We start from the raw sequence: 57,671 nt of genomic DNA, 5'->3' as shown, positions 1-57,671 counted from the left end.
AACGCCGCGCCGAGCGATTGGAGGCGCGCCTCGGTGTAGCGCATCGCGGCGGGGCTGTCGCCGTCGAGCGAGCCGAAGTTGCCCTGGCCGTCCACGAGCGGCGCGCGGAGGCTGAAGTCCTGCGCCATGCGGACCATCGCGTCGTAGATGGCCGTGTCGCCGTGGGGGTGGTACTTGCCCATGACCGTCCCGACGACCGTCGCGCTCTTGCGGAAGCGCGAATCCGGATTCAGCCGTAGGTCCACGGCCATGCCGTAGAGGATGCGGCGCTGGACTGGCTTGAGGCCGTCGCGGATGTCCGGCAGCGCGCGGCTGGTGATGACGGAGAGGGCGTAGTTGAGGTAGCGCTGGCGCGTGGTTTCGTGCAGCGGGATCGTCTCGACGACAGGCATCGGCGGCGGGCGTGTTCAACGCGGGTGCGTGCGGGAGGGTCAGTCCCGAAATCTACGACCACCCCTCTGTCAAGGCGTGTCACAGGGGGCGTGTCACAGGGAACGCCTTAACCCGCTGCGCTTGACCTACACATCGATGCGCACCCAATCGCTCTGAGCGCCGCGCATGTAGTAGAACCGCCAGTGATCGTCGTAGACGCGCATCAGGAAGGCGATGTCGTCGTCGTCGAGCGCGTCGCGGCTCGCGGGGCAGGCGTCGAGGTCATAGATGCGCACGGCGTAATAGTCGCTGCCACTGGGAAACACGCGCATGCACCCCACGCCCTCTCGGTAGAGCAGCTTGGTATCGTCCGGAGACGGGGGCAAGCCGAGGTCGCCGAAGCTGAGGTCTCGGCTCGTACCCTTCGCACCGCCGAGGGCCGGCAGCGTGTCGGTCCAGGTGTCGATGCGCGCCGCGATCTCCGCCATGGTGCCGATTTGCCGGTCGTAGCGCGCACGCTGGGCGCTTTCGCCGAACGCTTCGATCCCAGACACGACGGCCAAGCCGACGATGACGACCCCGAGTACGAGCAAGAGAAGTTGCTGCTGTCCCATGGTCCACCCAGAATCGTGTGCCTAGAGCCTCACTGGTTGCTGGGAGACCAGCTGCACCCGTCGGGCTTGGCCAACTCCCCCTCGTCGTACTGCCACACCCCGTCGCTGAACTCCGAGCGACGCAGCACCCAGCACTCGGAGGGCACGCCGAAGAGGCGAAGCTGGACCATGATCGCGCCGTCAGCTTCTGGCACTTCGGTCAGCTCTATGAGGACGCTTCCTGATTCGCGGCACAGCGTGGTCCGGTGGTCGAGGCCGACGTACCACGAATCGTCGCCCTCGGCCCCCGTCTGCGGACGGCCGATTTGTTGGAGACTGAGGCTGGAGTTGTACACATCGACACCGCGACCTAGGCCGCCGAGCGCCACAGGCTTGCCGTACCACGTAATCACATCGCCCGCCACGGCGACGGCATGCTCCGTAAACCGGTCGTAGCGACTCTTCCGGTCGTTCTCTTCGAACGACTGGATGCCCGTCACGATCGCCAAGCCGACGATCACGAGGCCCAACACGAGGAGCACGAGTTGCTGCTGTCCCATTGCTGGCCGCGGCCTGGGTTAGAAGCCGTTGTTTCGGATGTTGTTTTCGCCGCTCCAGTAAAACTCGATGTCATCGACGCGTGTCCCGACGGCCCGGACGCGCATCCACGCCGAGCCGTTGCCGCAGTCCGTGTCGAGGACGTTGACCTGGATGTAGTTGACGTTCGGGAAAACCTTCAAGCACGCATAGTTGCTCATCCGGATAATCTCACGGTCTCCCTGAAACTCGGTGGGCACCAAGCCGATCTGGGCTAGGTCGAAGCCGCTGAAGTCGTTCATGTCGTCGCTCAGGCCGCCGGCCATGGCTGTAGGCTTCATCTTCCAGGCCTGCGCCTTGGTGATGATGTCCATCAGCTGCACCATCATTTGGTCTTGGCGCGCCTTGCGCTGGTTCTCGCCGAAGGCTTCAATGCCGCTGGCTATCGAGAGCCCCACGACGACCACGGTGAGGACGAGGAGAAGTAGTTGTTGCTGGCCCATGGCTCGTGCAGATCAGGGAAGTGGACGCGCACGCTGGCTGCAAAAGTGGTACCGGAGCGTTCACGAGCGCTGCCTGACGCGCCTCGCTGCCATTTTTAGAGGACCAGGGGCGGCGTGCGCTCGGGCGTCGTTTCCCTATGCAGCAGGAGGCTACCATTTCACCCACTCCACCGGCGCCTCACGCCACATCGTAGGCCAGCGTCCAGTAGTCGGCCTTTTCATCAGGGTGCAACGCCAGAATAGAGGCACGGGTGAGCAGCACGAGTGTCTGCGCTGCCGACGAAAGGGAGACACCCGCTAGCTTGGCGAACTGGGCGACGGTGATCCGCTCGTAGCGGTCGAGGTACTGCATGAGTTGCTGCTCCTTGTCGCCAAACTCGAAGCGGGTGTTGGTCGGGTTCTGCTCGGCCTTCATCACGCGGATGACTTCGCGGCTGGCCTCGATGGACTGCTCGTCGACGCGCACGTAGGCGGTCTTCGAGACGCGGCCCTCGGCATCGGATGTGACGAGGTAGTGCGGCTTCGAGGCGCTCTCAGGGACATCGACGATGAGCACCTCACGGCGGCGCGAGACGGGCACGGCCGCCACATCGAGGGGCACGAGCGGCCGCGTGTGTTTGGCGATGGCCTGGCGCAGCGCGAAGGCCTCTTCGTGCGCGTCGCGGACGCCCTTGATGGTGCCGTCGTCGTCGACGCCGAGGAGCAGCTTGCCGCCCTGCGTGTTGGCGAGCGCAATGACCTCCTTGGCGATGCGCTCGGGACGGGGTACCCGGCGCTTGAACTCGATGGTCAGCCCTTCGCCGAGCGCGACGAGACGCTGGAGGTCGCGGAGATCGAGGCTGAGGTCCATGACATGCGCCAGGCGGAGGGTGAGCGAGCCGCCAAGCCTGCGCGGAGCAGGCTCCGACGTTTGCGAAAGCTACGATGCCGCCAACCACGACGCAGATAGGGTTGGTTCCGCAGTGCGGCTTCATCGCGACACCGCAACACCGCAACACGGCCTCACCGCCTCGCCCCTTCACTCTCCGAAGTCGGTGTCCAACGCCGTAGGGTCCTCGTGCTTGGCTGCGCGGGTCATCAGCGCCCACACGGCTTCCTGCGGCGGCATCCCGTCGAACAGGATGCGGTGGACGGCCTCGGTGATCGGCATCTCGACGTCGTGGCGCAGCGCGAGGGCGTGCACCGAACGCGTCGTCTTTACGCCCTCCGCTACCATCGTCATCTCCGCCTCGATGTCGGCGAGCGACCGGCCGCGCCCCACCTGCTCACCGAGATAGCGGTTGCGGCTGTGCTTCGAGAAACACGTCACCACGAGGTCGCCGAGGCCTGCGAGCCCCGCGAAGGTGGCCGGCTCCGCGCCCATCGCCAGGCCAAGGCGCTTGATCTCAGCGAGCCCCCGCGTAACGAGCGCTGCCTTGGCGTTGTCGCCTAGCCCCACGCCGTCGCTCATGCCCGCCGCAATCGCCATGACGTTTTTGACCGAGCCCGCGATCTCCACGCCGACGAGGTCGTGGTTGCGGTAGACGCGTAGTGCATGCGCCATGAACACCTGCTGCACGGTCCGCGCCACTTCAAGGTCAGGCATCGAGACGACCACGGTGGTCGGCTGGCCCGCTGCGACTTCCTCCGCGTGGCTGGGGCCGTAGAGCACCCCCACACGCCCAGCGGGATGGCCGGGCAGCACGTCCCGAAGCACGCCGGAGGTGGTGAGCAGCGTTCCGTTTTCGATCCCTTTGGCGACGGAGATCAGCGTGTGTTCGGGCGTCACATGGTCCTGGATGGACTCGGCCATGCCCCGCACCGATTGCGACGGCGTGGCAACGACCCACAAATGCGACGCCTGACACGCTTCGGTAAGGTTCGAGGTGACCTCGATGCTGCTCGGGAGGAGCGCGCCAGGCAGGTAGGCCGTGTTGCGCCGCTCGCGGCGGATAGCGGCGGCCTGGTCCTCACGACGCGCGTAGAGCGTGACGGGGTGCCCGCCGTGCGCTGCGAGGCTGTAGGCGAGCGCCGTACCCCAGCTACCGGCACCCAGGACAGAGACGGGGGTGATAGAATTCGATGCGGCGGTGTTCGATGCGGCGGTGTTTGATGCCATCGTCATGGGGCTCAACCTTGGGCCGGTGAAAACTGTAAGGCACGTGCGACGTACCCCAATAAACGACCCCCACCGCCGGTCCGTCATCACCCCATGCCTGCCGACCTCACCGTCTTCGACACCGTCGACGACCTGACCGAACGTGCCGCCGCCTTTGTCGCGGCCGAACTCCGCGCCGCCGTTGCCCGCCGAGGCCGCGCCTCGCTCGTCCTCGCCGGAGGCTCGACACCGGCTCCCGTCTACCTGCTTCTCGCACACGAATACGCCGACGAGGCGTTCTGGGCCAACACGCATGTGTTCTTCGGCGACGAGCGCTGCGTAGAACCGGACCACGCTCACAGCAACTACCGTATGGCGCAGGCGTCGCTGCTGGACGCGCTGCCCATTCCTGATCGCCACGTCTATCGGATGGTCGGCGAGGTGCACCCGCCCGTGGCCGCGTTCGACTACGAGAAGATGCTGAAGGCGTATCGAGGCGCCGCACGCGACCACGACGCACCGCTGTTCGACGTAACGCTACTCGGACTCGGGTCGGACGGTCACACGGCGTCGCTCTTTCCAGGTCAGCCTGCATTGGACGAGGCCAACGCGCTCTGCGTCCACACCCAGTCACCCCCGAACTCGCCTGTGGACGACCGGCTGACGCTCACCTACCCTGCACTCCACGACTCGCAGACTGTGCTGTTCCTTGCGGCTGGTGTGGGCAAACACGCGGCGCTCCACGCAGCGTTGAACGTCGAGCCGCTGCCGGGGCAGGACGCTCCAGTACCGGCCGGCAACGTAACTGCGCGCGGTGAGATACGTTGGTTCGTTGACCGGGCCGCCCACACAGGCAGCTAGGGCACGGACTCCGACGCAGCCTCCGCGATCGCCGCCCACGCGGGCTTTGGACTCCCGTCGGGCGCGACAACGCCGAGCATGCACAGGTAGTCTGTGAGGCGCTGGGCCATCTCGGTGGGCAGTCCGTTCAGTTCGTCTCCAAATAGAGCCTCGCGCACGGCGTCGCAGGTAGCGGCGTCGAAATCCTGGAACGTAAAGACCGAGGCGAAGCGGACCTCAGGGGTCGCCTTGATTTCGTCGAAGAGTGCATCGAAGCAGGCGTGCTGCCACTCCGCCGAAGCCCCCATGGACGGCGCGCTCGGACAGGTGAGTTCCTGAATCAGCACTGGTCCCGTCCCGTAAGCGCTGATCACCTCGCGGAAGTCTTGGCGGATGTCCTCTACATCGCGGACGAGGAAGTCCGGACGGATGGGTCCATAGTTGACCAGGATCACATCGGTGACCTGCTGCAGCGCGCGAAAGGTGGCGGATCTCTGGCGGACTGCGCTACCCGTGAGAGTGACGGCGACGGCAAGCCGCTCGTCCAAGGCACGCACTCGCTCGCGAGCCGCCTCGACGAAGCGGACGTAGGCGTCGCGTTCGCGCACGAACTCCCCATCGAGGCGTGCATCGATCTCATTCCCGACGCCTAGCGCAAAGCCTCCGTAGGACAGAAGCACAGGCACTACACGGTCGAGCAGGACTCCGAAGCGATCGAGCACGGCCTGGTCGTCGAGCGCAACGCTCTGCGCGATTCCTGCCTCGCCGTCGGAGTAGGGGGCAGGCAGGTTGTAGTCCTCGATGTCGCCCACCGTAATGTTGACGAACGGAACCAGCCCAAGCGCCTGCAGCCCTGCGAGCGTCGCCTCGAAGTCAGCGAAAGTGTAGCGTCCGGGCTCAGGTTCAAGGTCGGCCCAGTCGACGTAGTAGGTGAACCCCCGGAGTCCGTTCGCGGCGGCCTCAGCGAGAAGCGCTTGCTCGGCGTCGCCTAGCGCATCGAGGTCCGCGCTGCCGTAGAGGGTCGTGCCGATCGTCAGCCCGGGGGGCAGGAGCGAAAGGGGCACGTCGCTCTGGGCCGATGCCGGGTCGCTGGACGAGCACGCAGCCAGAAGGAGCGTGCAAACGGTGCACAAGACGAAGGAAGGGATTCGCATGGAAGGGATTCGCATCGCCGTCGCGTGCGGTTACTGGGAGTTGGAGTGCCGCAGAGCTTGCAAGAATGCTGCCCAGTGGCCGCTCGTACCCACCTGCCAGTAACAGAAGCCCTTAGATAGGTCGTTCGCGTTATACCCAGCCTACCTCGTCTCTTGCCGTGGCACCCACCGTTGTCGAATTGTGTTGGCCATCGGACGCCGCTTGATGCCGATCTGCTCGTGGGTCAGACCGCTCCTGTCTCCGCCAGCAGCGGCTCTGCACGGCGAAACAGGCTGGTTGGCCGACTGCCTCACGACTGCTGGAAACGTTAGCGCACCCGCGTGACCGTCGCGACGCGCTCTGGTTGCCCTGTCGCCGACACACGCACGAGGTAGACCCCCGGCGCCAGCCCATCCGTCTCCATCGGTAGCCGGTGCGCTCCTGCACCCAGAAGCCGTGCGGGCATCTCCGCGACGACGCGACCCAGCACGTCATACACGGTAGTGCGCACCTCCGTCGCCTCGGCAAGTGCGACCTCCACGGTCAGCGCCTCGGCGAATGGATTCGGGTAGGCTGTCACGGCAAACGCCTCAGCCGGCACCGCCTCGTCTTCCGCGTCGATGCTCACGAGCGGCGTACTCGTGAAAACGCCTCGGTCGGTCGCTGCCACGAGCACCGTCTCGCCGTCGATGAGGTCGTCGGTGGCGAGGATGTCGTAGACGGTGCGTTCCTCCAGACCGAGGCCGACAGGCTGCCAGGCTTCCTCATCAGGGTCCCAGCGGAAGACGCCGCGCTCGGTAGCGGCGAGGGTGCCTGCCGTCGGATGTGATTGGAGGTCGAACACCCAGGTGCCGGGCAGGCCGCGCTGGGTCCAGGTGGAGCCGTCGAGCGCGTAGACGCCGTCGCGCGTGGCTGCGAGGGTGGTACCGGTGTCGTCGGTGGTGAAGGCGAAGACTTCCGCGCGCTCGTCAATGGTGGGGAGGCCATCGGGGAGAGCTTCCCACGTGCGACCGTCGTCTGTGGATGCAAGGACGCCTGGACAGTCCCCGTCGTCCCATGCACGCTCTAACCAAACACATCCTGCATAGAGGACGTCCGGCTGGGACTCGTGGAGGGTCCCTGCAAGTGACACCGGAAAAAATGCACTCGGGTCAGCTTCCCCTCCTTCAAAACGAAGTAGCCCCGGGCGTTCTATCGAGCGTCCAATGTTCGCTATGGGCAAGACGGGTTGTGGGACGGCTGTGACTATGGCCCCCAGCGATGTCCGGATCATGTCGCCTACTACACCGACCGAAAACCGCCCATCGCTTGGGAAGTCTTCCGTTGTGCCGTCGTAGGGTCGGTATCCATAGTCAAAAAAATCAAACGTGCCCCCAGCGAATGCGAGTAAGCGACTGCCGTCGATGTAGAGTCCTCCCACACGCGATAGGCTGCCGATCCCTACGAACGCCCAGCCATGTTCTTCCTCATCCATCGATGCTGTTAGGCCGGTGAGGCGAAAGAGGCCGCCTTTACCTCCGGCGTAGAGCGCCCCGTCTAGCACTTCTATCGAGGGCGTGTGTGATGCCAGGCCCGTTAACTTTTCCTCGGCGCTGTCCTTGCTCAGGCGATAGGTCCCCGTAGCATAGCTCGTCCCAAATGAATCGTCTGGGCCAGCTCGGAATGTTTCGGTTGGGATAAGCAGGCTCCTGGATGGCAACTCCAGTGGACGTCGCACTGCTCCTCGGTTTTCCATTCCAACAGTTTGCCAATCAGCGCCCACGTTGTCAATGCGGGCCAGTCGGTCTCGTTGACCCACGAGCCATGAGCCGTCGCGGAGACGCATCAGCCCAAAGATGTAGGCGATCTGGACAGCCTCGCAGGTTCTGCCGCCGTCAAAGGTCTGCAAGAGGCGACCAGGAAACCACCGGTTGAGGCCAGCGCTGTAGGAGGGTAGCGTTGCGGTAAGACCTGCCATGCCAACTGGGTCGAGAGCGACGAGTGGGCCACAGGCAGTTTCGGTCCAAGTTGCCCCATGGTCCTCAGACCAATGGACTGGCGAGGTGCTTCCATCGAGAAGCCACTGGCGATAGAGCAGGCCCGACTTGACGAATTCTAGCAGCGCGGTTTCAGCATACGGTGTGCCTGAAGAGGTGGTAGGTGTTTCGTGGGTGAGGGCCTCCCAAGTCCGACCCACGTCAAAGGAGCGATAGATCCGGTCTGGTTTGTCTCGAGTCGCCGCGAAGACTGAGTCGCCGCGCACAGCGAGATGGCCCACCGGAGCATCGGGCCCTCGGACTTCCCAGGCAACACCCAGCCACGCTGCCGTCAGCACCTGCCCATTCGCGAGTCCCCACAGTCTCGGCCCAGACACGGCGAACTCAGAGAGATCTTCAGGGGCTGTGGCGATCATCTGCCATGACAGCCCTTCGTCGCCGGAACGGTAGAGCAGGCCGTCGCTGAGGCCCAGCACGCTCCCATCGGGATAGAGTTGGAACTGGTCGATGGGCGCGGTGAGCCCGGCCGTGTACGTCCACTCGAACGGCTGTGCGACCCCAGGCGGCGCGAGGACGACGGCGAGGAGCGGGAGGACGTAGCGGAGAGGCATGAGCGCCGACGGCAGGTGAACGGGACACCTACAGCATAACCGACGGGCTCTCGTCGTCCAAGGCCTTCCCGCGCTACGCGTCGCCGAGGTAAGTCGTGCGGAGGGCGTGGATGGCCGCCGGCTCGCCGAGGAGCGTCACGCGGTCGCCCTCCTGAAGTACGGTGCGGCCCTGGGGCACCACCATCGTCTCGCCGCGCCGGATCACAGCTACCAAACAGTCGGGAGGCCACTGCACCTCCATCAGCTTGCGGTCGATGAGCGACTCGGTGGCGTCGTCGTCGCGAAGGCGGAGCGTGAGGAAGCGGGCGTCGCGGAGGAGCAGGTCGGTGAGTGCCTGCGCATCCGGTGCGGCCTGCCAAGCATCCATGAAGCCGGGGTCGTCCAGCCGCGAGGCGATCTGCGCGAGCATGCGGAGGTGCTGGCCGGGGTCGTCCTCGGGGCTGATGAGCAGAAAAACAGCGTGCACGAGCGGGTCGTCCTCGTCGGCGGGCAGCGCGGCGTGGGCCGTGCCGAGGGAATCCGTGACCTCAAGTTCAAGCCCCTGCCGCGAGCGTGCGAGGACCAACTCGGGCTCGCTGACTTCGAGCAGGCGCAGGTGCGGCAGCGCGGCCCCGCGGATCGTCGGCGTCGCACCCACGCGGGTGCCGTCGAGGAAGCCCTGCTCCAGCGTGGCCAGCGGGACGGGCACGCGCTCGGCGAGGAGCCGCGCGCCGTCGCGGAGCACGTCTTCGTAGGACGCGGTGGGCGACACGTCCAAGACGCGTGCGCGCATGACGACCTCGTCGAACGGGTCTTCGTCGCGGAGGCCTTTCTCCTTCAGGATGCCCCGAAATTCGCGGTCGAGGCCTTCGTAGCGCCGCTCGCCGAGGCGCGCGAACCAGTGGTAGATTGCGCCGTCGCGCACGACGTGGTCGCGGGCATACCAGACGTACCACCCGATGCAGAACGCGATGATGCCGATTGTGAAGAGCACCGCCATCCAGCCCATGTACGCGATGAGCACGAACGAAATCACGATGCCCGCCAGCTGCATCCACGGGTAGAGCGGGCTACGGTAGCCGGGGTCGTAAGACCGAATGCGGCTCTCGCGCATCACGATCACCGCGAGGTTGATGAGCGCGAAGATGGCAAGCTGAAACGCGCTCGCGAGCTTGGCGATGCCCTCTTCGTCGAAGGCGAGGATGAAGACCACCATCACCGCCCCGGTGAGCAGGATAGCCCGCGTCGGCGTCTGGAAGCGGCCGAGGTTGGCGAGCGAGGTCGGGACGAGGCGGTCGCGCGCCATCGCGAGCGGGTAGCGCGACGCCGCCAGGACGCCCGCGTTACCCGTCGAGGCGAACGCCGCGAGCGCTGCGATCACGATCAGCACGACGCCCGCACCGCCCGGCAGCCAGTCGAAGAACGCCGCGGCGGCCGTTGCCACTGGCGTCAAGTCGGACCGCAACTCGTTGGGGTCGAGGACCTCCACGAGGATGAACACGCCCGCGACGTAGACGAACGAGGTCGAGGCGAGCGCGAGGATCATCCCCAGTGGGATGTTGCGGTCGGGGTTTTTGATCTCCTCAGCGACACTCGCTACCTTTGTCAGCCCCGCGTACGAAACGAACACGAAGCCGATCGTCGAGAGCAACCCGGCGACGCCGAACGGCATGAACGGCGTCAGCTGCTCGCGCGTCCGCTCTGGCGACTGGTCGACGAAGACTTCCAGCAGACCTTGGACGATGAAGAAGGCCAGCACGCCCATGAGGATCACCACGAGCACGCGCTGCAGCCCGCTCGTCTCCTTCGCTCCAGCGACGTTGATCGCCACAAACACGGCCGTGAGCGCGATGGCGACCGTCTTGACCGGCACCTCGACGTAGAGCGACGCATACGCGCCGATGCCCACCAGCGCGAAAGCCGTTTTTAAGGTGAGCGCGAAGAAGGTCCCGAGCCCGCCAATCGTCCCGATCATGGGGCCGAGCGCACGGTCGAGGAAGTAGTAGGCTCCGCCCGCGCGGGGCAGCGCGGTGCTCAGTTCAGCCTGGCTGAACATCGCAGGGAGGATAAGCACGCCTGCAAATAAGTAGGCCAGCATCACCGACGGGCCCGTTTTGGCGGCCGCGAGCCCCGGTAGGAGGAAGAACCCGCTGCTGAACATCGCGCCCGTGCAGATGGCGTAGACGTCGAAGAGTCCGAGTTCTTTGCGGAGCTTGGCTCCGGGCGTGGCACCGGCCATGCGGAGGAGATGTGCGTGGTGAGGGGGAGGCGAGGATACGAAATCGCAAGCTTTGCGAAGATTGGGCCGGACTGTAACCTCACCGGCGCAGCCCTCGTCTCGGGCCGCGCAGGCCCGGAGTCTATCCGCGCCACTCCACGAGCCTCCACCCTTTTCGCACATGCGACCACTCCGTCTTTTCGCGCTACCGCTGCTCCTGGTGGCTGCGCCGCTTGCCTTTACGGCGTGCACCTCGCCCACGGCCGAGCAGGCTGGCGCCTTCACGCTCACGACGCGCACGGCCCTCGACCTCCTGCCCGCCGACGCCGACGTGGTCGGGCTGATCAATGTTGCCGAGGCGCGCGCCTCCGATGCCCTGGCGTCGCTCACGGACGCGGGCATGGGCATCGACTCCATGACCGGCGAGGGCGCGGCCCGCATCAACGACTTCATGGCGCGCACCGGCTTCGACTTTGAAGAGGACACCGAGCGCGTCTACGTTGCCGCCAACCCGAACTCCGGCTCCGTGGTCATGCTGATGTATGCCGACGTGGACCGCGCCCGCATCGACGCCTACCTGCAGGACCAGTCCGACATGGACACCGAGCGCACGCTCTACCGAGACACCCCGCTCTTTGTCTCCACCGACTCCGACGGCGAAGCCTTCAGCTTCGCCCTGCCCAACGACGAGATGATGGTGGGGGGGGATGATGCGAGCGTGCGCGCCGTGCTCGACCGCATGGCCGACGGGGGCTCAGGCCTCCGCGCCAACGCCACGATGATGGCGCTCCTCGACCACGCCGCGCACCCCGACGATGCCTGGTTCGCCGTGCGCTCGATGGACTTCGCGGCGCAGCGCGGTCCGAGCGACGCCGTGCTCGACGCAGGGCAGTACATGCAGCGCATCGTTGTCTCGGCCGGCTTCGGCGACGACGGCCTCGACGTCTCGTTCTTTGGCCAGACCGCTGACTCCATTGCGCCGGGCGACGTGGCGGACATCGTCCGGGGAGCCATCTCGGGCATGCGCATGAGCGCCAAGGACGAGCCTGAGCTGATGCGCGCACTCGACGGCATGCGCGTAAGCGAGGTCCGCGACGCCGTCCGCGTCGACGCCTTCGTGAGCGAAGCGCTGCTCGCGGAGATGCGCGACTGAGGCTCGTTGACGACGCCTCGAAGCCAGGAGGGCGGTCGTGCCGAGACAACTCGGCAGGCCGCCCTCAGCCTTGGGATCGTGTTGGCCGGTGGCCCTCGGGAGCGCGCCGACTACCGAGGAGCACGGGGTGCAGAGCGAGCGTTGCGCGTCGACCGCCGTGAGCCAGCCACGTGTGGGAGGTGGTAGCTTGGTGCGTCCTGCATCGTCTCCCTCCTCCCCCGTTTGCCGATGTCTTCGCCTCTGCTCCCTGACGCCCTCGACGCGGGCGCGGACTTGAATGCGCTGTCCCTTGCGCAGTTGCCAGCGATTCCACGCCCGCGCTCCGTCGTGCTGACCGCGCCCGACCACTTCGAGGTCGCCTACGTCATCAACCCCCACATGGCGGGCCACGTCGGGACGGTGGACCGCGACCGGGCTCGCGCCCAGTGGGAAGCCTTGCGTACCGCCTATGCCGAGCTTGGCCTGGACGTCCATACGATCCCGGGACAGCCTGGACTGCCAGACATGGTGTTCTGCGCCAACCAGGTTCTCCCCTATCGGCTTCCAGACGGCACCCGAGGCGCGATTCTCAGCCGCATGCACGCCGACGAGCGCAAGCCCGAGGTCAAGCACTACGCCGACTTCTTCCGCGACCTCGGCTATGAGGTACACGCGCTCGACCCAGACCTGCCCGGCGACTTCGAGGGCATGGGCGACGCGCTCTGGCACCCGGGGCGCTTCCTCCTCTGGGGCGGCTATGGCTACCGCACCGACCGCGCCGTCTACGAGCGGTTCGCGGCCAAGCTGGGCTTCCCCATCATCCCGCTCAAGCTCACCGACCCCGACTTCTATCACCTCGACACGTGCCTCTGTCCGCTCGACGAGCACTCGGCGCTCTTTTACCCTGGTGCGTTCGACGAGGAAGGCCGCGCGCTGATTGCCGCCCACTTTGAGTGGGCGCTTGCCGTGCCTGAATCTGAAGCCCGGGACCTCTTCGCATGCAACGCGCATAGCCCCGATGGCCAACACGTCCTCATCCAGCGGGGATGCACTAAGACCGTAACGATCCTACGCGAGCATGGCTACACGCCCGTCGAGCTGGACACCAGCGAGTTCCTCAAGGCAGGCGGTTCTGTCTTCTGCATGAAGAACATGTTTTGGTAGGCACGGCGGTGTCGCAGTGGGGCGGTACCGCGATGTCCGCAGTATCCTGGCTCTCCTGGTCACCTCTCCGCTGGTGTGTACCGCATCTTTTGTGTACGGCACCCGTGCAGCGCATCGTCTTTCTCAGTGCCACCGCAACACGGCCTTACCGCCCCACCGCAACTCTCTCCTCACATGACTGCCACGCACTCCGACGTTCTCATCATCGGTGCGGGGGTCGGCGGCGGCGCGCTCGCGTACGCCCTAGCGCCCACCGGTAAATCGATCCGCGTGCTGAACCGCCTAGGGTCGCTCCCACGCGAGCGCGAAAATTGGGACCCCGTGAAGCTCTTCGTCGAGGGGCGCTACAAGTCCGAGGAGCAGTGGATCGACGGGCACACCGGCGAGGATTTCCAACCGGGCATGTTCTACTGGCTCGGCGGCAACACGAAAGTCTACGGCTCGGCACTTTTGCGGCTGCGCCCCGAGGACTTCACCGCGATGCAGCACGAGGACGGCCTCTCGCCGGCGTGGCCGCTCTCGTACGACGATTATGCCCCCTACTACGACCAGGCCGAAGCGATCTACCACGTGCACGGTAGCCGCGGCTCGGACCCGTTCGAGCCTCCGGCAGGCGGCCCCTACCCCCACCCCGCCATCGCGCACGACCCGCGCATCGGCGAAGTCGCCGAGGGGCTCCGCGCGGCTGGCTTGCAGCCGCTCGACCTTCCGATGGGCGTGAAGTTCAGCGAGGCCAACCCCGGCGGTGGCGAGTTCGTGCTCCGCGAAGTCTTCGGCGCGATGGGCCGCGCGGCGTTCGACGGCTATCCCGATATGCTGCACCTCAAGATGGACGCCGAGACAGCAACCGTCATCCCCGCCGCCGCCAACGACAACGTAGACCTGGTCACGGACGCCCTCGCCACAAAAGTGCTGACGAATGCCAGCGGCACGGAGGTCACCGGCATCGATGTGACGGTAGGAGGCGAGACCGTACGCTACACCGCCGACGTCTATGTGCTCGCAGCTGGAGCGATCCAGACACCCACGCTGCTCTTTCGCTCAGCCAACAGCGCGCATCCCAACGGCCTCGCGAACACGTCGGGACGCGTCGGGCGGCACTTCATGCGGCACGTCACCTCCAAGTTCTACACCGTCGCGAGCCAGACGCCCAACCCCACGCGCTTCCAGAAGACACTCGCCATCAACGACTTCTACTTCGGCGCAAAAGACGGCTCCGACTTCGACGCGATCCCACTCGGACACGTTCATCTGATGGGCAAGCACGCCGGGTGGCAGATCAAGCAGGACCTCCCCGACGGCGCGTATTCGGACGAGGAGTACGACCGCATTGCCGCACATTCCGTCGACTGGTGGGTGCAGGGCGAGGACCTTCCGCTCTACGAAAACCGCGTCGACCTCACCGACGACGGGCGCATCCGGCTACACTACACGTGGACGAACCGCGGCGCGCACGGCAAGCTCATGGACCTCCTCGAAGCAGCGCTGCGCAAGCAAGGCTTCGACGAGTTCTACCGCGTCCCGATGCCGCTTGGTGTGGTGAACCACCAGTGCGGCACGTGCCGAATGAGCACCGCCCCGACCGACGGCGTCGTAGACGTGTTCGGACGCACGCACGACGTCGCGAACCTGTTCATCGCCGACGCGAGCTTCTTCCCGTCGTCTGGCGCCACCAACCCGACGCTCACCATCGCAGCACACGTTTTGCGGATCGCTGACTACCTCAAGAGCGAAGTGCTGTAGCACGCGCGGTGCTGAAGTGGGCGCCAGACAAGCCGTGGACTTAGGTCGCTCAGCAATCTAGGTCGGGCGCGGTGGGCCCCACAACGATGCCATCGCCGTCGGCGACGAGGTAGGCGCCCGGCGCGAAGGTGACGCCCGCGAAGGTGACGGGGATGCCCTGCTGCCCTTCGCCTCGCTTGACGCTCTTGCGCGGGTGCGTCCCCAGCGCTTTTACCCCGATTTCGACCTCGGCGATCTCGTGGCGGTCGCGGAGCGCACCGTAGATGACGAGGCCGGCCCAGTCGTTGTCGCGAGCCAGCATAGCCACGTTGCCCCCGCAGAGGGCGCACCGCCGCGAGCCCCCGCCGTCCACCACCAACACGCGGCCCCGGCCGGGCTGGCCGAGCGCCTGCTTGACCAGCACGTTGTCCTCGAACACCTTCACCGTCTCGATGGCACCGTGGAACGCGACGACGCTGCCAAAGTCCTGGAAGTGTAGGCCGACGGCGTTCCAGTCGGGGTGCTGATCGAGGACATCGGCGGTGTAGAGAGAGCCGGGCATGTTGAGCGCTTGGCGTAGACGAGCTAGGGCACGAGCTAGGGCAACGCCGGAGGATACACACCGTCTGGCGTCCGTAGCTTGGCGCGCTTCCTCTGCCCTCCGATGCGCCCCCTCACCCTCGCCCTGCTCTTCGTCTTCGCCGCGACGGCCGCCGCCGAGGCGCAGCCGCTCACCTTCGGGCACGCCGCCGACCCGTGGGAGGCCCCTCAGCGCCGCGGCTTCGGCCCGGTGCAACAGAGCGAGGTCTCGGTCCTCGCAGGCCCCTCGTTCATCGACGACCGCTGGCGCGCCTTCGGCGGCTTCGAAACCCGGCTCGTCACGGGGCGGCTGGGGCTGAGCGTGTTCGTGCCAGGCCGGACAGGCGTCTCGGGTGTCTACGAGGAGGACTACGACGAAGCTTACGACGCCCTCCGCCGTCTCCTCCACGTGCGCCTCAACCCGACTCCCGAGTCGCCACTCTACCTACGCCTCGGCCCGCTCGAATTCCTCCGCCTCGGCACGGGCCACCTCGTGGATGGCTTTAGCACCTTGTCTGCCTGGGAGGAACGGACCGTTGGCGTGGAGGCCGCGGCTCGACTTGGCACGGTCTCACTGGCAGGCTTTTTAGAAGACGTACGCGTCGATGGTTTGGTCGGCGGCCAGGTTGCGGCAGCACCGCTTCGGCGCCTCTCAGGGCCGCTTCGGCAAACGCGGCTCACCGTGGAGGGCACGTATGACCTCAGGATCGCCGACTTGCGTGCCGAGTTGCCTGCAGACAGCATCGCGCGCCCGCTCACACTAGGCGCATCGCTTCACGTACCGCTTCGGGGCGAGGTGTTCACGGTAGGCCCGTATGCCAGCGGCGCCTATCAGTGGGAGCGCGGAGGGAGCGCCGAGGTCGGCATTGAGGCCTCCGCGGTTCGCTTCGCCGACCTCGTCGATTTTGACGCCCGGTTTGGGCTCTATGGCTTCGAGCGCGGGGTTCGTGTCACGCCCATCGCCGCGTTCTACACGCTGACTCGCACCGGCACGATCGTCCAGGCCGATCCGTATTTCGCTTCGCCCGACCGCCCTCGTGTCTCCGCGAGCTATGCTGCCGACTCCATCGAGGCCGGTGGTGGGCTCCTCTTCGACGTGCGCGTGCGGCTCGGGGAGAGCCTCCTCCTTGCGCAGACGGTGCGGCTCCCGGTAGACGGGCAGCCACTCGGAGCGCACCGACTGCGTGCCGCCTACGCGACCTCGCAAGGGTTGCGCTTCGTATTTGCCTTCGAGCGAGGCGGCGTACGCAAGCTCGGCGACATGTTTCAGGGCTTCGACGCGGACCTTACGACCCTCCGGTTCGACGTAGACTATCCGGTCACGAGGCGACTCGTTGCCCGCATGCGAGCTCGCTACGGCTTTCGCCAGTTGCCTGGCCGCATCGATGGCTTCCCCGCGACCTATCTCATCGAGCGCCGGTTTGAGCCCACGCTAGGCCTGCGTTTTCGCTTCTAGCTGACCACACGCACCCCACGTGGCCGGCTGAGCACCTGTTCGAGCGTCGCACGGAGTTCCGTCTCATTCACCGTGCTGCTGACCGTGTCGATCGACGTGTTGAAATCGTCGTACGCATGCCCGCCCTCAGATACCACGGCAAGAAGAGGCGGCATCGCATGTTCTGCGGTGGCCTCGAGCGCGTCGTGCATCCGTATGACGTCGGCGATGCTGCGCGCCTGAATGACCAGCACGTCATACGGGTAGAGGCGAAGGGCTCTTCGGGCGGCACTCCGTGAACGGACGACACGCGTCAGACCCAGTTCGTTGAGATGGGCATGCATCTCCGATGCGTAGTGCGTTCGCCCTGCGACGTAGAGGAGCGACAGGTCGTCGTGTAGCGACACCGCCGCGACCGACCGGTCCTCCGCTGTGAGCGTGGCGCCTCGACGGTCAAAGCGCGGCCACGTCAGTGAAACCGACGTGCCTTGTCCTTGCTGGCTGCTGATCCGCATTGAACCGAGCATGCGCTTCATCAGCGCCGTGACGATGTAGAGCCCAAGGCCCGACCCCTCGTGGGAGCGATCCTGCCCTGACGAGGCTTGCGTGAACGCCTCCTTCAGGCGGTCGAGTTCTGCCGTGTCGAAACCGCAGCCCGTGTCGGTTACACGCAGCAGAATGCTGTCCGGGTCGGCATCGAGAACCAGTGCCACCCCGCCTCGGTCGGTGAACTTGATGGCATTCATCAACACGTGCTCAACGATCCGGCGAAAGGCCGTGAGATCGAGCACGGCGGGAACGACGATGTGCTCTGGAGAAAGTCGCAGATACAACCCTCGTTCCAACGCGAGCGGGGCTAGGCCATCCGTCACCGAAGCGACCAAGTCGGCAACGTCAACATCGGCAGGCTTGAGCGCAAACTGGTCCGCCTGTAGGTTTGCCACGTCCATCAGATCTGTGACCGTGCGTGTGAGCCGCTCCGAACCGGCGAGGATGGTCCGGGCAAAAGCGGCTCCGTCGGGATCGCGCCCGTCGAGATGGATGGACAAGAGTTCGGCGGATCCGAGCATCGCCGTCAGTGGCGTGCGTAGCTCGTGGGACGCGTTCCGCAGCAGGTGCATTTTCAGCTGGTCTGCCTCAGCGAGTTGCTGGTTCGACGCTTCGAGGCGTTGATTCATCTGATCCAGCCGCTGCCGACGCATGCGCTCGATGTCCAACTCGCGCCGGTGGGCCCGCACCTGGAACGCTGTGATGCTCCAGAGCAGGACGGCACCCACCATCCCGTACAACCCGTAGGCGCTCCACGACCGATACCAGGGCGGGAGCACGCGGAATTGATACTGCGCCTCTTCGCTCACCACACCGTGGATATTCCGTGCCCGGACCCGGAACACGTAGCGCTTGCGCTCAGGCAAGTTAGTGTAGCTCCGTGTCGTCTCCGAGGTCCAAGCGCTCCAGTCGGCATCGAAACCGTCAAGGCGGTACTGATAGACGATTCGGTCCGGCGCATTGTAGCTCGGCGCGGCGACATCGACACGCAGCTCTTCCCGAGAAAACGCAAGGACGGGTTGCTCGGCTGCGCTTTGCTCTAGGGCAATGCGGCCATCGCCATGAGTTCCACCGAAGAGGACGGAATTACCCCGCGTCACACGGCGAAAGAGCGGCCGGTAGGGCGCATCGTAGCGTTTCGGCGCCGATGGGTCATACCGCAGCAGTCCCTCCTCGGTCGCGAGCCACACGAAGCCACTGTCGGCAGTAATGTGGGAAATATGCAGGTCTTCAAGTGGGAGATCTGGACGCTGCAGGCGCCGGTAGCCCGTAGGGGTTCGCTCGAGTAACAACAACTCCCTGCCTCGTACTACCCACAACACATCCTCAATCTCAGTCAAGAGCACGTACATCTCATCGTCGAGGTCAAGCACATTGTTGAGTGCTTCATCGGGGACGAGGCGTGGGCTTCCGTCGGGTTTAAGTTCAATCCGGTAGGCGCCTGCTTCACCTGCGGCAGTAAATCTACCATCAATCTCTGTGTAGAATAACCGTCCCGGGGGCCGATCATCGGTTGACAGCACTCGAATTTCCGGAGCAAGCAACCCAGCTTTGGGGTCTAGCAATAAGAGTTCACCATCGGCTAGCGTAACCCATAGGGTCTCACCCTGCTGTCCTACAGCAAATACTTCGCTCGATATACCCTCTACGCGTCCGAGCGCCCGTAGTGAACCTGGCGTAGTTTCCTGTAGGAGTATTAATCCATCCTTGATCCCAGCGTATACGTAGCCAGGGTATCCCTGTATCTGGTGCAAGACATACGTTGGCTCGTCTAGAACCTGTAGCGGCAAAGCGCCAGAAACATCGAACACGCCAGCGTTGGTAGCTGCAACAAGTCGGCTGCCTACCTCGCTGAGCGCCCATGCTTGGCCCTGCTCTGTGAGGAGAGGCTCCCACTCTGTTTCACTATCGTACGCTCTGAAGACGCCCAACGCGGTTGTGGCGTACAACGCATCCGAATGGCGTACAACCTGCGTCGCGAGGCCTCGCAGTCCATGCTCGGAGTCGAATCGGCGAATGCTCGGTAGCACGTCAACGCGAAGAAGCCCGTTGTACAGTGCGGCCCACAACCCGCCCTGATGGTCGAATGCGAGATCAAGTACGAGGTCTTCCTGTGTTAGCGCAATCTTATCGATCCATCCGCCATCCTGGTCAAGTAGTGCGATTCCCCCCCCGAAGGTTCCGATCGCATACACCTCTCCGTTCACAGTCGGCAGCGTGGCGAGGGCGTAAGGCCGATTTGCCTCAAAAAATGTGCGATCGCCGAAATCAAGCAACTCCATTCTATCGTTCTCGAGCCGGTAAAAATTCCCTTCTCGTGTTCCGATGAGGAAGGCTCCGTCTGACTGCTTGTGTAGAGCGAAAAGTTGCACGGCGGACAGTCGCTCTGTTCCTGCAACGTTCAGTAGCCGCCCATCTTGCCACCGCTGTAAAGGGCGATCTCGGAGATGCACATAGAGCGTATCTCCAATCGAGTAAGTCCGGCTAATGGGTACGTCTGGTTCGACGACCTCGAACTTGTCACCATCCCAGAAAAGGAGGTGGTTTCGGCCTTGAAACACTACGCTCTCTCCGACGGCAAGAGCGTTCCAGATATCTCCGTAGTCTACGTCTGGAAGATGCGGTCTAAGACTCTCGTAGCGCAGTAGGCCAAGGGAATCGGGCACAAGCCAACCCATCTCGTTGATGCCGCCAACGTAGAGCTGTCCTGCTTCGTTTGCCGCGATAGAGCGAACTCTGAGGTTTGGAATCGAGAGCGTTCGCCAGACTTGGCCATCGTAGAGGCCTAGACCACTGTTGTTGCCAACGACGATCACTCCGCGCTGGTCCTGCAGTACTGCCCAATTTTGGGGCTCGAGTCCGATATCCGGCGAATCGTACCGCTTTTCGAACAGCGGCTGTCCAAGAACTACATCCTGACCCATTGCGGACGGCGTTCCAAGGACACCGGCCGCCAGGGCGAGCAGAGAGATCAGACGAATCATTGGGGGCCAGGACGAGACTGAAGTGCACTTCAGCAAGTCACATACCTTTCTCTTCTCCTAGATGGAAATTTGAAACTTTCCATTATCGAACACTATTTAGTTTATCCACTCTCTCCACCACCTATCTCTCGTAGCATGAAGACTACCATTCAGGCACTCGCGCTCGGGTGCGCTCTTGCAGCCATGCTGTTTGTTGGCGAGAAGCAGAGCAACAACCGTCCCGGCGAAGTCGACGACGGCATCGCGCTCCTCGGCGAGAAGCAGAGCAACAACCGTCCCGGCGAAGTCGACGACGGCATCGCCTAGCGAACGCCTAGTACCATCAGCATCGAGGCCGGCCCCCGTAACGGAGGTCGGCCTCGGTGTTTATATCAGCTTCGCCTTGTAGCAGTAAACCTACTTCACACCTGCACTCATGACTAGCATGCGCTCAATAGGCGCAAGCGCGCGGAGGCGGATCGGCTCATCCATGGTAACCTCTGGAGTCTCGTGCTTCAAGCAGAGGTAGAGCTTCTCCAGTGTGTTGAGCTTCATGTGCGGGCAGTCGTTGCATGCACAGCCGTTGTCGGGCGGGGCCGGGATGAACGTTTTGTCCGGATTATCCTTCTGCATCTGGTGCAGGATCCCCGTCTCTGTCGCCACGATGAACGTGTCGGCCGGGTTCTCTGTCGCAAAGCGCCGAATCGACGAGGTCGAGCCAATGTGATCGGCATGGCGGAGCACGGCTTCCTCGCATTCGGGGTGGGCTAGCACCAGCGCCTCAGGGTGCCGGACCTTCAGCCGCACGAGTTCCTGCTCGCTAAACACCTCGTGGACGATGCAGGAGCCGTCCCAGAGGACCATGTCGCGGCCGGTCTCCTTCACGAGCCATCGCCCGAGATTCCGGTCGGGCGCGAAGATAATCGGCTGGTCTTTCGGAATCTGCCGCACGATGTGCTCGGCGTTGGACGACGTGCAAATGATGTCGGTCTGCGCCTTGATTGCTGCCGTGCAATTGATGTACGAGATGACAATGTGGTCTGGATGCTGTGCTCGGAACGCCGCGAACTCGTCGGGCGGGCACGAGTCGGCTAGCGAGCACCCTGCGTTAAGGTCCGGCAGGAGGACCTTCTTCGTCGGATTGAGGATTTTCGCCGTCTCGGCCATGAAGTGCACGCCCGCGAAGACGATGATGTCGGCGTCGGTCTTCTCCGCCTCGCGGGCGAGCCCGAGCGAGTCACCGATGTAGTCGGCGATATCCTGGATGTCTCCTTCCTGGTAGTAGTGCGCTAACAGGACCGCGTTCTTCTCGCGCTTCAGCCGCTCGATCTCTTCGAAGAGATCGAGCATGGGGTCTACGTACTCCTCAACGAAGCCAATCGCCGGGTCGAAGGCGACGGTATCAAGGACCGGCAGGTCGAGCACCTCGGGCATAGGGATGGGGGTCGGGGTGAGGCGAATAAGGTGGGCGTGTACGCGAGGCATAGTCAGATGTTTGCCACGCAACGCCCTAGCCGCCCCCATTCGTGTCAACGTCACACGTAAACGATCTACTGTTCGATGGAATCAGCCTGGAACGAGGTCACCGCGAGCGTCTCGTCAGCCGTGTAGCGAATCTGGATCGGGTTGCAGCACACCTCGCAATCTTCGATGTAGGCCTGAGACCGGATCGTGGGGTCGACCAGCATCGAGATCTGGGCAAAGCAGTAGGGGCAACTGAAGAAGACTTCCTCTTCCACGGCAGCGTGAGGATAAACGAAACAGGCGCGCCCCCGTGTGACCGGGCGGCGCGCCTATCCGTTCCGAGCAGATCGGACCGGGCTGCGGGACTCAGCGCGGCAACAGCACCGTGTCGATAACGTGGATGACGCCGTTCGACGCTGTGATATCGGTCGCCACAAAGCGAGCGTTCTCGACGCCAACGCCCACAGAGATCTTCTGGCCGTTCACCGTGGTGAGGCTACGTCGATCGGCAAGGTCGTGGCTCGTGACGCGGCCGGGCACTACATGGTAGGTGAGGATCGCCGTGAGTTGGTCGCGGTTGCGCGGCTTCAGCAGGTCGTCGAGCGTACTGTGCCCGAGCTTGGCGAACGCCTCGTCGGTAGGGGCGAAAACCGTGAAGGGCCCGTCGCCCTGCAGCGTCTCCACGAGCCCGGCTGCCTGGACGGCAGCGACGAGCGTCTCGAAGTCGTCGTTCGACGCAGCGATCTGGACAATGTCGTTGTCGTGGACGGCTGGCAGCGTCGGTGCGTCGGCCGTCGGCATGAAGAACACGGAGAGGAAGGCGAGGAGATAAAGAAAGGTTGGCATGGGACCGATGGGAAATGGGGACAGGAATCAGGGCGGCACCGGGTCGGTGTGTCCTGAGCGTGCCCTACCGACGAGCCCTCGCTGCTAATCGATGCACCCTAGCGGACAAGCGGGACGCAGACGCGACGAACGGGAGCGTCACACGATAAACGGCTCGCTTCTCCCCTAGCGCAGCACGAGCGTGGCGAGCAGCAGCCCCGTGGTCAGCACGCCGCACCCCGTCCGAAACGCGTTCCAGAACACCCATCGCCCTTCAAACTGCGCGCGCGCCGCCACAACTGCGTCTCCATCGAGTTTGGCGAGATCGAGCGACTGGAGTTGGTTGTTGAGCGGTACGTTGGCGAGGAACGTGGGCAGTTGTACGCCTAGCAGGTAGAGCGCCAAGGCACCGAGAAGCAGCAATCGCAGCCCTCCGTCGAGTACCGGCACCAGGACGATGGCTGCCCCGATCAGCGAGAGTACGGACCCCACCCACACGAGCAGGAAACGCGGGTCGTTGTCTTGGATGATGCGGTCCATGGCCTGGAAGGCGCGCAGGAAGTCGCGGTCGGGGAGCGCGCGGATTCCGGGCATGACGACCACTGCGAAGGCGAAGACGAGCCCCGTCGTGAAGCTGACGAGTAGCGTGGCCCCATAGAGGAGCAGGATTGAGACTGACATAGCAAAGAGGAACGAGGGCGCGCCGCCGAGAGGGCCGCGCGCCCTGATGAGTGACTACGCAGCAGCAGGGAGACCGTGATCCGTCGTGTGGCTTTGAGCAGAGCGGCTCTGTTCAGCGCCCTGCAACACGACCTCGTGCTCGATTACGGAGGCACAGAGGAGCGCGAAGCCGAGTTCGATCCCTGTTGCCCAGAGGAGCGAGGAACCAGGTGCACCGTCTAGCACAATGGAGAGTAGCCGGGCCGCCCCGTAGGCTCCGTACACGACCGTCGCGATCTGCAACGCTTGCCTGCTTCGGCTGCGCTGGACCACGCCCCGGACAACAAAGAGGCCGCACAGAGCCAGGATCGCTCCCGGTGCACGGATCTCCGAGAGGAGACTCGGATCGGAGCCGAGGAGAATCCCATTGGTCGCGAAGAAGGCGTGGGGGGTCACGAGGATAGCCATACCCAGTGCGATGAGCGTCAGACCTGCGAGGGCGAGAAGGAGTTGGATGCCAAGTCGAGTCATGCCGCAACCTCCCGCACTGCGGCGTTCCAGGCCCCTGCGGCCGCAGCGTCCTGTGCGTAGGCCGCAAAGTCTTTGGGCGAACGTCCAAGAGCACGCTGCACGCCATCGGAGAGGCTTGCGTTTCGCCCGTCCAGGACCGTGGCGAAGAGATAGTCGAGCATCCAGACGACCTCGTTGGGCGCGCCGGATGCGCGGATGCCTTCCACGAAGGCGTCGTGCGGGACCGGAACGAACCGGACGGGCCGCCCTGTGGCGTGCGTGAGCTCTGTAGCGATGTCCTCGAACGTCATCAAGCGCGGCCCGGTGACCTCGTAGACCTCGCCCGCATGCCCGGGTTCGGTCAGCGCAGCCACCGCCACATCGGCAATGTCGTCCACGTCTACGAAGGGCTCAGGGATGTCGCCCGCAGGCAACGTGATCTGCCCGGCAAGCACCATGTCAGCGAAGGCCCCTTCGGAGAAGTTCTGGCTGAACCAGCTTGCGCGGACGATCGTCCAGTCGAGTCCGCTCGTCTGTACGATGCGTTCGCAGGCCTGCGCCTCGGCCTCGCCGCGCCCCGAGAGGAGCACGAGGCGCCGGACGCCCTGCTCCTTCGCGCGGTCGACGAAGGCTTGAACGGCGTCGGTAGCACCAGGGACGGCGAGGTCAGGCGCGTAGGTGATGTAGGCAGCCGTGACATCGACGAGGTTGGCGCTCCAGGTTGCCTCGTCGTCCCAGTCGAAGCGGGGCGTGGCCGAGCGCGAGCCGATGCGCACATCATGGCCACGATCGAGCAATCGGTGCACGATGCGCCGGCCGGTTTTGCCCGTGCCTCCGAGGACGAGGATGCGGCCGGTGTTGGGCTGAGATAGGGTCGTCATGAGGTATACCGTTGGGTTGGTGATCGGAAGACACCTCCAGGGTAGGGCGTTGCTTCGCCTCGCTTCTTGACCACCGATGCCATCCTCTTGACCGAGGACGCCATCCCTCCAGACCAACCGTGTTTGCGGCCTAGACTTGCCCCTGCGCGCTGAGCCGGAAGGAGCGCGGCGTCTGGCCTGCCCAGCGCTTGAACGCCCGCGTGAAAGCACTCTGCTCCGAGAACCCCGTCATAAATGCGACCTCGGCGAGGGAACTGTCGGTGTCCTTCAGCAGCCGTCTCGCCAGCCTTCGCCGCGCCTCGTCGACAAGCGTCTGATACGAATGCCCTTCATCGGCAAGGCGCCGTTGGAGGGTGCGGCCGCTCATTCCGAGTAGCCTTGCTACGGCCGAGAGTGTCGGGATGCCCTCACTCAAGCTCGTCGTGACGAAGTCGTGGACCTGGCGCGCGAGCGGAGCGCCGTCGTCGATGGCCGCCACCTCGGCGTCGAGGTGCGTGTCGAAGAAGCGGACAAGCCCGGCGTCGCCGAGCTTGTTGGGCGCGCGCAGCGTCTCTGACGACATTTCCAGTGCATCGTGGTCGGCGTCGAAGTGCACGGGGCACCCGAAGTAGGCCTCGTGCTCCCGCGCAGACGATGGAGCGGCGTGTCTGAGGTACACCGCCTTCAGTTGGAAGGGCGCCGCGGACACCTCGCGTGCGATGGCGACGAAGCTCGCCAGCGTGGCCTCGTTGGAGAGCCGCATGCCGAGGCGACGCTCTCCCTCACGGTGCAGGTGCATGAATGCGCCACCGCTCGTCCGCTCGACCTCGTATTGCGCCACGTTGGTCAGCACGATGACATAGCGAGCAGCGCGTTCGAAGGTGCCGCCCAACGTCAGCGCCGACTTCATCGCGAGGCCGAGTGCGCCGTAGTCGTTGCAACGCATGGAGGCGCCCGCCCGAAGCGGGAGCGTCAAGCCGTGGCCGTCGGCCAGCGCCACCCGCTCAAAAAAGTCGTAATAGTCTGCCGCCTTCAGCATGTAGGCGGGATCGGGCGGGCCCTCCCGGGTGAGGCCAACCGAGTTCAGCAAGGCAACACGATCCACGCGATCGTCCGCCGCCGCCACTACCTTGCGCGCGAACAGCGAGGTCATTCGTCCCATGAGGCACTAGATCGATTCCGAGTGGAGAGCGTGGATGTAGAAGCCCCCAACCTAGCTCAGCCCCCTGTATGTTCGCTACCGTCCGCGGCACTGCTGTCCGCGGCACTGCTGTCCGCGGCATTAGCACCAACAATTGGCACCAATAACAAAGCCTCCGAGGTAGCAGTCCCTCGGAGGCCTCATACGTTGTTTGGCGGGCGCGTTTACAAGTCGCTGCCCTCGGATTTTTGCGGAGCCCCCGTGGCGGCTTCGAGCACGATGTCGATCATGCCGTAATCCTTCGCTTCCTGCGGGCTCATGAAGTTGTCGCGGTCGGTGTCGCGCTCGATTACCTCGATGGGCTGGCCGGTATGGTGAGCGAGCAGGCCGTTGAGGTGCTGCTTGATCCAGAGGATCTCTTTCGCCGCGATCTCGATGTCGGAGGCCTGGCCCTGAGCACCGCTGGACGGCTGGTGGATCATGATGCGGCTGTTGGGCAACGACGAGCGCTTGCCCGGGTGGCCCGCCGTCAAGAGGAAGCTCCCCATCGAGGCCGCGAGCCCGACGCAGATCGTCGCCACGTTGGGCCTGACATACTGCATCGTGTCGTAGATCGCCATGCCTGCATAGACGCTGCCGCCCGGCGAGTTGATGTAGAAGTTGATGTCCTTGTCCGGGTCCTCGGAGGTGAGGAACAGCAGCTCGGCGACCTTGATGTTGGCGATCTGGTCGTTGACGGGCGTGCCGAGGAGCACGATGCGGTCGCGCAGCAGGCGGCTAAAGATGTCGAACGACCGCTCGCCGCGTGCCGAGCGTTCCACGACGACGGGGACGAGGCCCGCGTTAACGCCGTTGATGGTCTGCTCCCAGGTGTTGGAACTGTAGGAGCCGTCGGGCAGCAGCGAGGCCTTGATGCCGCGGGCAAACTTGATGAAGTCCTGAGTGGAGCGGTCCTGAGTCATGCGTTCGAGAGGGGTGCGATTGGTCGGGGGCAGAAGCGTGACGAGTGTCGCCGGGCCAACCTTGGCCTGACGACGCGGTTCCGAGGGCTACCCGAGTGGGTAGGAGTGGTTCGGACGTTCAGTTCGTCCGTGATCCTGTGTCCGTGATCCTGTGGTGCTATGCTTAGCTCACTGGAACACCGGACCAGTGAACTACTCTTCGTCCGTGTCGAAATCCTGGCGCGACTTCTCGGTGATCGTGAACCGGCTCTTGAGCGCGTCAAAGAGGCGCTGGTTGACGAGGCGCGTCACCATCTGGTCCATCGCGCCGGGCTGGCTGGCGAAGAACTGCCGGAGCAGGTTCACGTCGATGGGCTCGCGCTCCTCCGCTTCCTCGTCACCTTCGGCAGGCGCGGGCGGCTGCGCGATGCGCATGAACTCGGCGTCGATGTCTTCCTCGGTGACCTCCAGGCCATCGGCCTCCATGATCTTCTCGCGGACCAGCATCCAGCGAACCTGGTCGCGGGCGAGTCCGCGGCGCTCCTCGCGAAAACCGGCGAGGTCGAAGTGCGGTGGCAGTTGGCCTCCGGCTCGCTTCTCCAGATCCTCCACCTGCTGGTCGAGGACCGTCTCCACGACCGATTCTGGGACCTCGAAGTCGTGCCGCTCCATGGTTTTGCGGAAGAGCGATTCCTCGAGCGCCTCCTCCGAACGACGCGCCCACCGCTTTTCGAGCTCCGCGCGGGCGAACGCCTTGAAGCTATCAAGGTCTGCCGCTTCGCCGTTCGTTGCCTCCTCAATGAAGGCCTCGTCCAACTCTGGAAGCTCGCGGGCCTGCACCTGCTTGACGGTCACCTGAAAACGGTCGACCTCTGCGTCCACCTCCTCTGCATCCTCGTCACCCGAGGGATCCGCGCTCTGCGAGTCGAGGTCGACCAAAAAGACGTCCCCGACTGCCTTGCCGAGCAGAGCCTCCTTGAGAGCGGGACGCAGGTCGGGGTTGAAGAGCGGGACGCGGGCGTCCTCCTGCTTCTTGCCGATGATCGGCGTGTCCGTCTCCTTATCGACGAGTTGGAAGTCGATCACAGCGATGTGGTCCTCGCCGATGGCCGTGCCTTCGGGCGTGTCGACCTCCTCCGCCTTGTCGTCACGGCGGCGCTCGATGTCGGCATCGATTTCCTCGTCGGTCACGTCGTGAGTGAACTTAGTCGCCTCAGCGTCCGCGAAGGCGTCTAGCTCGAAAGCAGGGCGGACGCCAAACATGACGCGGGCATTCAGGTCCTCGCCGGGCTCGTAGTCGAGTTCGGTGAGACGCGGGCTGCCCATCACATCGTAGGCGTCGTTCTCCTCAACCTCCGTCTTAAACGCTTCGCCGATGAGTTCTTCGGCAACCTGGACCGCCACGGCATCGCCGTACATCTTGCGGACGACCGAGAGCGGCACCTTGCCAGGGCGGAAGCCCTTCATCGAGACGTGCTTGCGCTGCTGGCGGAGCACCTTGTCGATGCGCGGCTCCAGTTCGATGCGCGAGGCTTCGATGTCGAGCGTGTAGTCGACATCGTTTTGAGCGGTGACGGTCGTATTCATCGGCGGGACGAGAGGCGGGGGAAGCAGAAAGCAACGATAGCCGAGCAATATCTGGCACCGCCTAGACCGGTTCCAGAGCGCTGCCGGTCTGCACGGGATTTTGGCGAGGGCACCTTGAGCATCCCGACCCTGATCCGCAAAATGATACACCGCTGAAAATATAATTGAACACTCCTCTTAATTGTCCTCACCAAACGTCGATAGTACAGGTAGTCGCCCAAAGCGACCAGCCTCTCTTCTAGGTTCTCATCAAGGCGACGCCCACCCGCCTAGCCACGCCCGCACGCGCTTGTACCACCGCGCATGCGGGCGTCGTTTTTTACGACATCATTGTGCACGCAGCAGAGCGTTGCACAGCGCTTGGCACGAGCCACGCCGAGGTGGCTGTGAACCCGGAGCGGGGCGTATCGTTGGAGCCTGGTTGCTCCCCCTGCCACCCGTCCACCGCCATGCCTGCGCTCGTCGACTTTTCTACCCTGTCCCAGCTGTTTCGCCGCACCTCCGATCACTATGCGGACTCAGGCCGTGCCGCGCTGACGTACAAAGACAAGCGCACGAAGGAGTGGACCGACCTGACATGGGACGAGGTACGCGACCAGGCAGAAGCGTTCGCAGGCTATCTGCACAGCCAGGGCATTCGCCCCGGCGACCGCGTCGCAATTCTCTCGGAGAATCGCCCCGAGTGGGCCTTCACGGACCTTGGTGCGCAACTGCTCGGCGCGGTCAATGTGGCGCTCTACACAACGCAGCCAGCCTCGCAGGTGAGCTACATCGTGCAGGACTCGGGCGCCACCGTGCTCGTCGTCTCGACGGGCGTACAGGTGCGCAAAGCCGAGGCCATTCTGGACGAGTGCCCGGCGCTAAAGCGTGTACTCGTCATGGCCGAGATGCGCAAGGACTATCCCGAAGCGTTCGTCGCCTGGGACGATGCGATGGCCGAGGGGGCTGCCTACGCTGACGAGCACGCCGAGACCCTCGCAGCCTTCTCAGACGCCGTACAACCCGACGACCTCGCCGCGCTCATCTACACCTCCGGCACGACGGGCCACCCGAAGGGCGTCATGCTCACACACCGCAACTTCGTGAGCAACGTGCAGGCCGCCCTCCAGCGCTTTCCTATCACGCCCGACGACACACACCTCAGCTTCCTCCCGCTCAGCCACGCCTTCGAGCGCACCGCGGGCTACTACCTCATGCTGGCCGCAGGCGGACGCATCGCCTACGCGGAGAGCATCGACACCGTCTCGAAGAACCTGCCGGAGGTCAGCCCGACGGTCTTCGTCTCAGTGCCGCGCCTCTTCGAGCGGGTGTACAACCTCATCCAGAAGTCGCTCCAGGAAGGCCCCGCCGTGAAGCGCCGCCTCTTCGACTGGGCCGTGGAGACGGGCCAGAAGGTGGCGCAGAAACAGATGATCGGCAAGGAGCCCGGGCCGCTCCTCGCCGCGCAACACGCGGTGGCACACAAGCTGGTGTTCTCCAACCTCCACGAGAAGCTCGGCGGGCAGCTCCGCTTCGCCGTCTCGGGCGGGGCCGCGCTACCGAAGAAGATCGGCGAGTTTTTCCAGGCCGCGGGCGTGCCGCTCGTAGAAGGCTACGGCCTCACGGAGACGGCCCCCGTGCTCTCCGCGTCGCCGCTCGACCGCCCCGCCTATGGCACCGTCGGCCACGTCTTCCCAGGCGTGACGGTCGGCATCCGCAGCGTGGCGTCGGGCCAGCTCATCGCGCAGGTCTCCGGCGAGGACTACCCCACCACGCTCAACAGCGGCGAGGGCGAAATCGTGGCGCGCGGGCCGAACCTGATGCGCGGCTACTGGCAGAACGACGCTGCCACCGCCGACGTGATCGACGACGAAGGCTGGTTCCACACGGGCGACATCGGGCGCTTCGAGAACGGCAACCTCCGCATCACCGACCGCCTGAAGCACATGATCGTGTCGAAGGGCGGCAAGAACATCTATCCTGGCCCCATCGAGGAGCAGTTCAAGACGGAGCCGCTCATCGAGCAGCTGATGGTGATCGGCGAGGGCCGCGAGTTCCTGACGGCGCTGGTCGTCCCGAGCCACGAAGTACTCCGCCTGTTCGCCGCCGAGCAAGGCATCACGGCTGAGAAGCCATCGGCGCTTCTGGACGACGCGCGCGTTCAGAAGCACTTCTCACAGCTGTTCCGCGCCTACTCGAAGGAGTCCGCCTCCCACGAGAAAATCCGCGACTTCCGCCTGCTCTCGGAGGCCTTCAGCGTCGAGAACGGCCTGATGACGCCCACGCTCAAGCTCCGCCGCCGAGCCATCGAAGCCGCCCACGCCGACGCCATCGACGAGATGTACGCCGCGGTGGTTTGAGGCGTAGACGGCTCCCCCCGTCCTGCATCGCCTCCGTTCTGTCGAACTCCGCTCCTCGGACTGTCCCCCTCAAACTTGAGGGGGACAGCTTGTGCGCCGTTGCAGGCGTACAAGCGGGGGGAGCCGAGCCGAACGCTGTAAGCCGACAGCCCCTCCTACATCCGCTCCGGCGCGCTGATGCCGAGGATGGTGAGGCCGTTGTTGAGTACCTGGCGGGCCGCTTCAGACAACGCCAAACGAGGTAGGGCGACTTCCTCAGGCTCGCGCAGAATAAAACAGTCGTTGTTGAACCGGCTGTACTCGGTGGCCACTTCGCGCAGGTACGTCACTAGCCGGTGCGGCCCCATCGACTTGGTCGCATCAGATATTGCGTCAGCGAACTTTGGGAGCACCTTCATTAGGCTGACTTCACTGGGATGTGTCAGCGCGGACCAATCAACCGACTCAGGGTCGAACGCTAGCCCCTGGTCTTCTGCTTTTCTCTGGATCGACCTAATCCGAGCGTGCGCGTATTGGAGATAGAAGACAGGGTTCTTGAAGCTTGCCTCCGTTGCCTCGTTCAGGTCAAAATTGAGGTGGGTGTTTGGCGAAAGCATCTGAAAGTAGAAACGGACGACGTCAGGACCCGCAGAGTCTGTCAGTTCGATGTCGACCTCCTCGCTCGCTGCCTTTTCGCAAATCGCTTCGTTGATCTCGTCCATGAGTTCGTCTAGCGTCACGTAGGTCGCCTTCCGCGTGCTCATCTTGACTTCCTGGCCGTCGCGGACGAGCGTGACGAACTGGTAGACGAGCACCTCAATCTTCGACGCGTCACCGCCGAGCGCTTCGACGCCGCGTACCACGTCGGGATAGGTCGCGATGTGGTCGGCTCCGAAGATGTCGACGGCCTTGTCGAAGCCGCGATTCAGCTTGTCGAGGTGGTAGGCAATGTCGGGCAGCCGGTAGGTCGGCTCGCCGGACGACTTTACGAGGACGGTGTCCTTCGCCTCTTCCTCGCCGTCTTTGTTGGTGACGACTTTGCCAAGCTCGCCGGTCTTGAACCAGACCGCCCCGTCCTTGTCGTAGGCGAGGTCCTTGGCGCGCAGCTCCTCGACGGCGTCCCACACGGCGTTGGAGGCGTAGAGGCTGTGCTCGTTGAAGTACTGCATCGGCGCACGGCCCTGCGGATCGTCGCCCACGGGTATGCCGATGCGCCGCATCGTCTGTTCGATGTCGCCGAAAATGGCGGCTGTGGCAGCGTCCTTGAAGAGCGTCTGGGCGTCATTCCGGCCGAGCACATCGTCGCCGTGCTCAGCGCGGACGGCCTCGGCGATGGTCTGGATGTAGTCGCCCTGGTAGCCGTCGTCGGGGAAGCTCTCCGGGACGACGAGCCCGCCTTCGAGCGTCTTCGTCGGCACGTCGGGGTTGACGAGCGCCTCGTAGCGCGCCATCACCGACTGCGCGAGGACGCGCATCTGGCGGCCTGCGTCGTTGAAGTAGTACTCGCGTGTGACGTCGTAGCCGGTCCAGTCGAGGAGGTTGGCGATCGTGTCGCCGAGGACCGCGTTGCGCCCGTGACCAACCGTGAGCGGGCCGGTCGGGTTGGCGGAGACGTACTCCACGAGCGCGGTCTGGCCGTTGCGCTCGGCGCGCCCGTAGGCATTGCCCTGCGCCAGGATCTCCGCGACGCCATCGTAGAGGTAGGCGGTCGAAAAGCGAAAGTTCAAGAAGCCCGGCCCTGCGACTTCCACGGCCGCGATGCGCTTCGGGTCAGCGCTCTCGTTCAGCGCATCGGCGAGGTGTTGCGCGATCTGGCGCGGGTTCGAGCGCAGCGGCTTGGCGAGCTTGAGCGCCACGTTCGAGGCAAGGTCGCCATGCTCGGGGTTGTTCGGCGTCTGGAACTCAGGGTCGAGTGCCGCCGCGTCGAAGCCATCCGGCGCACTAGGATAGGTAGCGAGCGCCGCGCGGATCTGCTGGGCGAGGTAGTCAGTCACGGTCGAAGCATGGATGTGTGGCGTGGCTCTCCCCCCGTTCTGCGTCGTCTTCGATCCGCTCACGGATCTTCGCTCCTCGAACTGTTCCCCTCGAATTCGAGGGGGACAGCTTGACCGTCGTTCAGACGAGTCAAGCGGGGGAGTTTGGAGGAACGACAACGCTAGAAGCTAGCCGACCTTTCACATGGGGCCTGCCAACTCTGTGTAGATTTTCGAGCCGCATCGTCTCTACCTACGCCTTCATGCGCCACGCCCTCTTCGCTGTCCTCGTCTTGCTGCTGCCGTCCAGCGGCTGCGTGACCACCAGCGAATCGCCGTCGGGCGGCACGTGGTCAGGCCCTCGCCCGGACGCTCCAGCTGAGCCGCCGCGCCCGACGCCGTTCGTCGATGGCAACAACGTGGCCGGGACGTGGCGCGCTGTGGAAGCCATCGCCGATCCCGATCGCAACCGCGACCTCCGCGAGGGGGTCCTCACGATGACGCTTACCATCCGCCGCGACGGCACGGCCACGCTGCGCGGCGAGGACCGCCGCCTCGGCTCTGGCCCGGTCCGCTTTGATGGTACGCTCGCCGGTGAACGCCTCGCCTTCGACGGCATGGACGGCAGCGCTGCTGTGTCGATGCGTTCGGGTCGCCTCGTCGTCTTTGACCCGCGCGGACGGCGCACCGTCTACGCCCGTGAATCCTAGCGCCCACCCACCCCCGCTCTCTCGTGCTTGCTGACCACACCTTTGCCGTGCTCGGAGCCGGCAACATCGGCCGTGCGCTCATCGGCGGCCTCCTCCGCGGCGGCGATGTGCGCCCTGAACAACTCCACGCCACGCGCCGCAACCCGTTCGCCCTCGACGCGCTCCTGGAGCAGTTTCCAGGCATCCATGCTGGCACGGACAACGCCGAGGCCGTCCGCGGCGCGACCGTCGTGATCCTCGCCGTGAAGCCGCAGAACCTCGACGCGGTCATGGACGCCGTCCGCGACGATGTGCCCGCCGACGCACTCGTGCTGTCGATCCTCGCCGGGTTGACTACCGACGCGCTCTGCGACGCACTCGGGCAGCCGCTCGCTGTCGTTCGAGCAATGCCGAACACGCCTGCCCTCGTCGATGAGGCCGCCACGGCCATCACGCCGGGAACCCACGCCACGGAAGTGCACATCGCGGTGGCGAGAGAGATTTTTGCCGCCGTCGGCCCTACGGTCGAGGTCCTGCCCGAGTACCTCATGGACGCCGTGACGGGTCTCTCCGGCAGCGGCCCGGCGTACATCTACATGGTTATCGAGGCGCTCACGGACGGCGGCGTGAAGATGGGGCTGCCGCGTCCGCAGGCACTCAGACTCGCTGCCCAGACGGTCTACGGCGCGGCGAAGCTCGTGCTGGAGACGGGCCTCCACCCGGCGATCCTTCGCGACCAGGTGACGACGCCCGGCGGCACCACCATCGCCGCCATCGCCGAATTGGAGCGCCACGGCCTTCGCCCGATGCTCATTGAGGCAGTTGGCACGGCCACAGCCCGCTCGCAGGCACTCCGGGAGCGCGACTGAGGTTTCGCACCGACCTGCCGACGCCCTAGCCCTCCGCTTGCTCGCGCATCCGCTCAGCTTGTTCCTCCAACCGCAGCGCCTCGACGATCGGGTCGAGGTTGCCGCCAAGAATGTTCTGGAGCGCGTGGTTCTTGTTGCCGCCTTCGAGGCGGTGGTCGGTCACGCGGCCCTGCGGCCAGTTATAGGTGCGGATTTTGGCGGAACGATCGCCAGAGCCGACCATCTCCTTGCGGGCGGCAGCGCGCTCAGCCTCGGCCTTCTCGCGCTCCATCTGGTAGAGCCGGCTACGTAGCACCCGGAGCGCCTTGTCCTTGTTTTTATGCTGGCTCTTTTCGTCCTGGATGCTCACGACAAGCCCCGTCGGGATGTGCGTGATGCGGACGGCGGAGTCGGTCGTGTTGACGCTTTGCCCGCCCGGTCCCGACGAACGGTAGACGTCGATGCGGAGGTCGTTGTTATGGATCTCGATGTCTACGTCCTCAGCCTCAGGCAATACGGCCACAGTGGCCGCTGAGGTGTGGATGCGGCCCTGGCTCTCTGTCGCGGGCACGCGCTGCACGCGATGCACCCCGCTCTCGAACTTGAGCAGTCCGAAAGCCTGGGTGCCTCGGACGGTGAAGATGAGCTCTTTGTAGCCCCCTTGCGTCCCCGCCGTGGCGTCCATGAGTTCGATGCGCCAGCCGTGGTTTTCGGCGTACTTCTCGTAGACCCGGTACAGATCCCCGGCAAACAGGGCGGCTTCGTCGCCGCCGGTCCCCGCGCGAATCTCAACGATAGCGTCCTTGGCGTCGGCAGGGTCTTTGGGAATTAGCAGCTGGCGGAGCGTCTCTTCGGCCTCGGGCAGCTTTGCTTCGACTTCCTCCAGTTCCATCGCAGCCATCTCGGCAAGCTCGCCGTCGCCCTGTGCCATTTCAGCGAGGTCGGTCTGTTCCTGCTGCAAACCTTCGTAGGTATCGATCGCCGCGACGATCTCACGCAGGTCGGACAGTTCGCGCCCGAGCTCGGCGAGTTGCTTGGGATCAGTGGCAACCTCGGGCTGGGCCATCAAGCGGTTTACCTCAGCAAAGCGCGCCTTCAGATCGGCGAGGGTATTAGGGTTAAGCATGCGGTGCAGAACGGGGCTGTAGTCAAAGCTGTCTAAGGTACGCTTTTCGGCACGGGGCCTCGGCTTTTCACGGGTGAGACGAGCGAGCGTCATAGTTGAGACCAGGGGCACATTCGAGGCACGCGCACCTGTTCAGGAGAGGGCTGGAGAATCGATTCCGTTCCGTTTCGGTGCGGTATACATGTGACCTCGCGGTCGGGTATGCCGCTCGCATAGGAGGTGCTGGTCGTCTGTCGTACTAGGCAGCGTCCCATCACCCATCGACTCGGTCTGTGCCGGACTCGCTTATCCCCACCGCCCTCATTGCCGTCTGGCTGCTGCTCTGCGGCACCGTTGCGGCCAGCCTAGACTTCGTCGCCACGCGGCCAGTTGTGGTAGCCGTCGAAGACTTCCGGCGGGCTGGGATGACCGACGAGCAGGTACTCAGCGAAGCTACGCAGGCGGCGTTCAGCGAAGAGGCGAACTGGTGGTGGGTGCGCTCTGGCCCTGTACGGCTCGTGTTCGAAGATGCGCGCCCCTACGACATAGACCCTGCGCTTGTGACGTCGATCCGACACAGCGCGCCTGACCTCGTCATCCACCTCCCTGCCTCTGCACACTAGCCGCCCGGGCGGCACCACCATATTCACTTGGCGGGCCTCGGCCAGCTCCTGATACCGCGCGGCTGCGGTGTCGGCCTGAGCGCTCGCCACCGGGAGGCGGTCTGGGTGTGCGGGACCGCCTCCCACCTTTTTGGGGGTGCATTCAGTTCAGATCGGCCCGTGCTTTCGCTCCACATATCACGCCCCTAGAGATTGATTCTGCTGGACCATGGACTTTCTATGCATATATGCGGATGTTAGGGCTCTAGCCGACACAGCCCAGGACTATGGCCACGACGATACCCCTGCTCAAACCAGGCACGATTCTCATAGCGGAACCAGCGCTCCGAGACTCCAACTTTCGACGCACCGTGATACTACTCTGCGAGCATTCCACGGACGGTAGCTTCGGCCTGATTCTGAACCGACCGACCGGCCACCACCTCTCTGACGTGCTGAACATGCCGCTCGGGTTCGATGCCGAGTTGTACCAGGGCGGCCCCGTCCAACTCGACACGCTCCACTTTCTGCATCCCTACGGCCGAGCCATCCACGGCGCGCTGCCCATCATTGATGGCATATGGTGGGGCGGCGACTTCGACGACGCTGTTGCGCAGATTCAGTCTGCTCGTTTGGACCCAAATGGGCTTCGGTTCTTTGCGGGCTATGCTGGGTGGGCGCCCGACCAACTCGACGAGGAGGTCACCCAGGACGGCTGGGTCGTTCGCCCCGGCCATCCGCGCTTCGTATACGACAGCGACACCCAGCTCTGGCGCGAACTTGTGGTGGCACTGGGCGGGGAGTACCGCCTCCTGGCCAATTTCCCGGACGATCCCTCGCTCAACTGAGCGCCTGCACGTCCCGCCACCCAGCCACTCACGCCGCTCGATTTCGGCGCGCAGCGAGATCGCCGAGCCGGTCGATGAGCGAGCGGATCTCGCTATGCTTGTCGTAGAACCCGTCTGCGCCAGCATCAAGGCACTTGCGACGGTAGAACTCGCTGCCGTGGTTGGATAGCATGAACACGGTGCTGTCTACGGCCTCGCTGCGGAGCTGTCGGAGCACCCAAATTCCGCTTCGGTCCGGCATGTTGATGTCGAGCACGATCACGTCGGGCCGCAGATCGTGTGCGAAGCGATAGGCCGTTGTCGCCGTCTCCGCTTGGGCGACTACCTCGACGGCAGACACCGCTTGAAGAGTCTCGACGAGAGCCCGACGCACCTCGCGGGAGTCGTCCGCAAGCAGAACCCGAAGGCGTTGACCCGTGCGATCTTCGTCTCGGCTGACTCGGTCTACGGAGGTCATACGTGTTGGCTCGCGTTCGGACATTCCTTCTTCCTCGTTGCTCCGGCACTACGTCCGTCTAGCAGAGACAAAGCCCGCGGATGAGCGGGGCCGTGTGGTTATGGGTATCAAATATGGTGTAACACAGGGGTGTTTGCCATCAGCGGGCCTACCAGTTTCTAGCCGATAGACCTTGGAGGAATCTGTCGGACGTACGCGAGAGCCGCGTGTAGTCGAAATGCTGACACCTTCCCGCGATTTCCCCCAGCAAGGGCTGCATGCTTCGGTCTCAGCACGACCGCTCCTTGGACTCCCAGAGCCATTGCTTCGGTGGATACGCTTATCCGGTCGCACTCCCTAGACGATCGCTAGTCGACCAAGCCGTTCTTAATGGCGTAACGCGTCAGCTCGGCATTGCTCTTCATGCCCATTTTCTGAAGCATGCGGGAGCGGTACGTGCTGATGGTCTTCACGCTCAGCGTCAACTCATCGGCAATCTCGCTCACCTGCTTGCCCGAAGCGATGCGGCATAGCACCTGATATTCACGGTCCGAGAGGCCTTCATGCAAGGCTTGCCCCGGTTCACTGTCGAGGTGCGTGAGCAGCGTTTCAGCGAGTGCGGGCGTGACGTATCGCCCCCCGGAGGCCACGCGGCGGATTGCGCGGACGAGGTCGCTGAGTGCGCTTTCCTTTGTGAGATAGCCTGAGGCGCCTGCGCGAAGGACTCGCACCGCATATTGGTCCTCAGGGTGCGCAGAGAGGACGAGGAGCGGCAGTTTGGGATATGCGCCCTTGAGGTGCTTGATGAGGTCGAGGCCGCTCACGCCAGGCATGCTTAAGTCGAGCACCACCACGTCGCACTCAGTCTCCCTCAGCAGTGCGATCAGCGTGTTTCCGTCTGCTGCTTCCCCGCTCACGCTCAGATCGATCGCCTCGTTGATGATGTCGACCAGGCCACGCCGAACAATAGCATGGTCGTCGGCGATATGAACACGGATCATGGGTAGAGGAGCCTGTTGGAAGAGCGCGAAACGGTGTTCATGATAACGCTGTGAGGTGCGATCAATTCGTTGGGTGAGAGACCGGATGATGCAACGAGAGGCCACGTACGGAGGCAACAGCACGGACAGGCACCTCGGCAACCAGCGTTGTCCCGTCCTCCGCGTTCCCTTCGACGGAGAACGTGCCGTTGAGAATCAGGGCGCGCTCGCGCATGCCCAAAACGCCCAACGAGCGCTTCTCGGGGTCCGCTGTGATGCCCACGCCGTTGTCACGGACGGTCAGGCGAAGCCGGCCGTTGTAGTGGAGCAATAAGATTTCGACCGCCGACGCTCGGGCGTGGCGTGCCACGTTGGTGAGCGCCTCCTGGAGAATGCGGAAGAGAGCCGTGCCCACCTCAGTGGGGATGGTCGCCTCATCAATGTCGGGGCTGGTCGTGAGGCGGGCCGGCACATCGGTCTGCGCGGTGAACTGCTCGGCCTGCCACTCCATGGCGCTCACGAGCCCGAAGTCGTCGAGCACGCCGGGGCGAAGTCTCGTGGCAATCTGGCGTACGTGCTGGATGGTGTCATCGATCAGTTCTTCCGTGTCCACCACCCGTCCCTCAATCTCGGGGTCATCGCTGGGGAGCCGCTGGGCAAGCCACCCGACCCGGAGCCGAAGCGCGGTGAGCGCTTGGCCCAGCACGTCGTGGACCTCGCGCGAAATGCGGCGACGCTCTTCCTCGCGCACGGACTGCAGGTGCCCCGCAAGTTCACGCAAAGCCAGACGCGACCGCTCGAGTTCCGTGCGCACCGCGACGCGCTCTGTCACGTCCGTAGCCACGCCGATTACACGGGTTACCTCCCCCTTGGCATTGCGTAGCGGCGTGTAGGTGGTCTCGAACGCGTGCCCGCCGAAATCGATCAGGACGCTTACTCGATCGCCTGCCAAGGCTGACCGGATGGCTCGAACGATCCGGGGGTTGGTGCTCGCGTATAGCTCCAGCGCCGACTGCCCCACTAGCTCACCAGGCGCGAGACCGATGCCTTCAAGCCCCCGCCCCTCTACCTGGACGAAATGGCCTCGCTCGTCCATGGCAAAGAACACGATCGGAGCGTTCTGGGCGACTTGACTCAGCAGCACTGAGCGCAGGTGCAACTCCGTCTCCGTTCGATCCCGCTGCGCCTGCGCCTCTACTAGGGCGGTTGTGTCACGGATGAGTAAGAGAAAGTCGTGCTCGGCGATGGCCACGCACACCGCCTCGCGATGGCGGAGCCGGCCTTCTACCTCGGTGCGGTACGGTACGCGCTGACGCTGCCCGGTCGCCAGGCTCGTTTGGCAGGCAGCGATCACGCGTTCCATCGTCTTGCTGCCCAGCGTGCGGTCGAGGTCCATCCGCCGTTCCATCTCTGGCGATACCGCCGTCACAAACTCATCGGGGATGTGGACATCGCGGATGTTGCCCTCGTCGTCGATCCGCGCGATGATATCGGGCACAGCTTGTACCAACGAGCGGAAACGGGCAGCAATCGGCGCCTGAGCCCCCGACCGGGCTACGACGAACCGATAGCTCGCAAGCAGCGATGCCGCGCTGAACGTATCAGCATCGAGGACGTCGGTGACCCCATGTGCGGCAAGCATGGGATAGTCCGTTGCCGACCGGACGAGCACCATAACGGCATGACGTAGACCCACTTTTGCAAGGACCGAGGGTGCAGGCAATGCAGGTTCTTCCACCACCACGACCCAGTCCGCCTCCGCGGTAAGTCGTTGGCTCACCTCCGACCAGGTAGCCACCGCGCTAACCGTCGTCACGTCACGAAGGGCCACTTCAACGCGATCTCGGCACGCAGCCGTTGGGCCGACATACAGAACTGCAGGAGACGATACCGCGCTCACCAACGAGACTGTCAGGTGGAAGGGGTGTGCAGGTGTGAAATATAGGTGGGGTCCTGATCAGGTATGACCTGAACTCACCCACTGGTTTCCCCCATAACGCCGAAGCCTCTATCCTACGTCAAGTGGTCCCGGACATCGCCCCGCACATCCGGGACACGGCCGCATGCACTCGCTCGAACGCTGTGTCGATGTCGGCCTCGGTCGTCGCGCGTCCAAGTGAGAACCGCACCGTGGCGTTGGCCGTGGCTGCCGGGACTTCGAGGGCGCGCAGCACGTGGCTCGGCTCGACAGCGCCGCTCGTGCACGCCGAGCCACTCGACACCAGGACCCCAGCGAGGTCGAGATTGAGCAAGAGCATCTCGCCATCCAGCGGGACGTCGTTCGAGGGACCAACCGAGACATTCAGTATGTGCGGGGCGACCTCCGCAACATGATTGGCATAGGGCTGCAACGGCGTGTTGAAGCGAACCACGTCGCCGAACGCCTCCGCGAGACGCCGAGCGAGACGCTGCTGAAGCCGCATGAGCCGCGTCCGCTCCTCGGCGCGCTGCGCAACCGCGAGGTCGAGTGCTGCGGCCAGCCCTACCACGGCGGCGACGTTCTCGGTGCCGCCACGGCGGCGCCGCTCCTGGGCTCCCCCGAGTACCATCGGTACGATCGGCGTGCCGCTGCGCACATAGAGCACACCCACGCCTTTGGGCCCGTACATCTTGTGCCCGGAAAGCGACAGCAGATCGACGCCCAGCGCATCCACACTGAGGTCGAACAGCGTCGCGGCCTGTACGGCATCCGTGTGCGTGTAGGCTCCTCGCTCCCGTGCCGCCTGCGCAATGTCCGCAACCGGCGACACGGTCCCGAGTTCGTTGTTGACGAGCATCACAGACACCAGCCCCGCGGGCGTCTCGGCCGACGACAACGCGTCGAGGGCATTCGCAACGTCCTCACACGTGACGGCCCCCGTACCGCTCGGCGCGAGCACGGTGACCGGATGCCCCGCCTCGTGCAGCGCCTCTGCCGGTTGCAAGATCGCCTCGTGTTCCGCAGCTGTGATCACGAGTCCTGGCCGCTCCGGCACCGCCGCGAGCACGCCACGCAGCGCCGCATTATTGGCCTCGGTGGCTCCACTCGTAAAGATCACCTCCGAGGGCTCGCAGCCGAGGTGCACCGCCACCTGTTCCCGGGCACGCTCGATGGCGACTCGGGCCCGCCGCCCCAGTTGGTGCACCGACGACGCGTTTCCGTAGTCCTCGCGGAGGTAGGGCAGCATCGCATCGAGCACGGTAGGATCGAGGGGCGTCGTGGCTGCGTGGTCGAGGTAGATCACTGGGCGATGTGGTGGTAGCTTGGCGGACCTGGGTCTCGCATGAAATGCCGTCGTATGTGACGGCCACCCGAACGCAGGCTCCCGCGCAGCGTTCGTTTCCCTTTCGCTTTTCGTCCGGCTCTCCACGCCCCACCCCCACATGGATAAGCTCGTCATCGAAGGTGGCCGCGCGATGCGCGGTGTCCTCCCCGTCAGCGGCTCGAAGAACACCGCGCTCCCGCTCATGGCGGCCGCGCTCCTCGCCGAGGGGAAGACCACCCTCCACAACATTCCCGTTTTGCAGGACGTGTGGACGTTCTCGAACGTGCTACGTGTGTCCGGGGCCGAAGTCGAGTTTGACCCAGACAACGACCCCTCGACACCGGAGACCCTCACGATTGACGCGACGCGGATCACGCACCCGGAGGCGCCCTATGATCTCGTGAAGAAGATGCGGGCGTCGTTCTACATGCTCGGCGCGCTGCTCGGCCGATGCGGCAAGGCGCGCGTCTCGCTGCCGGGTGGCTGTGCCTGGGGCCCCCGCCCCGTTGACCTCCACATGAAGGGCATGGAGGCGCTTGGCGCCACGCTCACGCTTGACAAAGGCTACGTCGTGGCGGAGGCACCCGGCGGACGGCTGCATGGGGCCGAGATCACCTTCGAGCCGTCGAGTGTGGGCGCGACGATCAACGTGATGCTCGCCGCTGTACGGGCGGAGGGCACGACCGTCCTGCACAACGCTGCCGCCGAGCCCGACGTGGTCGTCTTTGGCCAGATGCTCCAGGCGATGGGCGCGCAGATTGGCGGCCTCGGCACCACCACCGTCACCATCGAGGGGGTCGAGACGCTTGCGCCGGTCGAGTTCAGCAACTGTCCTGATCGGATCGAGCTCGGCACCTATATGCTCCTCGCTGGGATGACCGTCCCCGAGGGCGAGACGGTCACGCTCACCAACGCTGACCCCGAGCACCTCGGCGACGCCTTCCTCGACGCCTTACGCGCTACGGGTATCCCGTTCGACGTGAACGGGGACACGATCACGGTCACGGGCCCGTCGTCCATCCATCCCGTCTCCATCGAGACGGCTCCCTATCCGGGCTTCCCGACCGACCTGCAGGCGCAGTGGACGGTGCTGATGACGCAGGCCACGGGCAACAGCGAGATCGTCGACACGATCTACACGGACCGTTTCAAGCACGTCCCTGAGCTCCGTCGCCTCGGCGCCAACGCGTTCGTGATCGGCAACAAGGTGGCCGTCGAGGGCGGGACGCCGCTGAGCAGCGCGGTCGTGATGAGCACCGACCTACGCGCGAGTGTCTCGCTTGTCATGGCAGGCCTGATCGCGGAAGGCACCACGGACGTGCTCCGTGTCTACCACCTCGACCGGGGCTACGAGCGCCTCGAAGCCAAACTGCAAGCCGTCGGCCTCGCCGTCACCCGGGAGGAGTATGACGAGAACGCAGTCGAAGCCGAACTGGCCTAGCTGCCACTGTTTAGGAAGATGAACAGCGCGATCAGGAGCACGACGAGCAGGATCACAAGCCCAATCTTGACCTTGCTGTAGGGCCGGTCGCCGGTCACTTCGCCGGTGCGCGCGTTGACAAGGAAACGATAGGTCTTGCCGTCGAAGCGGTAGGCGCTGATCCAGAGCGGGAGCAGGACGTGCTTGAAGGTCACGTCGTGATAGCGCGTGTCCTTCTGCGTGATGCGCTGCTCGTCCCCGCCGATGTCGCGGCGGATGGCCGCATCGATGGTCGGCTGCATGCGATCAGCGGCGATGCCGAAGCCGTCGTCGAGCGCGACGGTGTAGTGCTCGGCGCGGAAGCCCGCGAGGTAGCGGTCGTCGTAGGCGTCGAGCGCGTCGAGGTCCCACGGTTCGAGCGTGTGGAGGAAGCCGCGCGGCAGCGTCTCACTCGCCGCGACGGTGAGGTCGTCGAAGGCATTGCGGACGCGACCGCCGGCGGGATACCACCGCGTCTTGCGCACCCGCCGGGTACGCTGCACGCGCTTGCCGTTGACGGTGGTCTTGTACGACTCGTTGACGTAGTACCACTCGCCACGCTGCCCGCTGTAGCGCGTGTGCGTCCGCGCATCGTAGGTCCAGTACGGGAGGTACATCCCGTCGGGCTTCACCTCGCCCCGCGCGTCTTCCTTGAGCGCCGACGGGGCAAACCAGCGACTCCCCACCCACTTCTTGAACGCCTCGTTGGCCTCGCGCTGCGTGACCTTGAAGGGCAGCACTGCCTGCGGCTTGATGAGCCGAGTCGACGCCCCGCGATACACGACGGGCGAACCGCAGAAGCTGCACGCCCCTGCTATCTCCGGATTCGGCAGCGAGGTTTCTGCGCCGCAGTCGGTGCATTTCACGGCGGGGCGGTCCTCCGCTTCGAGCGTCTCGCCCCGGTGTGCAAGCCAGCGCCGCGTGCGCTCGTAGTCGCGCTCGTCGTGGGGACCGACCGCACCCTCGACCGGAGCAGGCTTGATCTCGTTCAGGACGCCGCAATACGGGCACTGCAGCGCATCGGTGCCTGGCGCGAAGCGCAGTTCAGCGCCGCACGAGGTGCAGGGGAATTCGCGGTAGCTCATGTGTGAACGTATGGAGGTTTGAACGTATGAATGTGTGAGCGACGGTCGGTCAGGACCACGTTCACACATTCATACCTGCACACGTTCACACCCCCGGAGGAGGCGGTGGCGGGAAGAGGCCGCGCAACGCCTCGACCTGACCAGCGGGCGTCCATGCGCCGAGGCTTGGGGCCCACACGTGCGTCTCCGCGGTGAGCGCGCCACTCGCGGCCTGCTGCTGAAGCGCCGCCATGTCGAAGGGGCCGGTCGTCTGTCCGTTGACCGCGACGTGGAACGTAGGCGCGGCTGGCTGCGGCGGTGGCGGAGGTTGTGCCGCGCCCTGCTGCACCCCTCCCATCCGGCCCGTGCCCATTTGATTGGCCATCTGCTGCGCCATCGCGAAGCCCATTCCCATGCCGATGCCCTCGGACGCGCCACCACCGGGGTTCTCGGCGGCCTTCGTCATCGCCTGCGCAGCCTGGAACTGGGTGTAGGCGCCGAGATTGCCGATTACGCCCATGCTCGTCCGCTCGTCTAGCGTCTTCTCCACGGCGGGCGGGAGCGAGATGTTTTCGACGAGCAGCGTGACGAGTTCGAGGCCATAGCCCTGGAAGTCCGGCGCGATCTTGTCGTGCAGAAATTCGCCGAGCTCGGTGTAGTTGGCCGCGAGGTCGAGGACCGCCAGCTTGCTCTCGCCGAGCGCGTCTGTGAAGCGCGTGACGACGAGGTTGCGGAGTTGATCCGTGATCCCGTCCGTGCGAAAGCGCGCGTTGGTGCCGACGATCTCACGGAGAAACTCGACGGGGTCACCGACGCGCATCGCATAGGTGCCGAACGCGCGTAGTCGGGTCGGGCCGAACTCCGGGTCGCGCAGCATGATCGGGTTTTTCGTCCCCCACTTGAGGTCCGTGAACTGCCGCGTCGAGACGAAATAAACCTCGGCCTTGAACGGGCTCTCAAAGCCGTACTTCCACCCTTTCAGCGTCGAGAGGATGGGCATGTTCTGCGTTTCGAGCGTAACGGTGCCGGGCTCGTAGACGTCGGCGAGTTGACCTTCGTTGACGAGCACGGCGATCTGCCCCTCGCGCACAATGAGCTTCGCGCCGTTCTTGATCTCGTTGTCGTGCCGCTCGTAGCGATGGACGAGCGTGTCATGGGTGTCGTCGAGCCACTCGATAATGTCGATGAGTTGGCCCGTCATTTTTTTCCAGAGCGACATGGCGCGGGGAGGCTGGTGAGCGATAGTGCAAGGCAATCGTGCAGGACGCCCCTACACTAGCACCCAGCGCAATGCCGCGCAAGTCGGGGTCACCGCCGACCGGCTAGAGGCCCGCACCCAGCGCCGCAAACGGTCCGTTTTTGTGCAGGACCTCGACCCACGCGAAGCCCGCTGCGCGCAAGCGTTCGATCTGGTACCGCACCGACCGCGGCGAATCCTCCTGGGCGATGTATTCGAAGACGTGATCTCGGTAGTCGTCATCCCGCAGCGCCGAGAGATACGCCCCATAGCGCGTCCACATCAAGTCGTGCACGCCCGTATGGTCGTGTGCGACGAGGTCACTGATCCAGAACGAGCCGCCCGGTCTCAGCGCTTTTCGGATAGATCGAAAGACGGCGCTCCACTCGTCGTCCTCGCGGAGGTGGTGCAGCACAGCCGCAGCCAGCACGATGTCGTACTGCTCCGTTCCGAGATCAAGGTCGCGGATGTCGCCTTGAATCGCCCGCACGGTACCCGAGGTCGCATGGCCGACGCGCTCGCTGGCGCGGTCCAGCATCGGCCGGCTCAGGTCGATGAGGTCCACTTCGATGCCAGAGAGATGGCGCGCGAGCTTGATGCTGTAGTTGCCCGCGCCGCACCCGATGTCCAGCACTCGGCGGGCATTCGGGGTGACCCGGGCAGCCGACGCCGTCACCAGGTCGAGCACGAGTGCCGCGTCGATGGCCGCGCTCTGCCCGGTGTCGAGGTTGGCGAACCGCTCGACATCGCTGTCGAAACGCGTGCGGATCTCCTCGACGGTCGACTTTTCTCTCACGACCGTTGCGGCATCAGGCCTGCCCGTCGCGCGTACTCAAACACGTTGCCTGCTTCGAGGATCGCCGCCACATCGCCGAGCGGATCGAGGAGAAACGTCGCCCCCGTCGTGCGATTGCTGAGTTGCGCGGCCCTCGTGTCGAGCACGAGGTCGTCGCCCGTGCGAATGCGCTCGACGAGGCGCTCGCGTGTCTCGAACGGCACGAGGAAGCCGCCGTCTACGGCGTTGCGGTAGAAGATGCGCGCATAGCTCGACGCCACGACGGCCTCTACGCCCGCCTCCTGAAGCGCAAACGGCGCGTGCTCGCGGGACGACCCACACCCGAAGTTGTCGCCGCCGATCACGATCCGATAGTCGCTGGTATAGGCGTCGGGCTGCGTGAGCGGGCGGTCGCCGAACGGCAGCCCCTGCTGGCCGGGCGGCACGGCGCTGAGGGCATAGCGTCCGTAGAGCCGCCGCTCCTCCGGCAGCGTCATGCTGTAGACGAGGTGCTCGGCCGGGATGATCTGGTCCGTGTCGATGTGGTCGCCGAGGACGTAGGCTTTTCCTTCGATGAGGGGTTTCATGAATCGTGGTAGTCTGAAATCAGCTGCGATGTCGAGTTCAGTCGTATGTCACAGGTCGTTTCAGGTCGGACCTCCGACTTTTGACCTGCGGCCTTAGACCAACACCTCGCGCGGGTCCGTGATGACGCCGGTGAGCGCCGAGGCGGCCGTGGTAAGCGGCGAGGCGAGGTAGACGGCGGCCTGCTTCGAGCCCATGCGGCCAGGGTAGTTGCGGTTGGTCGTCGAGATCACGACCTCCGTGCCATGCGTCCGCCCGAACGTGTCGACGGGACCGCCGAGGCAGGCCGCGCAGCTTGACTTGCCGACCTGGCAGCCTGACGCCTGGAAGATGTCGAAGAGCGTCTGCCCGCCGACGGTGACCTCGTGCAGCTGCCGCCCGACCTCCGTCGTCGCCGGGACGATGAACGTGTCGATTACGACCTCCTGCCCTTGCAGCACGCGCGCGGCAGCGACGAAGTCTTCGAGCTTGCCGCCCGTGCACGAGCCGACGTAAGCGCGGTCGAGCTTCGTGCCTGCGACCTCGCTCACGGTCGCTTTGTTGTCCGGCGCGTGCGGCTTCGCCACGACCGGCTCCATCGTCGAGACATCGTAGACGTGCTCCGAGTAGTAGCGCGCGCCAGGATCGCCGTAGACGGGCGTGTAGTCCGCGCGGTTGGTCCCGGCGGTGCGCTCGTCGACGTAGGCGAACGTCTTCGCGTCGGGCGCGATGATGCCGTTCTTGCCACCCGCCTCAATAGCCATGTTGCAGAGCGTCATGCGCTCCTCCATCGAGAGATCGTAGACCGCCTCGCCGTCGAACTCCAGCGTGCGGTAGGTTGCGCCGTCAGTCCCGATGTCGCCGATGGCGGCGAGGATGAGGTCCTTCGCCATGAGGTAGGGCGGCAACTCGCCCTCGAAGACGAACCGCATCGTGGCCGGCACCTTCACCCAGATCTTGCCCGTGCCCATGATGAGCGCGGCGTCGGTGTTGCCCACGCCCGTCGAGAAGAGGCCAAACGCGCCTGACGTGCAGGTGTGCGAGTCCGTCCCAAAGAGCGTGAGGCCGGGCCGGTTGAAGCCCTCCTCGGCCAAGCCGATGTGACAGACGCCTTTGTAGCGGTCAGTGCCCACATCGTAGTAGTGCGGCAGATTGTGCGCTGCCGCAAAATCGCGCAGGATGTCGACGTTGCGGTTGGCGTGGTGGTTGGTGGTGAAGATGTAGTGGTCGGGCATGATGACCAGCTTGTCGCGGTCCCACACCTGCGCGTCCGCGCCGAACTCGCGCTGGAAAATGCCAATGGTGGGCGGTCCGCAGACATCGTGCGTCATCAGCACGTCCACGTCGATCCACATCGTCTCGCCGGGCGCTACCCGGTCCCGCCCCGCGTGCTGCGCGAGGATTTTTTCTGTGATGGTCATAAGTCAATGCAAGGTCACAGGTCGTATGTCCAAGGCCGCAGGTCGAGAAGCAAGGCCCAGGCCACTTTTTTGACGTGGGACTCACGACTTCGAATCTGCGACGCGCCTCAGGCGCTCAGGCGAACGACTGCATGATGCCGTCCGTCACGAACGCCGCGCTGTCGGTTTCGTCGGCGTGTGCCGCGAGGCGGTTGAGTGCGTCGAGGTAGGCAGCGGCCGAGGCGCGAAGCACGTCCGTCGAGCGGGCGGAGCCACGGAAGGCCAGCCCGTTGTCGTTCTGGATGACGACGTTGACCTCGCCCAGCGCGTCGGCTCCTTCGGAGACGGAGCGGATGGTGTAGCTGGCGAGTTCGTGCGTCCCGCCGACGGCGGTGCGGATGGCGCGGTAGAGCGCATCGACCGGGCCGTCGCCGGAAGCGGTCTGCTCGGCGGCGGTATCTGACTTGCGGCTGTAGAGCGTGATCGTCGCGCGTGGCTCCTCGTCGCTGCCGGTCGTGACGTGCATCGCGTCGAGGCGGTAGGTCGCCGTGGCGACAGGTCGTTGCTGGTCGTTGACGAGCGCGAGCAGATCCTCGTCGTAGATCTCCTTCTTCTGGTCGGCGAGCGCGACGAATCGCTCGTAGATGCCGTCCTTCTCGGCTTCCGTGAGCACGACACCGAGCCCGTCGAGGCGGCTGAAGAGGCCGTGGCGGCCCGAGTGACGACCGAGACGAATCTGCGCCGGAGCCTGCCCGACGTCCTCGGCACGCATGATCTCATAGGTGTCGCGCCGTTTGAGCACGCCGTGCTGGTGGATGCCCGCCTCGTGGCTGAAAGCGTTCTTACCCACGATGGCCTTGTTCGGCGGCACCGCGAAGCCCACGGTCACGGCCACGAGCTTGCTCGCTTCGGTGAGGTGCGGCGTGGCGATGTTGGTATGGACACCCATCTGCTCGCCACGCGTGCGAATTGCCATCGCGATCTCTTCGAGCGCCGCGTTGCCCGCACGCTCGCCGATGCCGTTGATGGTGCACTCGATCTGCCGCGCGCCCGCCGCGACGGCCGCGAGCGAGTTGGCGCAGGCCAGCCCGAGATCGTCGTGGCAGTGTGCGGAGAGGATGACGTGCGGGAAGTCTTTCAGGCAACCCTTGGCTGCGGCGAAATGCGCCGCATACTCGTGCGGTAGGCAGTAGCCCGTCGTATCGGGAATGTTGATCGTGGTGGCGCCTGCCTCCGCAGCAGCAACGACGATCTCGCAGAGGTAGCCCGAGTCGGTCCGCCCAGCATCCTCAGCGCTGAACTCGACGTCGTCGGTGTAGGTCTTGGCGAGGCGCACGGCGTCCTGCGCCATCCGCATCACCGTCTGCCGCTTCTCGGCGAGCGTAGTGCCAAAGCGCGGGTGCCCGAACTTGGCGTCGAGGTGGATGTCGCTCGTAGCGATGAAGGTGTGGATCCGAGTGCGCGGCCCGTCGCGGAGCGCGTCGCCGCACGCGTGAATGTCGGCCTCGGTGGCGCGCCCCAGCGCCGCGATGACGGGCACATGCCCTGTCGGATTCTCGGGGCCGTCGGCCAACGTCGCCACGACGCGGCGCACGGCCTCACGCTGGCCTGGCGACGAGATCGGGAAGCCTGCTTCAATAACGTCTACGCGCAGCCGCGCGAGGTGCCGGGCGATCTCGACTTTCTCGGCGAGCGTCATCGACGCGCCCGGTGCCTGCTCGCCGTCGCGCAGCGTGGTGTCGAAGATGATGATGGGGTCGGACATGGGATCGGTAGAAACGCGGGAGATGGTATGCGTCAGTCGGTGGCGGAGGCGCGCCCGGTACGGTCAGTGCAGCGGGCGCGTGGTAAGTCGTCGTTTTTCGCCATCTGCTCGAATTGTCATCCCGAGCGAGCTCCGCGAGTCGAGGGATCTCTGTCGTACCTCATTGCTTCGACCTCTGGCTGAAAGCTGGCCCGCAGATCCTTCGACTTCACAGCCATGGGCTGCTCCGCTCAGGATGACACGATGTGAGGTATGCGTTCTCATTCCACCACCAGCGAAGCCCGCGACGGAGCACGGAGGGCGTACTGCGCCACGCACTGCGACATCGCCTCGGTAGAGACAGCCGTCTGGGCATGGGCGGCGAGATCGGCGGTGCGGTAGCCTGCATTGAGGGCACCCGCGACACCGGCGCGGACAGCAGCGGCGGCCTCAGTACGATCGAGCGCATCGAAGAGCATCGCGCCGCTGAGGATGGCTGCAAGCGGGTTGGCGACGCCCTGCCCGGCGAGGTCGGGCGCGCTGCCGTGAACCGGCTCGAACAATCCCACGCACCGTTGTTCGTTGGGGGCACCCAGGCTGGCCGAGGGCAGCAGGCCCAGCGAGCCGGGGAGCGTCGCGGCAAGGTCCGAGAGAATGTCGCCGAAGAGGTTACTCGTCAGCACGACGTCGAAGCCGCGTGGGTTGCGGACGAGCTGCATCGCCGCGTTATCGACGTAGAGGTGGTCGAGGTGTACGTCGGGGTAGTGGGTCGAGCCGATCTCGGAGACGATGGCCCGCCAGCGCCGCGAGACGTCGAGCACGTTGGCCTTGTCTACGGAGGTGATTCGCCGACCGCGCCGTCGCGCCCAGTCGAACCCGACGCGGGCGATGCGCCCGATCTCGGCGTCGGTGTAGCGCATCGTATTAAACGACACCGTCTCGCCGTGCTCTGCGACGATGCCGCGCGGTTCGCCGAAGTAGATCCCGCCCGTGAGTTCGCGCACGATGAGCAAGTCGGTCCCCGCAACGATCTCCCGACGCAGCGGCGATGCCTCGGCCAGCGTCTTCGGTACGCTCACGGGCCGCAGGTTGGCGAACGTGCCGAGCGCACGCCGCAGGGCGAGCAATCCTCGCTCGGGCCGCGTCTCCGGCTGCTGATTGTCCCAGGCAGGACCGCCGACGGCGCCCATGAACACCGCATCTGCCGCGAGACAAGCCTCGCGCGTCGCGTCCGGCAACGGCACAGCGGTCGCATCGATGGCGCAGCCACCCACCGCATACTCCTCCACGTCGAGGAAGAAGCCGTGCGCCTCAGCCACTGCGTCAAGGACGCCGAGCGCCGGATCGGTCACCTCACGCCCGATGCCGTCGCCCGGCAGCCAGGCGATGCGGTAGGTCGTGCGTCGTGGGTCGTGGGTCATGTGAGGTTAGAAGTGCGAAGTCAGAAGTATGAAGTGGGTTGTCTGCCGGGTCTTGTCATCCTGAGCGAGTGCCAGCGCGTCGAAGGAGCTAGGCGACAGCGTTTGCGCTTCGTTTTGGGATCCAATGCAATGAGACACCGATCCTTCGCCTACAGCCTTCGGCCTCCGCTAAGGATGATCTCTTCGGTGATTACTCAGCAATAGTCTCCTCGACCTTCTCTCGCTTCAGCCACGACATCATCCCGCGCAGCTTCTTGCCAACGGCCTCGATAGGGTGACCTTTCGACGCCGCGCGCAGGCTGTGTAGTTCGGGGCTACCCGCTTCGCAATCGGCGATGAAGGCGCGAGCGAATTCGCCGGACTGGACCTCGGAGAGGATTTCCTTCATCTCGGCCTTGACGGCATCGGTGATGACACGCGGACCACGGGTGTAGCCGCCGTACTCGGCCGTGTCGCTGACGGAGAAGTTCATGCGTTCCAGGCCGCCTTCATAGAAGAGGTCGACGATGAGCTTGAGTTCGTGAAGACACTCGTAGTAGGCGAGCTCAGGCGGATAGCCCGCTTCCGTAAGCGTCTCGAAGCCCGCCTTGATGAGGGCTTCCGCCCCGCCGCAGAGCACGGCCTGTTCGCCGAAGAGGTCGGTCTCCGTCTCGTCCTTGAAGTTGGTCTCGATGACCCCAGCGTGCGTCCCGCCGATGGCGTCGGCGTAGCTGAGCGCGAGGTCCATCGTATTGCCGCTCGCGTCCTGCGCGACGGCGACAAGGCACGGCACACCGCCCCCCTGCTCGAACGTCCGCCGCACTAGATGCCCCGGCGACTTCGGCGCGACCATAAACACGTCCACATCGGACGGCGGCTGGATCTGTCCGTAGTGAATGCTGAAGCCATGCCCCACAGCCAGCGCTTTGCCCGCCGAGACGTTCGGCGCGATGGCGGCTTCGTAGACACGTTTGTGGTGCTGGTCCGGGACAAGCAGCATGATGACATTGCCCCAGGCCGCGGCCTCGGCGGGCTCCATCACCCGCAGCCCAGCCGCCTCGGCGTGCGGCCACGAGCCCGACCCCGCACGCAGGCCCACGACGACCTCGACGCCGCTCTCTTGCAGGTTGAGCGCATGGGCGTGGCCTTGGCTTCCGTAGCCGATCACGGCGACACGGCGATCTCGGATGAGCGACTCGTTGGCAGTGTAATGGACGTTCATAAGTGGCTTGAAGCTTGGGAAGTCAGAGGGTGTTGCGTGTTCCGTGTTGCGTGTTTTGATTAAGGCACTCGGGGTATTGCGTTCTGAAAATGCAATACGCACCACGAAACAGATGCGGGCTGGATGCTAGGCGGTAGCAAGCCTGTCACGCCGCATCGCAACGCGGCCGGAGCGGGCAACTTCGCGGAGGTCGTGCGGCGCGAGCATGGCGATGAAAGCGTTGACCTTGGCCGTCGGGCCTGTCGCCTCGAAGGTGAAGGTGTCGGGCGTCACGTCGACCACCTTCGCGCGAAAGATGTCGGCGATGTCCTTCACCTCCGCGCGCGTGGCGGGCGAATAGCCGACTTTGGCCAAGCACAGTTCGCGCTCGACGATGCCCTGCGGGTCGAGGTCGGCCACGTCGAGCGTATCGATCAGCCGGTCGAGGAGGCGCAGGATCTGCTTGATCTGACGCCGCGTCCCGTTCGTGACGATGGTGAGGCGCGAGACGGATGCGTCTTCGGTCGGCCCGACGGTGACGCTCTCTAGGTTGAAGTTGCGCGCCGAGAACAGGTTGACGACGCGGTTGAGCGCGCCGACGTGGTTCTCCAGCAGCACCGCGATCACGTGCCGCCGCGCCGCCTCAGGCACGTCGGCCAGCACGGTCTCGCCGTTGGCCTTCTTGCGGAGGATCTGCTGCGAGGTCAGCTCGATCGTGACCACGTCGTCGGGAGTAGTGGGGAGAGGCATGAGTTTGGGGTCGGAGGTCCTAGGTCGCACGTCGCACGTCTCTCCTGGTCGGCACCCGACCTGCGACCTGCGACCGGTTGCCTATTCAGCAAAGCGCTCGGTGATCATGTCGTTGGTGGCGGCCCCGGAGGGGACCATCGGGAAAACCATCTCCTCTTGCGGGACGACGAACTCCAGCAGCACGGGCGCGTCGTGGATCTGCCAGGCCTCCTCGATGATGGCGTCGGCCTCGGAAGGCGTAGACGCGCGGAGGCCACGCACGCCGAAGGCCTCGGCCAGCTTGACGAAGTTGGGATTGGTGTCGGCGAGGTCGGTGTGGCTGAAGCGCTCGGCGAAGAACAGCTCCTGCCACTGGCGCACCATCCCGAGGAAGCTGTTGTTGATGACGGCGAGCTTGATGGGCAGCTTCCACTTCGCCGCGACGCGCAGTTCCTGGGCGTTCATCGTGAAGCCGCCGTCGCCATTGATGCTCACGACCGTCGCACCTGTGCCGCGCAGGCCCATCGCTGCGCCGATAGCCGCCGGGAAGCCGAAGCCCATCGTGCCGAGGCCGCCCGAGGTGATGTGCGAGCGCGGACGTACGAAGCCGAAGTGCTGCGCCGACCACATCTGGTGCTGGCCAACGTCGGTCGTGAGGACAGCGTTCGGCCCTGCCTTCTTGCCGAGTTGGTGGATGACATACTGCGGGTGCAGCTGCCCGTCGCCCTCGTCCCCGTTCTGGATGTCGGTGATGCCAGGGACGACTCTGGGGCACTCCTTGTGCCAGCCTTCGATCTGCGCGCGCCACGCGGCCGTGTCCTTCTCCTTCAGCAGCGGCTTGAGTTGCTGGAGGACCGCTTTCACGTCGCCGAGGATGGCGCAGTCGGCGAAGACGTTTTTCGAGACACACGAGGGGTCGATCTCGACATGGATGACTTCCGCGTGCGGGGCCCACGCTTCGAGCTTGCCGGTCACGCGGTCGTCAAAGCGTGCGCCGATAGCGATGAGGAGGTCGCAGTGCTGCACGGCCATGTTGGCGTGGTAGGTGCCGTGCATGCCGAGCATCCCAAGCGAAAGCGGGTCGTCCTCCGGAAAGCTGCCGAGGCCGTGGAGCGTGGTCGTGACCGGGATCTTCGTCGTCCGGGCGATTTCGGTGAGCAGCCCGGCTGCCCCTGCGTTGACGGTCCCGCCGCCGACGTAGAACAGCGGCTGCTGCGACTTCGAGATCATCCGTGCAGCCCGCTCGACTTTGGCCTGGGGTCCGGCGCCGGGCACACTGTAACCGCGCATCGACACCGCGCGCGGGTAGACGTACGGCGCTTCCTCAATCAGGATATCCTTCGGCAGGTCGACCACCACCGGGCCCGGACGGCCGGTGCCTGCGATCTCGTAGGCGGCCTTGATCGTCGGCGCGAGGTCAGCCGCGCAGCGGACCTGGAAACTGTGCTTGGTGATCGAGCGCGTCACCCCCATGATGTCGGTCTCCTGGAACGCATCGCCCCCAATAAGTGGAATCGGCACCTGGCCCGTGAAGACGACCATCGGCACCGAATCCATGAAGGCATCGGCGATGCCCGTGACACAGTTCGTCGCGCCCGGCCCGCTCGTCACGAGGACCGTCCCGACCTTGCCCGTCGCCTTGGCGTAGCCCTCGGCGGCATGCGTGCCTGCCTGCTCGTGGCGCACGAGCACGTGATTGAATGACGGCTCGATCTGCGCCATCGCGTCGTAGATCTTGATGACGGCCCCACCCGGGTGCCCGAAGACGACCTCCACGCCCTCGGCTTCGAGGCTGTGGACAAAGATCTCGGCACCGGTCATCACGGGGACGGCTGGCTGGCGCTCATCCATGCCATCGCCGCTAGATACCGTGACAGGTGTGTTGGATTGGACGAGGCTCATCGGACTAGGTGGTGAGCGTGACAGAAGGTTGCCGTCCAGCTCCCCCTACTTCGCTCCCCCTGAAGGGTCGCGAGGCTGTCCCCTTCACGCGTGAGGAGGACAGTTCGAGGAGCGGGGCTCGCCGGAACAGAGGCAACGAGGACGGGGGAAGTCATGATGCTATCGGTGTTTCACTAACCTGACCATCGCCATGTGGTGCGGAGACAGACTTTGGCAAGCGAAGCACTGCGCCTTGGGAGGCACTGGTGACGAAGTGGGTATAGCGCCCCAGCCAGCCACGCTGGATCTTCGGCTGGAACGGTGGCTGCTCGTCAAGGCGACGCGCGATCTCGTCATCGTCCACGAGCAGCGTCACACTGCTTTCCGGGATCGAGATGCGGATGCGGTCGCCCGCGCGCACGGCACCGATGGGGCCGCCAGAGGCGGCTTCGGGCGAAGCGTGGCCGATGCTGAGCCCGCGCGTACCGCCGGAGAAACGCCCGTCGGTGACCATGGCAACCGACGTGTCGAGGCCCATCCCGGCGAGCGCGCTGGTCGGCTGGAGCATTTCGGGCATGCCAGGACCTCCGCGCGGCCCCTCGGTGCGGATCACCACGACCTCGCCCGGCTGCACCTCGCGGCGCAGGATGCCCTCAACGGCGGCGTCCTGACTCTCGTAGATCCGCGCGGGTCCCTCGAACTCCAGCATGTGCTCAGCGACTGCGCCTGTCTTCACCACGCAACCCTCGGGCGCAAGGTTGCCAAAGAGGATGCTTAGGCCGCCCGTCGTGCGGAAGGGGTCTTCGACCGAGCGAATCACGTCCGGCCGCTTGTTCTCGGCGGCGTCGAGCGTGGCTTGCAGCGGCTCGCCGGTGACCGTGAGGCGGTCCGTGTGGAGCAGGTCGGCGGCAGCGAGTTCGTTCAGGATCGCGGGGATGCCACCGGCCTCCTCCACGTCCTCCATATGCACGTCCGGCGTGGCGGGCGCGACCCTGCAGAGGTAAGGCGTCCGCTGCGAAATCGCGTTGATGCGGTGGAGATCGTACGGGATCTCGGCTTCGTTGGCCGCAGCGAGGAGGTGCAGGATCGTGTTCGTGGAGCCGCCCATCGCCATGTCGAGCGCGAAGGCGTCGTCGAAAGCCTCGGTGGTGACGATGTCACGCGCCTTGAGGTCGTGGTCGACGAGGTGTAGGATCCGCTCGGCGGCTTGCTCGGCGAGTTGCTTCCGGCGTGGGTCGACGGCCAGGATCGAGCCGTTGTAGGGGAGCGCGAGGCCGAGCACCTCCATGATGCAGTTCATGGAGTTGGCGGTGAACATCCCCGAGCACGACCCGCACGTGGGACAGGCGTTGGCTTCGAGCGCGTGCAGCCCCGCGTCGTCGATCTCGCCAGTCTGGTACTTCCCGACGCCCTCGAACACCGAGATGAGATCGATCTTCTCGCCGCTTTCCAGCCGCCCCGCTTTCATCGGGCCACCCGAGACGAAGATGGTAGGTATGTTGAGCCGCAGCGCGCCCATCAGCATGCCAGGCACAATCTTGTCGCAGTTCGGCAGGCAGATGATGCCGTCGAGCCAGTGCGCGGCTGCGACGGTTTCCAGCGAGTCGGCGATTAGTTCGCGTGACGGCAGCGAGTAGCGCATCCCGATATGCCCCATCGCGATGCCGTCGTCCACGCCGATGGTGTTGAACTCGAACGGCACACCCCCGGCCGCACGCACGGCGTCTTTGACGACCTTCCCGAACGCTTGGAGGTGGACGTGGCCCGGGATGAGGTCGATGTACGAGTTGCAGATGCCGATGAACGGTTTCTGGAAGTCGTCGTCACTCAGAATGGCGCCGGTCGCGCGGAGCAGGCTGCGGTGCGGCGCGCGCTCGAAGCCGCGCTTGACCGTGTCGCTGCGCCGCTTTCGGGTCTCAGATCCGTTTTCGCTGGTGGTGGACATCCTCGTTTAGGAGCAGGCGGTGGGGTCTGGCCGACCCTCGCGTGCGTGTTGAGGATCGACCGGAGCGTTACGGAAGAAGAAGGACCACGAGAAGGAGGAGGACGGCAACCACAAGCACGTCCTGAATCGCCACGACGACACCCTGCTCGCTTGCGCGCACGTACTCAGCGGTACCCATGACAGGCGCGGCAGCGGCGAGCAAAGAAGCGGTGGGGGTCATGCGAAATCACGTTGAAGGCGTTTAACAAATGAAAGGGATGGCGAGGGCTTCGCACAACAGCGAAGATTCGCCCCTATCCTGCACTGCACACCCGGCAACATGTCACTCTTTGGTCAGAATGCTATTACGCCTCACTTTTTTAGTCTAGATCCTGATTCGATCATAGCCTAAAGCTTTTCGCTTCGTGTCTCCTCAGGTTTCGGTTCTTTTCGGAATCGCTTTCATTAACACGTCCTTCACGAAGTTATCTATCCAGAATGCCCGATTACCTATCCAGGATGCTCGCTTCTCGCCCTCTCGTCGTCTTTGTTGATGTCGATGACACGCTGGTGCGCAGCACCGGGGCCGCCCGCATTCCTATGCCGGAAGTCATCGCGGCCGTGCGCCGACTGCATGCCACGGGAGCTCTACCCTACTGCTAGAGCAGCGGCGGTGCAGACTGTGCGCGAGCTAGCGCGAAAGAGGTCGATCTCGGGGGCTGCTTCGCAGGGTTTCTGCCGAAGCTAGCGGTCCTGGTCGACGATATCGCGATCGCGGACTGGCGGCAGCTTCGTCAGGTCCACCCGAACGAGGTCGGCACGCTGCAAGGCTGAACTCTGCACGCGCTAAACCGTCCAATGCCTCCCTTGCTCTTCG

The 57,671-nt window shown here is 64.7% G+C and carries 50 protein-coding genes (1 of these 50 only partly in view); 12 read left to right on the top strand and 38 right to left on the bottom strand.

Features of this window, described 5'->3' with window-relative positions; translation table 11 throughout:
• The 6 genes from AAFU51_13685 to AAFU51_13660 all read right to left on the bottom strand — a co-directional run.
• Window positions 1-392, bottom strand: the 5' end (the start) of a protein-coding gene (locus AAFU51_13685; GenBank protein MEO1572299.1) for a DNA topoisomerase IV subunit A. The gene continues 1,951 nt to the left of window position 1, outside the view; the window shows 392 of its 2,343 coding nt (coding positions 1-392); it begins with the start codon at window positions 390-392; its stop codon lies off the left edge, out of view.
• Window positions 393-518: 126 nt separating this feature from the next.
• Window positions 519-986: a hypothetical protein gene (locus tag AAFU51_13680; protein MEO1572298.1), complete on the bottom strand. Its 468-nt coding sequence runs from the start codon at window positions 984-986 to the stop codon at window positions 519-521.
• Between the two features lie 29 nt (window positions 987-1,015).
• Entirely contained in the window at window positions 1,016-1,525 is a 510-nt protein-coding gene (locus AAFU51_13675) for a hypothetical protein (GenBank protein ID MEO1572297.1), read from the bottom strand.
• Between the two features lie 18 nt (window positions 1,526-1,543).
• On the bottom strand, window positions 1,544-2,005 hold the full coding sequence (locus AAFU51_13670; protein MEO1572296.1) for a hypothetical protein: 462 nt from the start codon (window positions 2,003-2,005) through the stop codon (window positions 1,544-1,546).
• Between the two features lie 178 nt (window positions 2,006-2,183).
• Window positions 2,184-2,855 carry an ATP-binding protein gene (locus AAFU51_13665; GenBank protein ID MEO1572295.1) on the bottom strand — a complete coding sequence of 224 codons (672 nt, stop codon included), beginning with the start codon at window positions 2,853-2,855 and terminating at the stop codon, window positions 2,184-2,186.
• Window positions 2,856-3,023: 168 nt separating this feature from the next.
• Window positions 3,024-4,103 (bottom strand): NAD(P)H-dependent glycerol-3-phosphate dehydrogenase, encoded by a 1,080-nt coding sequence (locus AAFU51_13660; GenBank protein MEO1572294.1) that lies wholly within the window; start codon window positions 4,101-4,103, stop codon window positions 3,024-3,026.
• 93 nt (window positions 4,104-4,196) lie between these two features.
• Between AAFU51_13660 and pgl the strand changes: the two genes are divergently transcribed.
• The gene (gene pgl / locus AAFU51_13655; GenBank protein MEO1572293.1) at window positions 4,197-4,943 is read left to right on the top strand and encodes a 6-phosphogluconolactonase; all 747 of its coding nucleotides are present in this window, start codon (window positions 4,197-4,199) and stop codon (window positions 4,941-4,943) included.
• Here pgl and AAFU51_13650 read toward each other — a convergent pair.
• The 3 genes from AAFU51_13650 to AAFU51_13640 all read right to left on the bottom strand — a co-directional run bounded on the left by AAFU51_13650 (window position 4,940) and on the right by AAFU51_13640 (window position 10,861).
• A complete protein-coding gene (locus AAFU51_13650; protein ID MEO1572292.1) occupies window positions 4,940-6,076 on the bottom strand; it encodes a hypothetical protein in 1,137 nt (378 codons plus the stop codon). The two genes, pgl and AAFU51_13650, sit on opposite strands and share 4 nt — an antisense overlap.
• A 308-nt stretch (window positions 6,077-6,384) precedes the next feature.
• On the bottom strand, window positions 6,385-8,643 hold the full coding sequence (locus tag AAFU51_13645) for a T9SS type A sorting domain-containing protein (protein ID MEO1572291.1): 2,259 nt from the start codon (window positions 8,641-8,643) through the stop codon (window positions 6,385-6,387).
• A gap of 73 nt (window positions 8,644-8,716) precedes the next feature.
• On the bottom strand, window positions 8,717-10,861 hold the full coding sequence (locus AAFU51_13640) for an amino acid permease (protein MEO1572290.1): 2,145 nt from the start codon (window positions 10,859-10,861) through the stop codon (window positions 8,717-8,719).
• Between the two features lie 160 nt (window positions 10,862-11,021).
• On the opposite strand from AAFU51_13640, the gene AAFU51_13635 reads away from it, so the two are divergent.
• The 3 genes from AAFU51_13635 (at window position 11,022) to AAFU51_13625 (ending at window position 14,879) form a co-directional block, all read left to right on the top strand.
• Window positions 11,022-11,993: a hypothetical protein gene (locus tag AAFU51_13635; protein ID MEO1572289.1), complete on the top strand. Its 972-nt coding sequence runs from the start codon at window positions 11,022-11,024 to the stop codon at window positions 11,991-11,993.
• A gap of 228 nt (window positions 11,994-12,221) precedes the next feature.
• Complete coding sequence (locus AAFU51_13630; GenBank protein MEO1572288.1) at window positions 12,222-13,136, top strand: arginine deiminase-related protein; 915 nt, start codon at window positions 12,222-12,224, stop codon at window positions 13,134-13,136.
• A 174-nt stretch (window positions 13,137-13,310) separates the two neighbouring features.
• Entirely contained in the window at window positions 13,311-14,879 is a 1,569-nt protein-coding gene (locus AAFU51_13625) for a GMC family oxidoreductase (GenBank protein ID MEO1572287.1), read from the top strand.
• Window positions 14,880-14,928: 49 nt separating this feature from the next.
• On the opposite strand, the gene rraA is transcribed toward AAFU51_13625, so the two are convergent.
• A complete protein-coding gene (gene rraA, locus AAFU51_13620; GenBank protein MEO1572286.1) occupies window positions 14,929-15,420 on the bottom strand; it encodes a ribonuclease E activity regulator RraA in 492 nt (163 codons plus the stop codon).
• A 102-nt stretch (window positions 15,421-15,522) separates the two neighbouring features.
• Between rraA and AAFU51_13615 the strand changes: the two genes are divergently transcribed.
• The gene (locus AAFU51_13615) at window positions 15,523-16,893 is read left to right on the top strand and encodes a hypothetical protein (GenBank protein ID MEO1572285.1); all 1,371 of its coding nucleotides are present in this window, start codon (window positions 15,523-15,525) and stop codon (window positions 16,891-16,893) included.
• Here the strand turns inward: AAFU51_13615 and AAFU51_13610 are convergent.
• Window positions 16,890-20,405, bottom strand: a complete 3,516-nt coding sequence (locus AAFU51_13610; protein MEO1572284.1) for an ATP-binding protein — start codon at window positions 20,403-20,405, stop codon at window positions 16,890-16,892. The genes AAFU51_13615 and AAFU51_13610 overlap by 4 nt on opposite strands.
• Before the next feature lie 135 nt (window positions 20,406-20,540).
• Here AAFU51_13610 and AAFU51_13605 point away from each other — a divergent pair, with 135 nt between their 5' ends.
• A complete protein-coding gene (locus AAFU51_13605; protein MEO1572283.1) occupies window positions 20,541-20,711 on the top strand; it encodes a hypothetical protein in 171 nt (56 codons plus the stop codon).
• Window positions 20,712-20,801: 90 nt separating this feature from the next.
• Here AAFU51_13605 and nadA read toward each other — a convergent pair whose 3' ends face one another.
• The 9 genes from nadA to tig form a co-directional block, all read right to left on the bottom strand.
• Window positions 20,802-21,818 (bottom strand): quinolinate synthase NadA, encoded by a 1,017-nt coding sequence (nadA, locus tag AAFU51_13600; GenBank protein ID MEO1572282.1) that lies wholly within the window; start codon window positions 21,816-21,818, stop codon window positions 20,802-20,804.
• A gap of 116 nt (window positions 21,819-21,934) precedes the next feature.
• Window positions 21,935-22,123 (bottom strand): CPXCG motif-containing cysteine-rich protein, encoded by a 189-nt coding sequence (locus AAFU51_13595; GenBank protein ID MEO1572281.1) that lies wholly within the window; start codon window positions 22,121-22,123, stop codon window positions 21,935-21,937.
• A gap of 91 nt (window positions 22,124-22,214) precedes the next feature.
• The gene (locus tag AAFU51_13590; protein MEO1572280.1) at window positions 22,215-22,649 is read right to left on the bottom strand and encodes a fasciclin domain-containing protein; all 435 of its coding nucleotides are present in this window, start codon (window positions 22,647-22,649) and stop codon (window positions 22,215-22,217) included.
• A 210-nt stretch (window positions 22,650-22,859) separates the two neighbouring features.
• Window positions 22,860-23,354: a DUF1772 domain-containing protein gene (locus AAFU51_13585; protein MEO1572279.1), complete on the bottom strand. Its 495-nt coding sequence runs from the start codon at window positions 23,352-23,354 to the stop codon at window positions 22,860-22,862.
• A gap of 54 nt (window positions 23,355-23,408) precedes the next feature.
• Complete coding sequence (locus AAFU51_13580; protein ID MEO1572278.1) at window positions 23,409-23,864, bottom strand: DUF4345 domain-containing protein; 456 nt, start codon at window positions 23,862-23,864, stop codon at window positions 23,409-23,411.
• Window positions 23,861-24,724 (bottom strand): NAD(P)H-binding protein, encoded by an 864-nt coding sequence (locus AAFU51_13575; GenBank protein MEO1572277.1) that lies wholly within the window; start codon window positions 24,722-24,724, stop codon window positions 23,861-23,863. Before AAFU51_13575 ends, AAFU51_13580 begins: the two co-directional genes overlap by 4 nt.
• 130 nt (window positions 24,725-24,854) lie before the next feature.
• A complete protein-coding gene (locus tag AAFU51_13570) occupies window positions 24,855-25,856 on the bottom strand; it encodes an AraC family transcriptional regulator (GenBank protein MEO1572276.1) in 1,002 nt (333 codons plus the stop codon).
• 212 nt (window positions 25,857-26,068) lie between these two features.
• On the bottom strand, window positions 26,069-26,806 hold the full coding sequence (gene clpP / locus AAFU51_13565) for an ATP-dependent Clp endopeptidase proteolytic subunit ClpP (protein ID MEO1572275.1): 738 nt from the start codon (window positions 26,804-26,806) through the stop codon (window positions 26,069-26,071).
• Between the two features lie 192 nt (window positions 26,807-26,998).
• Window positions 26,999-28,372 (bottom strand): trigger factor, encoded by a 1,374-nt coding sequence (gene tig / locus AAFU51_13560; GenBank protein MEO1572274.1) that lies wholly within the window; start codon window positions 28,370-28,372, stop codon window positions 26,999-27,001.
• 449 nt (window positions 28,373-28,821) lie between these two features.
• Here tig and AAFU51_13555 point away from each other — a divergent pair, with 449 nt between their 5' ends.
• Entirely contained in the window at window positions 28,822-30,711 is a 1,890-nt protein-coding gene (locus AAFU51_13555) for a long-chain fatty acid--CoA ligase (protein ID MEO1572273.1), read from the top strand.
• 155 nt (window positions 30,712-30,866) lie between these two features.
• Here AAFU51_13555 and argS read toward each other — a convergent pair whose 3' ends face one another.
• Window positions 30,867-32,684: an arginine--tRNA ligase gene (gene argS, locus AAFU51_13550; protein ID MEO1572272.1), complete on the bottom strand. Its 1,818-nt coding sequence runs from the start codon at window positions 32,682-32,684 to the stop codon at window positions 30,867-30,869.
• Window positions 32,685-32,926: 242 nt separating this feature from the next.
• Here argS and AAFU51_13545 point away from each other — a divergent pair, with 242 nt between their 5' ends.
• Together AAFU51_13545 and proC are read left to right on the top strand one after the other, a co-directional pair.
• A complete protein-coding gene (locus tag AAFU51_13545) occupies window positions 32,927-33,373 on the top strand; it encodes a hypothetical protein (GenBank protein ID MEO1572271.1) in 447 nt (148 codons plus the stop codon).
• 23 nt (window positions 33,374-33,396) lie between these two features.
• Window positions 33,397-34,221 (top strand): pyrroline-5-carboxylate reductase, encoded by an 825-nt coding sequence (gene proC / locus AAFU51_13540; protein MEO1572270.1) that lies wholly within the window; start codon window positions 33,397-33,399, stop codon window positions 34,219-34,221.
• Window positions 34,222-34,246: 25 nt separating this feature from the next.
• On the opposite strand, the gene prfA is transcribed toward proC, so the two are convergent.
• Entirely contained in the window at window positions 34,247-35,326 is a 1,080-nt protein-coding gene (gene prfA / locus AAFU51_13535; protein MEO1572269.1) for a peptide chain release factor 1, read from the bottom strand.
• A gap of 272 nt (window positions 35,327-35,598) precedes the next feature.
• Here prfA and AAFU51_13530 point away from each other — a divergent pair, with 272 nt between their 5' ends.
• Together AAFU51_13530 and AAFU51_13525 are read left to right on the top strand one after the other, a co-directional pair.
• The gene (locus AAFU51_13530) at window positions 35,599-35,928 is read left to right on the top strand and encodes a hypothetical protein (GenBank protein ID MEO1572268.1); all 330 of its coding nucleotides are present in this window, start codon (window positions 35,599-35,601) and stop codon (window positions 35,926-35,928) included.
• Window positions 35,929-36,194: 266 nt separating this feature from the next.
• Entirely contained in the window at window positions 36,195-36,755 is a 561-nt protein-coding gene (locus tag AAFU51_13525) for a YqgE/AlgH family protein (protein ID MEO1572267.1), read from the top strand.
• Between the two features lie 28 nt (window positions 36,756-36,783).
• Here AAFU51_13525 and AAFU51_13520 read toward each other — a convergent pair whose 3' ends face one another.
• The 4 genes from AAFU51_13520 to AAFU51_13505 all read right to left on the bottom strand — a co-directional run bounded on the left by AAFU51_13520 (window position 36,784) and on the right by AAFU51_13505 (window position 41,395).
• The gene (locus AAFU51_13520; protein MEO1572266.1) at window positions 36,784-37,212 is read right to left on the bottom strand and encodes a response regulator transcription factor; all 429 of its coding nucleotides are present in this window, start codon (window positions 37,210-37,212) and stop codon (window positions 36,784-36,786) included.
• 347 nt (window positions 37,213-37,559) lie between these two features.
• Complete coding sequence (locus AAFU51_13515) at window positions 37,560-38,192, bottom strand: response regulator transcription factor (GenBank protein MEO1572265.1); 633 nt, start codon at window positions 38,190-38,192, stop codon at window positions 37,560-37,562.
• A 61-nt stretch (window positions 38,193-38,253) separates the two neighbouring features.
• Window positions 38,254-39,813, bottom strand: a complete 1,560-nt coding sequence (locus tag AAFU51_13510) for a histidine kinase (protein MEO1572264.1) — start codon at window positions 39,811-39,813, stop codon at window positions 38,254-38,256.
• 376 nt (window positions 39,814-40,189) lie between these two features.
• Window positions 40,190-41,395, bottom strand: coding sequence for a cysteine desulfurase family protein (locus tag AAFU51_13505; protein ID MEO1572263.1), 1,206 nt, complete (start codon window positions 41,393-41,395; stop codon window positions 40,190-40,192).
• A 139-nt stretch (window positions 41,396-41,534) separates the two neighbouring features.
• Between AAFU51_13505 and murA the strand changes: the two genes are divergently transcribed.
• Complete coding sequence (murA, locus tag AAFU51_13500; GenBank protein ID MEO1572262.1) at window positions 41,535-42,857, top strand: UDP-N-acetylglucosamine 1-carboxyvinyltransferase; 1,323 nt, start codon at window positions 41,535-41,537, stop codon at window positions 42,855-42,857.
• Here murA and AAFU51_13495 read toward each other — a convergent pair.
• The 12 genes from AAFU51_13495 to AAFU51_13440 form a co-directional block, all read right to left on the bottom strand.
• Entirely contained in the window at window positions 42,854-43,960 is a 1,107-nt protein-coding gene (locus tag AAFU51_13495; GenBank protein ID MEO1572261.1) for a hypothetical protein, read from the bottom strand. The two genes, murA and AAFU51_13495, sit on opposite strands and share 4 nt — an antisense overlap.
• A gap of 85 nt (window positions 43,961-44,045) precedes the next feature.
• Window positions 44,046-45,158, bottom strand: coding sequence for an SPFH domain-containing protein (locus AAFU51_13490; protein MEO1572260.1), 1,113 nt, complete (start codon window positions 45,156-45,158; stop codon window positions 44,046-44,048).
• A 103-nt stretch (window positions 45,159-45,261) separates the two neighbouring features.
• Window positions 45,262-45,972 (bottom strand): methyltransferase domain-containing protein, encoded by a 711-nt coding sequence (locus tag AAFU51_13485; protein MEO1572259.1) that lies wholly within the window; start codon window positions 45,970-45,972, stop codon window positions 45,262-45,264.
• Entirely contained in the window at window positions 45,969-46,538 is a 570-nt protein-coding gene (locus tag AAFU51_13480; protein MEO1572258.1) for a 3-isopropylmalate dehydratase, read from the bottom strand. Before AAFU51_13480 ends, AAFU51_13485 begins: the two co-directional genes overlap by 4 nt.
• A gap of 93 nt (window positions 46,539-46,631) precedes the next feature.
• Window positions 46,632-47,936, bottom strand: coding sequence for an aconitase/3-isopropylmalate dehydratase large subunit family protein (locus tag AAFU51_13475; protein MEO1572257.1), 1,305 nt, complete (start codon window positions 47,934-47,936; stop codon window positions 46,632-46,634).
• A 115-nt stretch (window positions 47,937-48,051) separates the two neighbouring features.
• Window positions 48,052-49,680, bottom strand: a complete 1,629-nt coding sequence (locus AAFU51_13470) for a 2-isopropylmalate synthase (GenBank protein MEO1572256.1) — start codon at window positions 49,678-49,680, stop codon at window positions 48,052-48,054.
• A gap of 260 nt (window positions 49,681-49,940) precedes the next feature.
• Complete coding sequence (gene leuB / locus AAFU51_13465; GenBank protein ID MEO1572255.1) at window positions 49,941-51,080, bottom strand: 3-isopropylmalate dehydrogenase; 1,140 nt, start codon at window positions 51,078-51,080, stop codon at window positions 49,941-49,943.
• 190 nt (window positions 51,081-51,270) lie between these two features.
• The gene (gene ilvC / locus AAFU51_13460) at window positions 51,271-52,281 is read right to left on the bottom strand and encodes a ketol-acid reductoisomerase (GenBank protein ID MEO1572254.1); all 1,011 of its coding nucleotides are present in this window, start codon (window positions 52,279-52,281) and stop codon (window positions 51,271-51,273) included.
• 126 nt (window positions 52,282-52,407) lie between these two features.
• Window positions 52,408-53,010 (bottom strand): acetolactate synthase small subunit, encoded by a 603-nt coding sequence (gene ilvN / locus AAFU51_13455; protein ID MEO1572253.1) that lies wholly within the window; start codon window positions 53,008-53,010, stop codon window positions 52,408-52,410.
• An 81-nt stretch (window positions 53,011-53,091) separates the two neighbouring features.
• Window positions 53,092-54,810, bottom strand: a complete 1,719-nt coding sequence (ilvB, locus tag AAFU51_13450) for a biosynthetic-type acetolactate synthase large subunit (GenBank protein MEO1572252.1) — start codon at window positions 54,808-54,810, stop codon at window positions 53,092-53,094.
• A 232-nt stretch (window positions 54,811-55,042) separates the two neighbouring features.
• The gene (gene ilvD / locus AAFU51_13445) at window positions 55,043-56,815 is read right to left on the bottom strand and encodes a dihydroxy-acid dehydratase (protein ID MEO1572251.1); all 1,773 of its coding nucleotides are present in this window, start codon (window positions 56,813-56,815) and stop codon (window positions 55,043-55,045) included.
• A gap of 67 nt (window positions 56,816-56,882) precedes the next feature.
• Window positions 56,883-57,035 carry a hypothetical protein gene (locus AAFU51_13440; GenBank protein ID MEO1572250.1) on the bottom strand — a complete coding sequence of 51 codons (153 nt, stop codon included), beginning with the start codon at window positions 57,033-57,035 and terminating at the stop codon, window positions 56,883-56,885.
• Between the last annotated feature and the right edge of the window lie 636 nt (window positions 57,036-57,671).

The organism is Bacteroidota bacterium (genome assembly GCA_039821555.1).
GTDB lineage: Bacteria > Bacteroidota > Rhodothermia > Rhodothermales > Rubricoccaceae > JBCBEX01.
Note: the sequence above shows the minus strand (reverse complement) of the source record. Positions and strands in the feature narration are given on the sequence as shown.

Coding starts and splice junctions, on each gene's coding strand:
- AAFU51_13585 (MEO1572279.1), bottom strand. CDS start 23,354: ATGTCAGTCTCAATCCTGCTCCTCTATGGGGCCACGCTACTCGTCAGC.
- tig (MEO1572274.1), bottom strand. CDS start 28,372: ATGAATACGACCGTCACCGCTCAAAACGATGTCGACTACACGCTCGAC.
- AAFU51_13650 (MEO1572292.1), bottom strand. CDS start 6,076: ATGCGAATCCCTTCCTTCGTCTTGTGCACCGTTTGCACGCTCCTTCTG.
- prfA (MEO1572269.1), bottom strand. CDS start 35,326: ATGCTTAACCCTAATACCCTCGCCGATCTGAAGGCGCGCTTTGCTGAG.
- AAFU51_13470 (MEO1572256.1), bottom strand. CDS start 49,680: ATGTCCGACCCCATCATCATCTTCGACACCACGCTGCGCGACGGCGAG.
- AAFU51_13490 (MEO1572260.1), bottom strand. CDS start 45,158: ATGTCGCTCTGGAAAAAAATGACGGGCCAACTCATCGACATTATCGAG.
- AAFU51_13645 (MEO1572291.1), bottom strand. CDS start 8,643: ATGCCTCTCCGCTACGTCCTCCCGCTCCTCGCCGTCGTCCTCGCGCCG.
- AAFU51_13545 (MEO1572271.1), top strand. CDS start 32,927: ATGCGCCACGCCCTCTTCGCTGTCCTCGTCTTGCTGCTGCCGTCCAGC.
- AAFU51_13605 (MEO1572283.1), top strand. CDS start 20,541: ATGAAGACTACCATTCAGGCACTCGCGCTCGGGTGCGCTCTTGCAGCC.
- AAFU51_13525 (MEO1572267.1), top strand. CDS start 36,195: ATGGCCACGACGATACCCCTGCTCAAACCAGGCACGATTCTCATAGCG.
- AAFU51_13590 (MEO1572280.1), bottom strand. CDS start 22,649: ATGCCGACGGCCGACGCACCGACGCTGCCAGCCGTCCACGACAACGAC.
- AAFU51_13625 (MEO1572287.1), top strand. CDS start 13,311: ATGACTGCCACGCACTCCGACGTTCTCATCATCGGTGCGGGGGTCGGC.
- ilvB (MEO1572252.1), bottom strand. CDS start 54,810: ATGACCGGTGCCGAGATCTTTGTCCACAGCCTCGAAGCCGAGGGCGTG.
- AAFU51_13570 (MEO1572276.1), bottom strand. CDS start 25,856: ATGACCTCGCTGTTCGCGCGCAAGGTAGTGGCGGCGGCGGACGATCGC.
- AAFU51_13515 (MEO1572265.1), bottom strand. CDS start 38,192: ATGATCCGTGTTCATATCGCCGACGACCATGCTATTGTTCGGCGTGGC.
- AAFU51_13510 (MEO1572264.1), bottom strand. CDS start 39,813: ATGCTTGCCGCACATGGGGTCACCGACGTCCTCGATGCTGATACGTTC.
- ilvN (MEO1572253.1), bottom strand. CDS start 53,010: ATGCCTCTCCCCACTACTCCCGACGACGTGGTCACGATCGAGCTGACC.
- nadA (MEO1572282.1), bottom strand. CDS start 21,818: ATGCCCGAGGTGCTCGACCTGCCGGTCCTTGATACCGTCGCCTTCGAC.
- AAFU51_13575 (MEO1572277.1), bottom strand. CDS start 24,724: ATGACGACCCTATCTCAGCCCAACACCGGCCGCATCCTCGTCCTCGGA.
- rraA (MEO1572286.1), bottom strand. CDS start 15,420: ATGCCCGGCTCTCTCTACACCGCCGATGTCCTCGATCAGCACCCCGAC.
- AAFU51_13630 (MEO1572288.1), top strand. CDS start 12,222: ATGTCTTCGCCTCTGCTCCCTGACGCCCTCGACGCGGGCGCGGACTTG.
- AAFU51_13475 (MEO1572257.1), bottom strand. CDS start 47,936: ATGACCATCACAGAAAAAATCCTCGCGCAGCACGCGGGGCGGGACCGG.
- AAFU51_13610 (MEO1572284.1), bottom strand. CDS start 20,405: ATGATTCGTCTGATCTCTCTGCTCGCCCTGGCGGCCGGTGTCCTTGGA.
- AAFU51_13640 (MEO1572290.1), bottom strand. CDS start 10,861: ATGGCCGGTGCCACGCCCGGAGCCAAGCTCCGCAAAGAACTCGGACTC.
- AAFU51_13520 (MEO1572266.1), bottom strand. CDS start 37,212: ATGACCTCCGTAGACCGAGTCAGCCGAGACGAAGATCGCACGGGTCAA.
- AAFU51_13480 (MEO1572258.1), bottom strand. CDS start 46,538: ATGAAACCCCTCATCGAAGGAAAAGCCTACGTCCTCGGCGACCACATC.
- AAFU51_13675 (MEO1572297.1), bottom strand. CDS start 1,525: ATGGGACAGCAGCAACTCGTGCTCCTCGTGTTGGGCCTCGTGATCGTC.
- AAFU51_13660 (MEO1572294.1), bottom strand. CDS start 4,103: ATGGCATCAAACACCGCCGCATCGAACACCGCCGCATCGAATTCTATC.
- AAFU51_13670 (MEO1572296.1), bottom strand. CDS start 2,005: ATGGGCCAGCAACAACTACTTCTCCTCGTCCTCACCGTGGTCGTCGTG.
- AAFU51_13615 (MEO1572285.1), top strand. CDS start 15,523: ATGCGCCCCCTCACCCTCGCCCTGCTCTTCGTCTTCGCCGCGACGGCC.
- AAFU51_13635 (MEO1572289.1), top strand. CDS start 11,022: ATGCGACCACTCCGTCTTTTCGCGCTACCGCTGCTCCTGGTGGCTGCG.
- AAFU51_13665 (MEO1572295.1), bottom strand. CDS start 2,855: ATGGACCTCAGCCTCGATCTCCGCGACCTCCAGCGTCTCGTCGCGCTC.
- ilvC (MEO1572254.1), bottom strand. CDS start 52,281: ATGAACGTCCATTACACTGCCAACGAGTCGCTCATCCGAGATCGCCGT.
- AAFU51_13580 (MEO1572278.1), bottom strand. CDS start 23,864: ATGACTCGACTTGGCATCCAACTCCTTCTCGCCCTCGCAGGTCTGACG.
- AAFU51_13555 (MEO1572273.1), top strand. CDS start 28,822: ATGCCTGCGCTCGTCGACTTTTCTACCCTGTCCCAGCTGTTTCGCCGC.
- AAFU51_13440 (MEO1572250.1), bottom strand. CDS start 57,035: ATGACCCCCACCGCTTCTTTGCTCGCCGCTGCCGCGCCTGTCATGGGT.
- ilvD (MEO1572251.1), bottom strand. CDS start 56,815: ATGTCCACCACCAGCGAAAACGGATCTGAGACCCGAAAGCGGCGCAGC.
- murA (MEO1572262.1), top strand. CDS start 41,535: ATGGATAAGCTCGTCATCGAAGGTGGCCGCGCGATGCGCGGTGTCCTC.
- leuB (MEO1572255.1), bottom strand. CDS start 51,080: ATGACCCACGACCCACGACGCACGACCTACCGCATCGCCTGGCTGCCG.
- AAFU51_13680 (MEO1572298.1), bottom strand. CDS start 986: ATGGGACAGCAGCAACTTCTCTTGCTCGTACTCGGGGTCGTCATCGTC.
- clpP (MEO1572275.1), bottom strand. CDS start 26,806: ATGACTCAGGACCGCTCCACTCAGGACTTCATCAAGTTTGCCCGCGGC.
- AAFU51_13495 (MEO1572261.1), bottom strand. CDS start 43,960: ATGAGCTACCGCGAATTCCCCTGCACCTCGTGCGGCGCTGAACTGCGC.
- pgl (MEO1572293.1), top strand. CDS start 4,197: ATGCCTGCCGACCTCACCGTCTTCGACACCGTCGACGACCTGACCGAA.